Source organism: Blastococcus sp. SYSU DS0828 (assembly GCF_054050975.1).
On sequence record NZ_JBJHAK010000001.1, the window covers coordinates 169474 to 226433 of the forward strand.

At 73.8% G+C, this 56960-nt stretch carries 50 protein-coding genes and 1 pseudogene (2 of these 51 only partly in view); 15 read left to right on the forward strand and 36 right to left on the reverse strand.

Features of this window, described 5'->3' with window-relative positions; all coding sequences use genetic code 11:
• Positions 1–877, forward strand: the 3' portion of a protein-coding gene (locus tag ACI79Q_RS00815) for a D-arabinono-1,4-lactone oxidase (protein ID WP_456588024.1). 422 nt of this gene lie to the left of the window's left edge; the window shows 877 of its 1299 coding nt (coding positions 423–1299); its start codon lies off the left edge, out of view; its stop codon occupies positions 875–877.
• A gap of 3 nt (positions 878–880) precedes the next feature.
• On the opposite strand, the gene ACI79Q_RS00820 is transcribed toward ACI79Q_RS00815, so the two are convergent.
• From ACI79Q_RS00820 to serA, 6 genes and pseudogenes are all read right to left on the reverse strand, one after another.
• Positions 881–1618: an HpcH/HpaI aldolase family protein gene (locus tag ACI79Q_RS00820; protein ID WP_456599254.1), complete on the reverse strand. Its 738-nt coding sequence runs from the start codon at positions 1616–1618 to the stop codon at positions 881–883.
• A 108-nt stretch (positions 1619–1726) separates the two neighbouring features.
• Positions 1727–2560, reverse strand: a complete 834-nt coding sequence (locus ACI79Q_RS00825; RefSeq protein WP_456587991.1) for an SMP-30/gluconolactonase/LRE family protein — start codon at positions 2558–2560, stop codon at positions 1727–1729.
• A 31-nt stretch (positions 2561–2591) separates the two neighbouring features.
• The gene (locus ACI79Q_RS00830; RefSeq protein ID WP_456587992.1) at positions 2592–3194 is read right to left on the reverse strand and encodes a peroxidase-related enzyme; all 603 of its coding nucleotides are present in this window, start codon (positions 3192–3194) and stop codon (positions 2592–2594) included.
• A gap of 31 nt (positions 3195–3225) precedes the next feature.
• Positions 3226–3750 (reverse strand): annotated as a pseudogene (locus ACI79Q_RS00835) (UGSC family (seleno)protein).
• On the reverse strand, positions 3747–5144 hold the full coding sequence (locus tag ACI79Q_RS00840; protein ID WP_456587993.1) for a thioredoxin family protein: 1398 nt from the start codon (positions 5142–5144) through the stop codon (positions 3747–3749). The pseudogene ACI79Q_RS00835 and the gene ACI79Q_RS00840 overlap by 4 nt, the downstream one beginning before the upstream one ends.
• A gap of 46 nt (positions 5145–5190) precedes the next feature.
• Positions 5191–6399: a phosphoglycerate dehydrogenase gene (gene serA, locus ACI79Q_RS00845; protein ID WP_456613940.1), complete on the reverse strand. Its 1209-nt coding sequence runs from the start codon at positions 6397–6399 to the stop codon at positions 5191–5193.
• Positions 6400–6591: 192 nt separating this feature from the next.
• Between serA and ACI79Q_RS00850 the strand changes: the two genes are divergently transcribed.
• A complete protein-coding gene (locus ACI79Q_RS00850) occupies positions 6592–7563 on the forward strand; it encodes a zinc-binding dehydrogenase (RefSeq protein ID WP_456613941.1) in 972 nt (323 codons plus the stop codon).
• A 29-nt stretch (positions 7564–7592) separates the two neighbouring features.
• On the opposite strand, the gene ACI79Q_RS00855 is transcribed toward ACI79Q_RS00850, so the two are convergent.
• Positions 7593–7820, reverse strand: a complete 228-nt coding sequence (locus ACI79Q_RS00855; RefSeq protein ID WP_456595527.1) for a hypothetical protein — start codon at positions 7818–7820, stop codon at positions 7593–7595.
• Between the two features lie 225 nt (positions 7821–8045).
• Between ACI79Q_RS00855 and ACI79Q_RS00860 the strand changes: the two genes are divergently transcribed.
• Entirely contained in the window at positions 8046–9008 is a 963-nt protein-coding gene (locus ACI79Q_RS00860; RefSeq protein ID WP_456587997.1) for a hypothetical protein, read from the forward strand.
• Between the two features lie 144 nt (positions 9009–9152).
• On the opposite strand, the gene ACI79Q_RS00865 is transcribed toward ACI79Q_RS00860, so the two are convergent.
• Positions 9153–9932, reverse strand: a complete 780-nt coding sequence (locus ACI79Q_RS00865) for an SDR family NAD(P)-dependent oxidoreductase (protein WP_456612097.1) — start codon at positions 9930–9932, stop codon at positions 9153–9155.
• A 279-nt stretch (positions 9933–10211) separates the two neighbouring features.
• Here ACI79Q_RS00865 and ACI79Q_RS00870 point away from each other — a divergent pair, with 279 nt between their 5' ends.
• The gene (locus ACI79Q_RS00870) at positions 10212–11474 is read left to right on the forward strand and encodes an acyl-CoA dehydrogenase family protein (protein ID WP_456613942.1); all 1263 of its coding nucleotides are present in this window, start codon (positions 10212–10214) and stop codon (positions 11472–11474) included.
• A 56-nt stretch (positions 11475–11530) separates the two neighbouring features.
• On the opposite strand, the gene ACI79Q_RS00875 is transcribed toward ACI79Q_RS00870, so the two are convergent.
• Positions 11531–12313 carry a crotonase/enoyl-CoA hydratase family protein gene (locus tag ACI79Q_RS00875; RefSeq protein WP_456612096.1) on the reverse strand — a complete coding sequence of 261 codons (783 nt, stop codon included), beginning with the start codon at positions 12311–12313 and terminating at the stop codon, positions 11531–11533.
• Between the two features lie 80 nt (positions 12314–12393).
• Here ACI79Q_RS00875 and ACI79Q_RS00880 point away from each other — a divergent pair, with 80 nt between their 5' ends.
• Positions 12394–13200 (forward strand): enoyl-CoA hydratase/isomerase family protein, encoded by an 807-nt coding sequence (locus tag ACI79Q_RS00880; RefSeq protein ID WP_456612095.1) that lies wholly within the window; start codon positions 12394–12396, stop codon positions 13198–13200.
• A 47-nt stretch (positions 13201–13247) separates the two neighbouring features.
• Here ACI79Q_RS00880 and ACI79Q_RS00885 read toward each other — a convergent pair whose 3' ends face one another.
• The 8 genes from ACI79Q_RS00885 to ACI79Q_RS00920 all read right to left on the reverse strand — a co-directional run bounded on the left by ACI79Q_RS00885 (position 13248) and on the right by ACI79Q_RS00920 (position 21277).
• Positions 13248–14270, reverse strand: a complete 1023-nt coding sequence (locus ACI79Q_RS00885; RefSeq protein ID WP_456613943.1) for an LLM class F420-dependent oxidoreductase — start codon at positions 14268–14270, stop codon at positions 13248–13250.
• Positions 14271–14307: 37 nt separating this feature from the next.
• Entirely contained in the window at positions 14308–15465 is a 1158-nt protein-coding gene (locus ACI79Q_RS00890; protein WP_456599245.1) for an acyl-CoA dehydrogenase family protein, read from the reverse strand.
• Positions 15462–16385, reverse strand: coding sequence for a crotonase/enoyl-CoA hydratase family protein (locus ACI79Q_RS00895; RefSeq protein ID WP_456599244.1), 924 nt, complete (start codon positions 16383–16385; stop codon positions 15462–15464). The genes ACI79Q_RS00890 and ACI79Q_RS00895 overlap by 4 nt, the downstream gene beginning before the upstream one ends.
• A gap of 68 nt (positions 16386–16453) precedes the next feature.
• The gene (locus tag ACI79Q_RS00900) at positions 16454–17626 is read right to left on the reverse strand and encodes a branched-chain amino acid ABC transporter permease (protein WP_456613944.1); all 1173 of its coding nucleotides are present in this window, start codon (positions 17624–17626) and stop codon (positions 16454–16456) included.
• Complete coding sequence (locus ACI79Q_RS00905) at positions 17623–18510, reverse strand: branched-chain amino acid ABC transporter permease (RefSeq protein WP_456599242.1); 888 nt, start codon at positions 18508–18510, stop codon at positions 17623–17625. Before ACI79Q_RS00905 ends, ACI79Q_RS00900 begins: the two co-directional genes overlap by 4 nt.
• A gap of 43 nt (positions 18511–18553) precedes the next feature.
• Positions 18554–19261: an ABC transporter ATP-binding protein gene (locus tag ACI79Q_RS00910; RefSeq protein ID WP_456599241.1), complete on the reverse strand. Its 708-nt coding sequence runs from the start codon at positions 19259–19261 to the stop codon at positions 18554–18556.
• A complete protein-coding gene (locus ACI79Q_RS00915; RefSeq protein ID WP_456599240.1) occupies positions 19258–20058 on the reverse strand; it encodes an ABC transporter ATP-binding protein in 801 nt (266 codons plus the stop codon). Before ACI79Q_RS00915 ends, ACI79Q_RS00910 begins: the two co-directional genes overlap by 4 nt.
• Before the next feature lie 4 nt (positions 20059–20062).
• The gene (locus tag ACI79Q_RS00920) at positions 20063–21277 is read right to left on the reverse strand and encodes an ABC transporter substrate-binding protein (protein ID WP_456599239.1); all 1215 of its coding nucleotides are present in this window, start codon (positions 21275–21277) and stop codon (positions 20063–20065) included.
• A 220-nt stretch (positions 21278–21497) separates the two neighbouring features.
• Between ACI79Q_RS00920 and ACI79Q_RS00925 the strand changes: the two genes are divergently transcribed.
• Genes ACI79Q_RS00925 through ACI79Q_RS00940 form a run of 4 tightly spaced genes read left to right on the forward strand, consistent with a single transcriptional unit; the run spans position 21498 to position 25301 of the window.
• Positions 21498–22544 (forward strand): phosphotransferase family protein, encoded by a 1047-nt coding sequence (locus ACI79Q_RS00925; RefSeq protein ID WP_456613945.1) that lies wholly within the window; start codon positions 21498–21500, stop codon positions 22542–22544.
• On the forward strand, positions 22544–22915 hold the full coding sequence (locus tag ACI79Q_RS00930; RefSeq protein ID WP_456599237.1) for a DUF6285 domain-containing protein: 372 nt from the start codon (positions 22544–22546) through the stop codon (positions 22913–22915). Before ACI79Q_RS00925 ends, ACI79Q_RS00930 begins: the two co-directional genes overlap by 1 nt.
• Positions 22916–22947: 32 nt before the next feature.
• Complete coding sequence (locus tag ACI79Q_RS00935; RefSeq protein WP_456613946.1) at positions 22948–24531, forward strand: long-chain-fatty-acid--CoA ligase; 1584 nt, start codon at positions 22948–22950, stop codon at positions 24529–24531.
• Positions 24528–25301: an enoyl-CoA hydratase-related protein gene (locus tag ACI79Q_RS00940; RefSeq protein ID WP_456599235.1), complete on the forward strand. Its 774-nt coding sequence runs from the start codon at positions 24528–24530 to the stop codon at positions 25299–25301. Before ACI79Q_RS00935 ends, ACI79Q_RS00940 begins: the two co-directional genes overlap by 4 nt.
• A gap of 78 nt (positions 25302–25379) precedes the next feature.
• On the opposite strand, the gene ACI79Q_RS00945 is transcribed toward ACI79Q_RS00940, so the two are convergent.
• The 3 genes from ACI79Q_RS00945 to ACI79Q_RS00955 all read right to left on the reverse strand — a co-directional run bounded on the left by ACI79Q_RS00945 (position 25380) and on the right by ACI79Q_RS00955 (position 28871).
• Positions 25380–26360, reverse strand: a complete 981-nt coding sequence (locus ACI79Q_RS00945) for a phosphotriesterase family protein (protein ID WP_456612091.1) — start codon at positions 26358–26360, stop codon at positions 25380–25382.
• Positions 26361–26455: 95 nt separating this feature from the next.
• Entirely contained in the window at positions 26456–27964 is a 1509-nt protein-coding gene (locus tag ACI79Q_RS00950) for a class I adenylate-forming enzyme family protein (protein WP_456599233.1), read from the reverse strand.
• A gap of 82 nt (positions 27965–28046) precedes the next feature.
• On the reverse strand, positions 28047–28871 hold the full coding sequence (locus ACI79Q_RS00955) for a sulfite exporter TauE/SafE family protein (RefSeq protein ID WP_456613947.1): 825 nt from the start codon (positions 28869–28871) through the stop codon (positions 28047–28049).
• A gap of 136 nt (positions 28872–29007) precedes the next feature.
• Here ACI79Q_RS00955 and ACI79Q_RS00960 point away from each other — a divergent pair, with 136 nt between their 5' ends.
• Positions 29008–29880 (forward strand): polysaccharide deacetylase family protein, encoded by an 873-nt coding sequence (locus ACI79Q_RS00960; protein WP_456613948.1) that lies wholly within the window; start codon positions 29008–29010, stop codon positions 29878–29880.
• Between the two features lie 7 nt (positions 29881–29887).
• Here ACI79Q_RS00960 and ACI79Q_RS00965 read toward each other — a convergent pair whose 3' ends face one another.
• On the reverse strand, positions 29888–30862 hold the full coding sequence (locus ACI79Q_RS00965) for a patatin-like phospholipase family protein (RefSeq protein ID WP_456613949.1): 975 nt from the start codon (positions 30860–30862) through the stop codon (positions 29888–29890).
• Positions 30863–31022: 160 nt separating this feature from the next.
• Between ACI79Q_RS00965 and ACI79Q_RS00970 the strand changes: the two genes are divergently transcribed.
• The 3 genes from ACI79Q_RS00970 to ACI79Q_RS00980 all read left to right on the forward strand — a co-directional run bounded on the left by ACI79Q_RS00970 (position 31023) and on the right by ACI79Q_RS00980 (position 34992).
• A complete protein-coding gene (locus ACI79Q_RS00970) occupies positions 31023–32513 on the forward strand; it encodes a diguanylate cyclase (protein ID WP_456613950.1) in 1491 nt (496 codons plus the stop codon).
• Positions 32514–32616: 103 nt separating this feature from the next.
• The gene (locus ACI79Q_RS00975) at positions 32617–33225 is read left to right on the forward strand and encodes a TetR/AcrR family transcriptional regulator (protein ID WP_456588005.1); all 609 of its coding nucleotides are present in this window, start codon (positions 32617–32619) and stop codon (positions 33223–33225) included.
• An 81-nt stretch (positions 33226–33306) separates the two neighbouring features.
• On the forward strand, positions 33307–34992 hold the full coding sequence (locus ACI79Q_RS00980; RefSeq protein ID WP_456588006.1) for an MDR family MFS transporter: 1686 nt from the start codon (positions 33307–33309) through the stop codon (positions 34990–34992).
• Between the two features lie 73 nt (positions 34993–35065).
• Here the strand turns inward: ACI79Q_RS00980 and ACI79Q_RS00985 are convergent, their stop codons facing one another.
• The 13 genes from ACI79Q_RS00985 to ACI79Q_RS01045 form a co-directional block, all read right to left on the reverse strand.
• On the reverse strand, positions 35066–37306 hold the full coding sequence (locus ACI79Q_RS00985; RefSeq protein ID WP_456599228.1) for a glycoside hydrolase family 3 C-terminal domain-containing protein: 2241 nt from the start codon (positions 37304–37306) through the stop codon (positions 35066–35068).
• A 168-nt stretch (positions 37307–37474) separates the two neighbouring features.
• Complete coding sequence (locus tag ACI79Q_RS00990) at positions 37475–38359, reverse strand: LLM class flavin-dependent oxidoreductase (protein ID WP_456613951.1); 885 nt, start codon at positions 38357–38359, stop codon at positions 37475–37477.
• Between the two features lie 158 nt (positions 38360–38517).
• Complete coding sequence (locus ACI79Q_RS00995) at positions 38518–39375, reverse strand: nucleoside hydrolase (RefSeq protein ID WP_456599226.1); 858 nt, start codon at positions 39373–39375, stop codon at positions 38518–38520.
• Between the two features lie 15 nt (positions 39376–39390).
• Positions 39391–40908, reverse strand: coding sequence for a family 43 glycosylhydrolase (locus ACI79Q_RS01000; protein WP_456613952.1), 1518 nt, complete (start codon positions 40906–40908; stop codon positions 39391–39393).
• On the reverse strand, positions 40908–41090 hold the full coding sequence (locus tag ACI79Q_RS01005; protein WP_456588011.1) for a hypothetical protein: 183 nt from the start codon (positions 41088–41090) through the stop codon (positions 40908–40910). Before ACI79Q_RS01005 ends, ACI79Q_RS01000 begins: the two co-directional genes overlap by 1 nt.
• Positions 41091–41199: 109 nt before the next feature.
• Positions 41200–42132 carry an alpha/beta hydrolase fold domain-containing protein gene (locus ACI79Q_RS01010; RefSeq protein ID WP_456588012.1) on the reverse strand — a complete coding sequence of 311 codons (933 nt, stop codon included), beginning with the start codon at positions 42130–42132 and terminating at the stop codon, positions 41200–41202.
• The gene (locus ACI79Q_RS01015) at positions 42129–44765 is read right to left on the reverse strand and encodes a glycoside hydrolase family 78 protein (protein WP_456613953.1); all 2637 of its coding nucleotides are present in this window, start codon (positions 44763–44765) and stop codon (positions 42129–42131) included. The genes ACI79Q_RS01010 and ACI79Q_RS01015 overlap by 4 nt, the downstream gene beginning before the upstream one ends.
• Complete coding sequence (locus ACI79Q_RS01020) at positions 44762–45679, reverse strand: alpha/beta hydrolase fold domain-containing protein (protein WP_456613954.1); 918 nt, start codon at positions 45677–45679, stop codon at positions 44762–44764. The genes ACI79Q_RS01015 and ACI79Q_RS01020 overlap by 4 nt, the downstream gene beginning before the upstream one ends.
• Positions 45676–48378: a family 78 glycoside hydrolase catalytic domain gene (locus tag ACI79Q_RS01025; protein ID WP_456613955.1), complete on the reverse strand. Its 2703-nt coding sequence runs from the start codon at positions 48376–48378 to the stop codon at positions 45676–45678. Before ACI79Q_RS01025 ends, ACI79Q_RS01020 begins: the two co-directional genes overlap by 4 nt.
• A 29-nt stretch (positions 48379–48407) precedes the next feature.
• Positions 48408–49430, reverse strand: a complete 1023-nt coding sequence (locus ACI79Q_RS01030; RefSeq protein ID WP_456588016.1) for an oligopeptide/dipeptide ABC transporter ATP-binding protein — start codon at positions 49428–49430, stop codon at positions 48408–48410.
• Positions 49427–51484 carry a dipeptide/oligopeptide/nickel ABC transporter permease/ATP-binding protein gene (locus tag ACI79Q_RS01035; RefSeq protein WP_456588017.1) on the reverse strand — a complete coding sequence of 686 codons (2058 nt, stop codon included), beginning with the start codon at positions 51482–51484 and terminating at the stop codon, positions 49427–49429. Before ACI79Q_RS01035 ends, ACI79Q_RS01030 begins: the two co-directional genes overlap by 4 nt.
• Positions 51481–52422: an ABC transporter permease gene (locus ACI79Q_RS01040; RefSeq protein ID WP_456599219.1), complete on the reverse strand. Its 942-nt coding sequence runs from the start codon at positions 52420–52422 to the stop codon at positions 51481–51483. The genes ACI79Q_RS01035 and ACI79Q_RS01040 overlap by 4 nt, the downstream gene beginning before the upstream one ends.
• Before the next feature lie 241 nt (positions 52423–52663).
• Positions 52664–54085 (reverse strand): ABC transporter substrate-binding protein, encoded by a 1422-nt coding sequence (locus tag ACI79Q_RS01045; RefSeq protein WP_456613956.1) that lies wholly within the window; start codon positions 54083–54085, stop codon positions 52664–52666.
• 380 nt (positions 54086–54465) lie between these two features.
• On the opposite strand from ACI79Q_RS01045, the gene ACI79Q_RS01050 reads away from it, so the two are divergent.
• Together ACI79Q_RS01050 and ACI79Q_RS01055 are read left to right on the forward strand one after the other, a co-directional pair.
• Positions 54466–55227: an IclR family transcriptional regulator gene (locus ACI79Q_RS01050; RefSeq protein ID WP_456588245.1), complete on the forward strand. Its 762-nt coding sequence runs from the start codon at positions 54466–54468 to the stop codon at positions 55225–55227.
• A gap of 181 nt (positions 55228–55408) precedes the next feature.
• Positions 55409–55603, forward strand: a complete 195-nt coding sequence (locus tag ACI79Q_RS01055; RefSeq protein ID WP_456600210.1) for a hypothetical protein — start codon at positions 55409–55411, stop codon at positions 55601–55603.
• A gap of 133 nt (positions 55604–55736) precedes the next feature.
• On the opposite strand, the gene ACI79Q_RS01060 is transcribed toward ACI79Q_RS01055, so the two are convergent.
• Both ACI79Q_RS01060 and ACI79Q_RS01065 read right to left on the reverse strand, forming a co-directional pair.
• Positions 55737–56669 carry a DMT family transporter gene (locus ACI79Q_RS01060; RefSeq protein ID WP_456613957.1) on the reverse strand — a complete coding sequence of 311 codons (933 nt, stop codon included), beginning with the start codon at positions 56667–56669 and terminating at the stop codon, positions 55737–55739.
• A gap of 64 nt (positions 56670–56733) precedes the next feature.
• Positions 56734–56960 carry the 3' portion of a B3/B4 domain-containing protein gene (locus ACI79Q_RS01065; protein ID WP_456613958.1) on the reverse strand. The gene runs 505 nt beyond the window's last position, so only the last 227 of its 732 coding nucleotides appear in the window; its start codon lies beyond the right edge, outside the window; it ends in the stop codon at positions 56734–56736.

Below are 56960 nucleotides of genomic sequence, written 5' to 3' on the forward strand. Positions count from 1 at the left end.
GCTCAGCACCGCGGTGGCGGGTCTGGAGCTCGTCCGGTCCGACGGCGAGCGAGTGACGCTGGGGGCCGGCCACCCCGACCTCGCCGGCGCCGTCGTCCACCTGGGTGCGCTCGGGGTGGTGACCCGGATCGGCCTGCGCTTCCAGCCGACCTTCCAGGTCCGCACCACCGTCTTCGTCGGGCTGACCTGGGACCGGCTGTTCGCCGACTTCGACGCGGTGGCCGACGCCGCCTACAGCGTCAGCGTGTTCACCGACTGGCACGAGGTGACGCAGGTGTGGGTGAAGGCGCGCACCGACGAGCACGACGTCACGCCGGAGGAGTTCTTCGGCGCCCGGGCCGCGACGGAGCCCACGCACATGCTGCCCGGCACCCCGGTCGAGAACCTGACCGACCAGCTCGGCCTGCCCGGCGAGTGGCACGAACGGCTGCCGCACTTCCGGACCGGCTTCACCCCCAGCAACGGCGACGAGCTGCAGACCGAGTACTTCGTCCCGCGCCGGTACGGGCAGCAGGCCTGCGACGCGCTGCGCTCCCTCGCGCCGCGGATCGCCCCGCTCCTCCAGGTGAGCGAGCTGCGCACCGTGGCGGCGGACGACCTGTGGCTGAGCCCGGCCTACGGCGGGGACGTCCTGGCGCTGCACTTCACCTGGCTGCCCGAGGAGGCGCCCGTGCGCGCCCTGCTGCCGGAGATCGAGGCGGCGCTGCGCCCCTTCGGCGCCCGACCGCACTGGGGGAAGCTCTTCACCACGGGCGCCGACGAGCTCGCCGCGCTGTACCCGCGGATGCCCGCGTTCCGGGAGCTGGTCCGCCGCTTCGATCCGCGTGGCGCCTTCCGCAACGACTTCCTGGACCGGACCGTCGCCGCGTTCGGGTGACGGTCAGCCGGGGCCGGCGTCCCGGGCGACGCCGAGGTGGTGCGCCGCGGCCTCGCCCAGCGAGACGGCGTCCACGGCCACGGTGACCACGGTGGCGCCCTCCGCGGCGAAGCCCGCCGCCTCCTCGCCGCTGCGGGCGTGCACCCCCACGGGAACCCCGGCGGCCCGCGCCCGGGCGATGATCGAGGAGAGGACGGTGCGCAGCTCGGTCCGCCGGTCGGCGCCGGTCAGCTCCAGCGACAACGCGAGGTCGCCGGGGCCCACGTAGAGACCGTCGATGCCCTCCACGCGGAGGACGGCGTCGAGATCGGCGAGCATGGACGCCGCCTCCACCATCACGAACACCAGCGGCTCCTCCGCCCCGCCGGAGAGCCGGCCGACCGACCGTCCCCCGCCCGGCGCGTACCGGCAGGCGGCGACGATCTCGCGGGCGTGCTCGGCGTCACGGACGTTGGGCACGATCACGCCACCGGCGCCGAGATCCAGGGGCCGCCCGACGTCGGGGAACAGGGCGCTGCGGGTGCGGGCCAGCGGCACCGAGCCGGCGGCGGTGACCGCCGCGCAGATCCCCGGGAGCTCGGCCTCGGTCGTCGCCCCGTGCTGCAGGTCGACGACCACGTAGTCGGCGCCGGTCCGCGCGAGCAGCTCACCGGTCACCGCCCCGGGCAGCACGTTCCACAGCCCGTGGCAGGCCCGGCCCTGCGACCACCGCCGTCGCAACCCCGCCGCGCTGCCCGCCATCCGGCCCTCCCTCTCCGCACCCGAACCGGTTCGATCCTGCGCGCACGGCGCGGCGTGCGCGACCGAGCGGCACCGCCCGCGCGAGCAGGGCACGTCCAGCCGCGGCACTCAGCCGGCGCCGACCTCCACCCGGGCGGCCTCGATGCGGCCGGCGCGCGGGCCCGGACGCCAGCTCGGCGCGGTGCACACGAAGAGGGTTCGGCCGTCCTCCCCGCCCAGCGCGCAGGCGTAGGAGAGCGAGCCGCTGCCCACCTCGACCCGGGCGGTCACCTCTCCCCCGTCGCGCACCCGGAGCACCTCCGGCGTACGTGCGGTGGCCACCCACACCTGCCCCTCGGCGTCCAGGCAGATGCCGTCGGGGGCGACCCCCGGAAGCTCGGCGAAGACGCGGCGACCGGAGAGCGCCCCGTCCGGCGCGACGTCGAACGCCGTCAGCCGCGCGCCGTAGGTCTCGGCGACGACGAGGGTGCGGCCGTCGGGGCTGAGCACCATGCCGTTGGGGAAGACGACGTCCGCCGCGGCGACGGAGACCGAGCCGTCGGGGTCGACGCGGACCAGATCGGTCGCCTCGGGGGCGTCGCCGCCCTCGAGGTCGAAGCCGAAGCTGCTGACGTAGGCCCGGCCGGCCGCGTCGACGAGCAGGTCGTTGGCCCGGAACCGGGTCACGGCGGTCAGGTCGGCATGCACCCGGGTGCCGTCCTCCCCCACCCGCAGCAGCGCCCGCCGCACCATGGAGACGACCAGCAGGTCACCCCCGGGCAGCCAGCCCAGCCCCGACGGGCTGTCGTCGAGCTCCAGCGCCACCTCGGGGCCGCCCGCGGCGGGCATCCGGCGCACCACGCGGTCGTGGAAGTCGGAGAACCACAGCCGGCCCGCGTGCCAGCGCGGGGCCTCCGGGAAGCCGAGGTCGTCGGCGAGCACGGACGTCGTCGGAGCGGTCACCGGCGGACCGTAGCGCGCACCCGCCCGAGGGTCAGGTGGACGGTGCCTCGGCGGTCCGCGGCAGCCGGCCCATCAGGAAGAACTCCGGGTTCGGGGTGATCGCCGCGAAGTGCGCCAACCGGTTGGAGAGCGCGAAGAAGGACGTGATCATGCCGACGTCCCAGATGTCGTCCTCGGTGAGCCCGTGCTCGGCGAGACCCGCCAGATCCTCGGCGGTGACCGCCGCCGGGTCGGCCGCCAGGCGGGTGGCCACCGCGAGCACGGCGTGCATGCGCGGGGACAGCGGCGCCTTGCGCCAGTCGACCGCGACGTGGTCGGCGATGTGCGGGTCCTTCGTGCGGATGCGGGCGACGGCGCCGTGCGCGACGACGCAGTACAGGCAGTCGTTGCCGGCGCTGGTGGCCACCACGATCAGCTCCCGGTCGGCCTTCGACAGCCCCGGCGTCTCCTTGTCCATGAGCGCGTCGTGCATGGCGAAGAACGCCCGGGCCTCGTCCGGCCGCCAGGCCAGCGCGGCGAACACGTTGGGCAGGAACCCGGATCGCTCCGCGACCTCCGCGTAGCGCTCGGCGAGGTCGGGGGGCAGCTCGCCGGTGGACCGGAGGGGGAAGCGGCTGATCGGCATCTCGGTCATCGGCCCACCCTGGCAGCGCGGGCGTCCCACGTCACCCGCCGGAGGCCGCGGTGACGGCGGCGAGCACCGCGGGGTACGCCGACTCCGCGGCCGACCGCAGCTCCGCGTCGGTGCGGTCCTGGACCGGATGCGGCACCAGCACGCACGGCGCGGGGAAGCCCAGCGCCGCACCCTGCACCCGGGCGGCCTCGGCGAAGGCCTCGCTGGCGAGGAAGACCCCGACGACGCCGCGGCGCTCGAGGTCGGCGATGTCGTGCACACTGCACGACGTGCACGAGCCCTAATCGGCCAGTGCCTCGATGACCACCTCGCACTGCTCGGCTATCTCGTGCCGCAGGTCCACCGGGGCGGTGCGGGCGAAGGTCGGCTTGCGGTAGCGGCGCACGACCGCCCCGTCAGCGGTGAGCAGCTCGGCCAGGCGATCGAGGACGACGTCGCCGCGCGCCTTGCTGATGTCGAGCAGCCCCACGCGGCGGCCGCGCAGCGAGGCAGGGCGGGGCAGCAGCTCGCGGGCGGCCGCCCGCTGCTCCCCGGTCGGGTCCAGGACGGTCCTCATGCATGCACCTCTCTGGTCACCGGGACGCTCCCGGTCTCCCCGGCCACCCAGCCCCCGATGATCGCGCTGAACAACCCGGCGTCGCCGCCGGCGTGCGCGACCAGCAGACCGCCGGGCCGGAACTTGGGCAGGTCGCCCCCGGCCGGACCGGCGGGTATCCCCTCGGCCATGCCACCGGCACCGCGCACCAGCTCGTCGGCGGGGAGGGTGAGCAGGTCCTCGAGCTCGGCGAGCAGCCGCGCGCGGTCCCAGCCGGCGTCGCGGAACACCCGGCCGTGCTCGGGCGAGACCAGCAGCATCGCGTCGAACGCCATCGGCAGCTTGGGGTGGGCGTTGACCCGCAGGCACGCGGCGAACGTGCGGGCCAGCGACCCGGGATCGCGGCTGAGCTGGTCGACCACCGGCTGCACGCCCGACCCGGCGAAGACGGTGACGGCGTTCCCGGGGACGCCGCGGTCGGCGGCCAGCGGGGTGAACGGGCTGTCGTGCTCGCGCTCGGCGAAGCAGAAGGTGAACTTGCCCGGGTTGCCGAACGTCGCCCGGTCGACCTCACCGGGGCGGCCGCCACCGACGTTGCGGACCACCAGCTGCAGGGCGCGGCCGATGGTGGCGTTGGCGCGATTGCCCTGCCCCAGGGCGTTGACCCCGCTGTTCATGCCGATCCGCGCGGCCACCGGTCCGTTCACCACGACGAGCGGCCCGGAGAAGTACGTCGTCGCGAGCAGCCCGTGCAGGGCGAACTCCGCGGCGGCGGCGGCCTCCAGGGCGGCCAGCACGACCGGCAGGTGCTCGGGCAGGCAGCCGGCCATGACCGCGTTGACCGCCACCTTCTCCACCGTGCACTCGACGAGGTCGGGCGGCACCACGGCCACGACCTCGGCGGGATCGCGGGTGGTGCCGCGCAGCATCCGCAGCACCCGCTCCGGCGTCGGCGGGACGACGGGCAGCCCGTCGGTCCAGCCGCGGTCGAACAGCGCCTCGTGCTCGTCCTCCAGCTCGGCGAGCTCGACCCGCCGGCTCGCCAGCCCGCTGCCGCCGTAGCGGGCCTCCAGCCCGTCGACGCGCGAGGGGTCCACCGAGAGCGAGCCGCAGCCGGGCCGGTGCTCGGGCAGCCCCGCACCGAGTCCCGGGACCCCGGTCAGCTCGACCCACTGCTCGCGGCTCCACCCGACCACCCGGGCGGTCTCGGCGCCGTCGGCCACGCGCAGCAGGGTCGGCACGGTCTCGATGCCCAGCCGGTAGGACAGCTCCAGGCCGGTGTCGTCACCGTCGAACCACCCGGCGTCGTCCTGGCACCAGACGGCGGCGCCGAGCTGCCGCAGCACCGGCTCGACGAGGACGCAGGTGGGGCAGTCGCGCTTCACCACGGCCACGAGACCGTCGGGGAGCCGCACGCCGCGACCGTACCGAGGCGCCGGCCCCCCGGCCAGGCCGCGCGGGTCAGTCCGCCCGGGGGCCGAACCTCGTCAGGCGGACGGTCTCCGGCAGGGCGGCGAGGCCGGCCAGCAGCTCGGCCGGCAGCGGGTCGCTGACGTCGGTGACCGCGTAACCCAGCTCCCCGCGCGTGGCCAGCACCTGGGCGTCCACGTTCAGGCCGTGCTCGCCGACGAGCGCGTCGACCCGCGCCAGGACGCCCGGGACGTTCCGGTGCAGCAGCGCGAAGCGGTCGGCGGAGGTGCTGTGCAGGACGACCGTGGGGAGGTTGACGCTCAGCGTCGTCGTCCCCGTGGCGGTGTAGTCGACGAGCTTGCCGGCCACGAACCGCCCGATGTCGTGCTGGGCCTCCTGCGTCGAGCCGCCGACGTGCGGGGTGAGGATCACGTTGGGCAGGCCGCGCAGCACGGAGGTGAACGCGTCGCCCTGCTCGCGCGGCTCCTCGGGGAAGACGTCGACCGCCGCTCCGGCGATGTGCCCGCTCAGGATGTTCTCGCGCAGCGCCTCGTGGTCGACGACGAACCCGCGGGAGAGGTTGAGGAACAGGCTGCGCGGCCGCATGCGGGCGAACTGCTCGGCGCCGAACATGCCCGCGTTGCCGCCCCGTCCGTCCACGTGCAGCGTGACGGTCTCCGACCGCTCGAGCAGCTCGTCGAGGGTCTCGCAGCGCTGCGCGTTGCCGAGGGCCAGCTTGTCCTCGAGGTCGTAGAAGAGCACCCGCATGCCGAGCGCCTCGGCGAGCACCGAGAGCTGGCTGCCGATGTTGCCGTAACCGACGATGCCCAGCGTCCGCCCGCGGATTTCGTGGCTGCCGGCGGCCGACTTGTCCCAGGTGCCGGCGTGCAGCGCGCGGTCGCGGTCGACCAGCCGCCGGGCCAGGATGATGATCTCGGCGATCGCCATCTCCACCACGCTGCGGGTGTTCGAGAACGGCGCGTTGAACACCGCCACGCCCGCCGCCGCGGCCGCGGTCAGGTCGATCTGGTTGGTGCCGATGCAGAAGGCGCCCAGCGCCGAGAGGCCCGGACGGCTGCGCAGCACCTCGGCGGTCACCTGCGTCTTGGACCGGATACCGAGCACGTCGACCCCGTCGAGCGCGGCGATCAGGTCGGCCTCGTCCAGCGCACCCCGCAACGACTCGACCTCGTAACCGGCGGCACCGAGGATCTCGGTCGCGACCGGGTCGATGTTCTCCAGCAGCAGCGCTCTGGGCACGTCCGGGACCTCCTCGACCGTGGAACCGCCGGCCCGGTGCGCCGACGCGTCGCCGCGCGTGCGCGGCCTGCCCAGTATCCCGGCGGCACCGACCCGGCCTTCGACCGGTGTCCCGCTGCGCTCCGGGCCGGGCGCTGGTTCACTTCCCGGACGGCCGCGCCACGGCGACCGTGGCGACGGGAGGCGACCGGCGTGTGGGCGCAGCGGCTGAGCGGACCGTTCACCTTCGAGCGGGTGGAGGTCACCGCGCCGCGCGCCGAGGACCTGGCGGACGGGCAGGTCCTGCTGGCCACCAGGGCGGGCGGCATCTGCGGCAGCGACCTGCCGTTCTTCAAGGGCGCGCCGTTCCTGCACGCCGCGGACCCGGCGAACCGGACGAGGCGGGCGCCCGGTTTCCCGCTGCACGAGGTCGTCGGCGAGGTCGTCGCCAGCCGGCACGCCGCGCACTCCCCCGGTGACCTGGTCGTCGGCTGGGCGGCCGCCTTCGACGGGATCGCCGAGCTGGTCGTCACCGACGGCGAGGGGCTGGCCGGCTACGACACCGCGCTGGCGCCGACCACGGCCGTGATGCTGCAGCCGCTCGCCTGTGTCCTCTACGCCGCCGAGCAGCTCGGTGACGTGCGGGGGAAGGTGGTCGCCGTCGTCGGCCAGGGGCCCATCGGGCTGCTGTTCAGCCACGTGCTGAAGCAACGCGGCGCCGGTGTCGTCGTCGGGGTCGACCGGGTCGACCGCAGCGCCGCGGCCGACGTCTTCGGCGTCGACGAGACGGTGACCGCCGGCGCGAGCCTGTGGGCGGCGTCCCTCGGCGACGCCGACCGGCCCGCTGTCGTCGTCGAGGCCGTCGGCCACCAGGTGACGACGCTGCAGGACTGCCTGGTCGCCGTCGCACCGGGCGGCGAACTGCTCTACTTCGGCATCCCCGACGACCCGGTCTACCCGCTGGACATGATCACCTTCCTGCGGAAGAACCTGACCCTGCGCGCCGGGGTCACGCTCGAGCGCGCGCGGGTGCTGCGGGACGCGGGCACCTACCTCGCCGCACACCCGGAGCTGCGCGACGTCTACGTCAGCGACGTCCACCCGGTCGACGACGTCCAGGCCGCCTTCGCGGCGGCGATCCAGCCGCGTCCCGGCCAGTACAAGGTCGTGCTCTCCACGGCCTGACCGGGCTCCGCCCGACGCGCTGCGGCGGGTCAGCCGTCCGCGCGCGGTCCGCCCGGCTCCGCACCCGTCCGCGACCGCGCGGCCAGCCAGCGCTGCCACTCGGAGCGGTCGCTCGCCCCCGGTGCGGCCGACAGCGCCACGACGGCGGCGATCGCCAGGACGGCCGCCACCAGCACGACGGTGGCCAGCACCTCCCACTGGAACAGGACGTCGACGGTCATGCTGCCCGGGGCCGGGGCGGAGCTGGACGGTGCCATGCGCCACGGTGTGCCCCGCGCCGGCCGGCCGTGAACGCCCGCGCGGCGCCACTCACCCCACCGGGGGACGTCACGCAGGGCGACGGCCACCGGACGCGACGGCCGGACCGGGTGCGCACCCCACCCCGCCGGGTGACGAGCCCCGTGCTGGACGGGCGCGCCGCCGCTCCGCCGACCTAGCGTCAGCGCGATGGTCGCCGGAACAGCACAGGAGAAGGCAGCGGCATGAGCACTGCGACGCAGGACCAGAGCGCTGTCGAGGTCATCGGCAGCGCACCGCCGGCCGAGCGCACGCCGCCGAACGTCTCCGGGGACCTGCCCACCATCTTCCGGGCCGCGCCGATGTTCGGCCGGGCGCTGGCCGGTTACGACCGGTTCCAGGTCGACACCTACGTCCAGTGGGCGGAGGACGAACTCGCCACGGCGGACCGGGAGCGGGAGCACCTGCTCGCCCGCTGCCTGCAGACCCAGGCCGCGCTCGACGACGCGCGCCAGCTGCTCGACCACTCCGCCGGTGGCGGCGAGTTCCTGCGGCTGTCGGACCGCATCGGGTCGATGCTCGCCGCGGCGGCCGACCAGGCCGAGGGCATCACGGCCGAGGCGGAGGCCCTCCGCGCCACGGCCCGCAGGCAGGCCGACGAGCTCACGGCCCGCGCCGAGGCCGAGCTGGCGGATGCCCGGGCGCGGGCCGGCGAGACGATCGCCGACGCCGCCACGCGGGCCCAGGCGATGGTCGCGGCGGCGCAGCGGGTGGTCGACGACGCCGAACAGGCCCGCCGTGACGCCGCGGCCGAGGCGGAGGCCCGCGCGGCGGCCGCGCGCGCCGTGGAGCAGCGCGCCGCCGACCAAGCCGCTCGTCTCGGGGAGCAGGCCGCGGCCGATGTGGCCCACCTCCGCGTGCAGGGCAGGGACGAGGTCGTCCGGATGCTGGCGACCGCCCGGGCGGAACGCCGGCGCGCGGACGACGAGGCGGCGGCGCTCCGGGACCGCCTGGATGCGCAGGCCGCGGAGCGCCGGGCCGCGCTGCTGGCCGACGTGACCGAGCTCGAGCGCCGGCGGTCCGACCTCGAGACGGAGCTCCGGCGCACGGCCGGCTCGATCGCCCTCCCGACGGAGCGCCCGGAGGCCACGGCGCCCGGCCGGTTCCTCGGCCGGCTGCGCCGCGCCCGGCCACCGCGGGGTCGCTGAGCGCACTGGGCGCCGCTCCGGGACGGCGCCCGGCCCGGATCGGCCCCGCACCGCCCCCGGCGCGCACCTGCTGACCGGGCCGGCTGGTCGTGCTGGTCGGCACGGCCTCGACCGCCCCGCGACCGGAGCATCGGGAGCCGGTGCTCAGAAGACGCTGTAGCCGCCGTCGATCACCACGGTGCTGCCGGTCTGGTAGGCCGATGCGTCGCCGGCCAGGTAGACGGCGACGCCGGCGAAGTCGTCCGGCTCGCCCCAGCGGCCGGCGGGGACGCGGGAGATCACCCGGTCGGTGACGGTCGACGACGTCTGCGCGGCGGCGGTCATGTCCGTGGCGATCCACCCCGGGAGGACGGCGTTGACCCGGATGCCGTGGCGGGCCAGCTCGACGGCCGAGGACCGGACCAGCCCGGTGAGGCCGGCCTTGGCCATGCCGTAGGCGTGGTTGCGCCCGGCGCCCTCGATCGCCGCGAGGCTCGCCACGGCGATGATCGATCCGCCCGGGCGCCCCTGCCTGCCGCGCTCCAGCATCACCCGGGCGGCCTCCCGGACGGTCCAGAAGGCGCCGTCGAGGTTGGTCGCCATCGTCGCCCGGTAGTCCTCGGTGGACGCCTGGACCAGCGGGGCGAGCGGCAACCCGACACCGGCGTTGACCACGACGACGTCGAGCCCGCCGAGGAGGTCCGCCGCCGCGCGCATCCCGCGGGCGACGGCGGCCTCGTCGGACACGTCCACCTGCTGCGCGTGCGCGTCGGCGCCGGTGCCGCGGAGCGCGTCGGCGGCCGCACGGACGCGTTGTCCGTTGCGCCCCCACAGGGTCACGGCCGCGCCGGCGCCGGCCAGCGCCCTGGCCATGCCCAGCCCGATGCCGGAGCCGCCGCCGGTGACCAGCGCGGCCCGCCCGGTCAGGTCGAACAGCCCGCTCACCGCGTGCTCCCGGCGGCCGGTGCGGAGGCGGCTCCGGCCCGCCGGCTCAGCGCGGCGGAGGGCGCGAGGAGATCGATCGCGAGGTCGGGATGACGGTGCACCAGCTCTCCCGGTGGTGGTCGGTCCGCCGCGGCGGACCAGGTGGCGATGACGGAGCAGTCCCGGACGCGTCCGGTGGCCGGCCCCCCGGCGGCCCCTCGGATCCGCGGCGCCGCAGACCCTGGACGCCCCGCCCGGAGGGCCCTAACCTAGCGCTCACTAAAACACACGCTAGGACGGATGACCATGGACTTCGTGCTCCCCGACCGATTGCAGCGCTTCCTGGACGAGCTCGACGCGTTCATCGACAAGGAGATCCTCCCGCTGGAGGAGGAGAACCAGCAGTACTTCGACCACCGGCGGGAGTGGGCCCGCACCGACTGGGAGGCCGGGGGCACCCCCCGACGGGAGTGGGAGGAGCTGCTCGCCGAGATGAAACGCCGGGCCGACGCGGCCGGCTTCTTCCGGTACGCCCTGCCTGCGGAGCTCGGCGGACGGGGCGCGACGAACCTGGAGATGGCCGTCGTCCGCGAGCACCTGGCCCACCGCGGCCTGGGCCTGCACAACGACCTGCAGAACGAGTCCTCGGTCGTCGCGAACCTCCCGTTCGTGATGATCGTCCACGAGTTCGGCACGCAGGAGCAGAAGGACGACCTGATCGAGGGCATGATCACCGGCACCCGGGGGGTGGCCTTCGCCCTCACCGAGCCGGACCACGGCAGCGACGCCACGTGGATGGAGACCCGCGCCGTGCGGGACGGCGACTCGTGGGTGATCAACGGTCGCAAGCGCTGGAACTCCGGGGTGCACAGCGCGACGCACGACGTCGTCTTCGCCCGCACCAGCGGGAAGGACGGCGACGCCCGCGGCATCACCGCCTTCGTGGTGCCGATGGGCACGCCCGGCCTGGAGGTCACCAGCTACGACTGGACCTTCAACATGCCGACCGATCACGCGAACGTCTCGCTGCGCGACGTCCGCGTGCCGGCGAGCACCATTCTCGGGGCCGAGGACGAGGGGCTCACCATCGCCCAGCACTTCCTGCACGAGAACCGGATCCGCCAGGCCGCCTCCAGCCTGGGCGCCGCCCAGTTCTGCATCGACCGGTCCGTCGCCCGCGCCCGGGAGCGCGTCACGTTCGGCGAGCCGCTGTCCCGCCGCCAGGCGATCCAGTGGCCGCTCGTCGAGCTGCACACCGAGGCGGAGATGGTCCGGGGGCTGGTGCGCAAGGCGGCCTGGACCCTCGACGAGGCCGGCGATCCGACGGACGTGAGCGAGTACGTCTCCATGGCGAACTACCGGGCCAACCGCCTGGTCTGCGACGCGGCCGACCGGGCCATGCAGATCCACGGCGGCGAGGGCTACTCGCGCAACCAGCCCTTCGAGCACATCTACCGGCACCACCGGCGCTACCGGATCACCGAGGGCGCGGAGGAGATCCAGATCCGCAAGGTCGCCGGCACGCTCTTCGGCTTCGCCGGGCGGCGCCGGCACCAGGCCTGAGACCGCATCGGCCGGCGGCTGCCCTCGGGCGGCCGCCGGCCGATGCGGGCACCAGGTCAGCGGGCGAGACGGCGGCGGACGGCGGCCACCTGCTCCTCGGAACCGATGAGGGCGCGGATGACGTCCTGCTCGGCCTGCAGCCCCTCCTCGAGGGGCACCCGGCCGGCGAGGTCGACCAGCCGCTTCACGCCGCGGGGGGCGTTGCGGCCGTGCCCCGCGATCTCCTCGGCCAGCGCCCGGGCGGCGCCCAGCGGGTCGTCGGCCTGCCGCGTGGCCAGACCGATCCGCACCGCCTCCGCGCCGTCCACCTTGCGCCCCGTGAGGGCCAGTTCCTTCGCGACGTCCCGGCCGACCAGCTCGGGCAGCAGCTGGGTCCCCATCATGTCGGGGACCAGCCCCCACTGGATCTCCATCACCGACAGCTGGGTGTCGGGGGCGACGATCCGGATGTCGGCGCCGAGGGCGACCTGCAGCCCTCCCCCGAAGGCCACGCCGTGCACCGCCGCGACGACCGGGGCCGGGACCAGCGACCAGACGTGCACCGCCTGCTGAGCCAGCGCTCGTGCGGCGCCCAGCTGCGGGCGGTCGGCCACCACGTCCCCGCGCGCGCCGTCCCGCATCGCCGCGAACTGCGCGAAGTCCAGGCCGGCGCAGAACGCGCGGCCCGCGCCGGCGAGCACCACGGCGCCGACGTCGTCCCGCTCGATGAGCGCGGTCCCGGCGTCGACCAGCGCCTCGAACATCGCCGGATCGAGTGCGTTCAGCTTGTCGGGGCGGTCGAGGGTCACCGACGCGACCCCGTCGACGACCGTGGTGGTCACCCGCTGCTGCTCACCCATGGCGATTTCCTCCCAGGACCCTGGTTCCGCTGGCCCACCCACCCTAGGCTGGTAGTGATCGATCGTTAAGGGAGTGCGCCATGGCCCTCGTCCGGCTGACGACACCCGTTCCCGGGGTCACCACCGTCACCCTCGACCGCCCCGACCGGCTCAACACGATGAGCGCCGAGCTGGTGGCCGAGCTCGGCGCCGCCCTGACCTCGATCGCCGCGGACCGCGAGTGCCGCGTCGTCGTGCTGACCGGCGCCGGGCGGGCGTTCTGCGCCGGCCTGGACCTGCACGGCTACGACGGGGACGACCAGCGGGTCGAGCGCGACGGCACCGTGCTGGCGGCGCTGGACCGGCAGCGGGAGATCGCCCGGCTCGCCGAGCAGCTGCACCGGCTCCCGCAGCCGGTGATCGCCGCGGTCAACGGCCCGGCGGCCGGTGGCGGTCTGGCGCTCGTCTGCGCCTCCGACATCCGCATCGCCGCCCGATCGGCCGTCTTCGCCGTCGGCTTCATCCGCGCCGGGTACTCCGCGTGCGACATCGGGGTGTCGTGGCTGCTCCCCCGCATCGTCGGGGCGGGCCGCGCGCACGAGCTGATGCTCACCGGGCGCCGGTTCACCGCCGAGGAGGCGCGGACGATGGGCCTGGTGGTCGACGTCGTGGCCGACGACCAGCTGGTCGACCGCGCGCTGGCCACGGCGCAGGAGATCCTGCGCAACCCGCCGGCGTCCGTGGAGCTCACCAAGCAGGGCATGTGGATCGCCCTGGAGACGGCGTCGTTCGCCGCGGCGATCGAGTTCGAGAACCGGCAGCAGGTCATCACCGCGCTCACCGCGGACGCGCGCGAGGCGACGGCCGCGTTCGTCGAGAAGCGGTCCCCGGTCTACACGCGGCGCTGAGCACCCGCCGGCCGGCCCGGCGGCGGTTCCCCCCGCCGCCGGGCGGCTCAGCCGGCGATCTCGGCCATGGTGCGCAGGGTCCGGGCCGATCCGCTGACGAGCATCGTGGTCACCAGGGACTCCTCCCAGGCGGCGAGGTCGTCGGCGATCTTCTCCCGGGGGCCGACCAGGGCCACCTTCTCCACCATCGCCAACGGCACGGCGGCGACCGCCTCGTCCTTGCGTCCGTCGAGGTAGAGGTCCTGGATGCGGGCGCACTCGGCCTCGAAGCCCATGCGGGCGAGCACCTCGTAGTGGAAGTTGACGCCACGCGCGCCCATCCCCCCGATGTAGAGCGCGAGCATCGGGCGCACCCGGTCGGCGGCGGCCTCGACGTCGTCGTCGATCTCGACGCCGACCATGCACGGGACGCGGAAGTCGTCCGGGGTGCGACGGGCGCCCGGCCGGGCGAACCCCTCCGCCAGCGACGCGCGGTAGTGGGCGTCGTCGTGCGGCGAGTAGAACAGCGGGATCCACCCGTCGGCTATCTCCGCCGCCAGCGCGACGTTCTTCGGCCCCTCCGCGGCGAGCAGCACCGGGATGTCGCTGCGGACCGGGTGGACGGTCGAGCGCAGCGGCTTGCCGAGGCCCGTGCCCCCGGCATGGGGAACGGTGTAGTGCTCCCCCTCGAACCGGACCACGTCCCGCCGCATCACCCGGCGCAGGATCTCGACGTACTCGCGGGTCCGCGCGAGGGGCTTGGGGTACGGCTGGCCGTACCACCCCTCGACCACCTGCGGCCCCGAGACGCCGAGGCCCAGCACGAAGCGTCCGCCGCTGAGGTGGTCCAGCGTCATCGCCGCCATCGCCGTCGCGGCCGGGGTGCGCGCCGACAACTGCACCACCGCCGTCCCCAGCTCCAGCCGCGCCGTGCGGTTGCCGAGCCAGGCCAGCGGCGTCAGGGCGTCCGAGCCGTAGGCCTCGGCCGTCCAGACGGACTCGAAGCCCAGCTCCTCGGCGAGCGCGACCTGCTCCGCCTGCCCCTCCGGCTGCCGCGCACCCCAGTAACCCAGGGCCAGTCCGAGCTTCACGCGTGTCCTCCCGGCCGACCGGGCCGGCCCGCGGCGCTCACTTCCGGCCCACCAGGTCGCGGCCGATGATCTGGCGCATGATCTCGTTCGTGCCGCCGAAGATGCGCTGCACCCGGGCGTCCTGGAAGGCCCGCGCCACCGGGTACTCGAGCATGTAGCCGTAACCGCCGTGCAGCTGCAGGCACCGGTCGATCACCCGGTTCTGCACCTCGCTCCCCCAGAGCTTGGCCCGGGCGGCGTCCACCGCGCCGAGCTCGCCGTCGTTGTACGCCAGCACCGCCCGGTCGACGTAGACCTGGGTGACGTCGACCTCGGTCGAGACGTCGGCCAGTTCGAAGCGGGTGTTCTGGAAGTCTGCGACGGGCTGCCCGAAGGCCGTCCGCTGCTGGGTGTAGTCCAGCGTCGCGGCCAGCGTGGCCCCGGCGACGGCCACCGCGTGGGCGGCGATGGAGAGGCGCTCCAGCGGCAGGTGGGACATGAGCTGGCGGAACCCGCCGCCTTCGGCGCCCAGCAGGTTCTCGTCGGGCACGAAGACGTCCTCGAAGAACAGCTCGGCGGTGTCCTGCGCCTGAAGCCCGACCTTCTTGAGCTTGCGGCCCCGGGTGAATCCGGCCATGCCCCGCTCCACCACCAGGAGGCTGAAGCCACCGGGCCCGCCGGCGGGATCGGTGCGCGCCACGGTGATGACCAGGTCGGACTGGATGCCGTTCGTGATGAACGTCTTCGCACCGTTCACCACCCAGCCGCCCTCGACCTTGCGGGCGGAGGTGCGGATGCCCTGCAGATCGCTGCCGGTGCCCGGCTCGGTCATGGCGATCGCGCCGATGATCTCGCCGGCGCACATCCGGGGCAGCCAGCGCCGCTGCTGCTCCTCGGTGCCCAGGGAGACGATGTAGGGGATCGCGATGTCGTCCTGCAGGGAGAACCCGGAGGCCACCGACGCGGCGAAGACCTTGGCCAGCTCCTCGAGGACGACGAAGCGGTAGCGGTAGTCGCCCGCCATCCCGGCGCCCCCGTGCTCGGCCGGCGCCGACAGCCCGATGACGCCCTGCTCACCGGCCTTGAGCCAGACCTCGCGGTCGATGAGCCGCTCGTCGTCCCACCGCTCGAGGTGGGGCGCCACCTCGCGGGCCACGAACTCGGCGACCACGCCGCGGAAGTCCTCGTGGTCGGTCGTGTACAGGGTGCGCTTCACCGTGCCTCCCGATCGCTGGTCAGCGGCTCGCGGTACTCCGGGGCGGGCAGCCCCGCGAAGACGTCGGGCAGGTCCCGCGACACCACGCCGGGGAACCGCGCCGGCCGTTTCTCCAGGAAGGCGGCGATGCCCTCCCGGGCGTCGTCGCTGGTGCCCCGGACGTTCAGGGCGTGCGTCTCCACCTCGTGCGCGACGACGGGGTGCTGCGCGCCGAGCATCCGCCACAGCATCTGCCGGGCGAGGGCCACCGAGACCGCCGCGGTGTTGTCGGCGATCTCCGCGGCGAGCGCGTAGGCGACCTCCAGCAGCTCCGCCCGCGGGTGCAGGCTGCGGACGAGCCCCGCGGCGCGGGCCTCCGCCGCCGGGAACACGCGGCCGGTCAGCACCCACTCGAGCGCCGTCTGCAGCGGGACCACGCGCGGGAGGAACCACGAGGAGCACGACTCCGGGACCAGCCCGCGTCGGTTGAAGACGAAGCCCATCCGGGCGTCCTCGGCGGCGATGCGCACGTCGGCGGCGAGCGTCATCGTGATGCCGACGCCCACCGCCGGCCCGTTGATCGCCGCGATGATCGGCTTGTGCAGCTCGTACATGCGCAGCACCACCCGGCCACCGCCGTCGCGGCGCATCCGCGGCCCCTCGCCGTCCTCGTCGGTCCGCCAGCCGTCGAACGCGGCCGTGCTCGCCGAGAGGTCCATGCCGGCGCAGAAGGCACGCCCTGCCCCGGTGAGGACGACGGCGCGCACGGCGTCGTCGGCGTCGCAGCGGTCCAGGGCCTCGAGCAGCTCGACCTCCATCCGGTCGGTGAAGGCGTTGAGCGAGTCCGGGCGCTGGAGCGTGATCGTCGCGATCCCGTCGACCACCTCCAGCGAGATGTCCTGCAGATCCGGTTCGCCGTGGGCGACGGTCGCAGCGGGCACGGGGGCCTCCTGTTCTGCCGGCGCGGACGACCGGGCCGGCGGGGTCGGGACGGGGGGTCCGGCGGGCGTCAGCCCGCCCGGGCACCCGGTGGGCGCGCCGTCGTGTCCGGCGCGGTGACGGGAGCGGGTGTCTCCGGCGCCCGGCCGCTCAGCGGCCCCCTGCGTCCGGGGATGCGGTCGACCACCGGCCGGAGCACCGCCCGGGACAGCCCGGCGATCCCGTAGGGCATGACGAACATGAAGAGGATCAGCGACAGGCCGTAGACCAGCCCGGCCGCGGCCTGGTTGACGTCGGCCGTCCACTCCGGCACGTAGGTGATGAAGAAGGCGCCGAGCACCGCGCCGCCGATCGTGCCCAGGCCGCCGACGACGATGAGCGAGATGAACGCGATCGCCATGACCAGGCCGAAGGAGTCCGGACCGACGAACTGGACGGCGTAGACGTAGAGCACGCCGCCCACCCCGGCGTAGGCGGCGCTGATGGCGAAGACGGTCGTCTTGGTCCGGGAGCTGCGGACCCCCAGCGTGCGCGCCACCGTCTCGTGGTCGCGCACGGCCACCAGCGAGCGGCCGATGCGGCCGGTGGCCAGCCGCCGGGTGAGCACCCAGGCCACCACGACCGCGACCAGGCACAGCAGGTACACCCACTGGTCGCGCGCCAGCCCGGTCCACTCCGGCGGCTGGGCGGTGAAGACGTTGATCCCCTCCTGGCCCTGGGTGATGCCGTCCAGCCGCTTGATCGCCGCCGGCGTGACGATCGCGAGCGCCAAGGTCACCAGCGCCAGCTGCAGCCCTTGCAGCCGCAGCGCCGGCAGCCCGAAGAGGTACCCCATGACGAACGTCGCGACGACCGCCACCGGCAGGACCGCGAGGTAGTGCCAGCCCTCCTGGATCAGCACCGCTCCGATGTAGGCGCCGGTCGCGAAGAAGGCGCTGTGCCCGAGGGAGATCTGCCCGTTGAAGCCGGTCAGCAGGTTCAGACCCATGCCGACGACCGCGTAGATCATGACCATGCTCAGGTCGAAGTTGACGTAGGGCGGCGAGTACAGCGGCACGAGGACGGCGACCGCCACCACGGCCGAGAAGACGGCGGTGCGCAGCCACGTCGGTGCGTCCAGCGGCGCCTGCGCCTGGCGGAGCAGGGCGAGCCGGCCGGAGAGCGAGCGGCCGGGCGCCGGTGGCCGGGCGCTCGTGCGGGTGCCGGCGCTGGTGCTCGTGCTCGTGCTCGTGCTCGTGCTCATACCCGTGCCACCGTCCTGGTGCCGAAGAGCCCTTCGGGCTTGAGGAGCAGGACGCCCATGATGATCACCAGGGCCACCGCCTGCTTGAAGTCGTTGCCGATGACGTCGACGTAGGTGCCCGCCAGGTTCTCGACCACGCCGACGATGAGACCGCCGACGAGCGCCCCGACCGGGCTGTCGAAGCCGCCCAGCGTCGCCGCGGCGAATGCGTAGAGCAGCATCGCGGCCATCATGTTCGGCTGGAGGAACAGCTGGGGGGCGGCCAGCGAGCCGACCAGGGCCCCGATCGCGGCGGCGAGCCCCCACCCGAGCAGCAGCATCCGCCCCACGGGCACGCCCGACAGGCGGGCCGACTCCGGGTTGTTCGCCGCCGCGCGCATGACCAGCCCCAGCCGGGTGCGCTGGAACAACCAGTAGAGGAGCCCGGCCACGACGGCCACCGTCAGCACGATGCCCAGGGCCTGCCGGGACGCCGCGGCGGGGCCGAGGTCGACCGCGCCCGAGCCGAAGACCGGCGGCACCTCCTTGGTCAGGTAGCCCCACACCCAGCCGGCCCCGCTGGTCAGGCAGAGCATCAGCCCCAGCGTGACGATGATGAGGGAGAGATGCGCCGACGGGCTCGTGCCGAACGGGCGGATGAGCACCCGCTCCACGCCCGCGCCGAAGGCGAAGGCGACCACCATCGCGATCAGGATCGCCACGGCGAGAGGGGTCCCCCACGCGTAGAGCTGCCAGGTGAGGAAGGCCGCGAACATGGCCATCTCGCCCTGCGCGAAGTTGACGATCCCCGAGGCCCGGTACACCAGTACGACGCTCAGCGCGAGCGCCCCGTACAGCGCTCCGGTGGCGATGCCGTCCACCACCTGCTGCAACAGCAGTTCCATGTGTGCTCCTTCGGCCGCACCCGGGGGCAGGGCCGTGTGAGGGTCAGTAGCCGAGGTAGGCCCGGCGGATGTCGTCGTTGTCGCGCAGGTCCGCGGCCCGTCCGGAGGAGACGACCCGGCCGGCCTCGAGCAGCACGGCGGAGCTGCCGATGTCCAGGGCCAGCTGGGCGTTCTGCTCGACCACGAGCATCGCCGTGCCCGTCTCGGCGTTGATCTGCCGCAGCGACTCGAACAGCGAGCGGGTCGTGTTCGGGGCCAGGCCCAGCGACGGCTCGTCGAGCAGGAGCAGCCGGGGCGAGGGCATGAGCGCCCGGGCGATGGCGAGCATCTGCTGCTCGCCGCCGCTGAGACTGCCGGCCTGCTGGTCGCGGCGGTCACCCAGGCGCGGGAAGACCGAGTACCAGTGGTCCAGGTGCCGGCGCTCGTCCCGGTCGGTGCGCAGGTAGGCCCCGACGCGCAGGTTGTCCTGCACCGTCATCGAGCCGAACGTGCCCCGGCCCTGCGGGACGTGCGCGACACCCAGCGCGGCGATGCGCTCGCTGGGCAGCCCGACGAGTTCCTGCCCGTCGAAGCACACCCGGCCGCTGCCGCGGATCATGCCCGACAGCGCCCGGAGCAGCGTGGTCTTCCCCGCCCCGTTGGCGCCGAGCACCACCGCCACCTCCCCGTGGTCCACCGAGAGGCCCACCCCGTGCAGCACCTCGACCGGCCCGTAGCCGGCGTCCAGGTCCTCGACCTCGAGCAGGCTCATGCCGGTGCCCCCAGGTAGGCCTCGACCACGTCGGGGTCCGCGCGCACCTGGTCCGGCGTCCCGTCGGCGATCTTGCGGCCCAGGTTCAGCACCACGACCTGGTCGGAGACCCGCATGACCATCGCCATGTGGTGCTCGACGAGGAGCACCGAGAGGCGGTGTGCGTCGCAGAGCCCCCGGATGGTGTCGGCCAGCTCGAGGACCTCCTCGTGGATGAGCCCGTTGGCCGGCTCGTCGAGCATGAGCAGCCGGGGCCTGGCCATCAGCGCGCGGGCGAGCTCGACCCGCTTGAGGGTCCCGTAGGGCAGGCCGGCGGCCAGGGACGACGAGACGTGCGACAGCCCCAGGTCGTCGAGCAGGGCCCGCGCCCGGTCGATCTCCGCCCGCTCCTCCCGCCGCACCCCCGGCAGCCCCAGCGCGCTCGGCCAGAACCCCGCCCGGGTGCGGTGGTAGCCGCCGGCGAGCACGTTCTCCAGCACCGTCATCGATCCGAACAGGCCCAGGTTCTGGAACGTCCGGGCGATGCCGACCTCGGCGATCTGCTCGGTCCGCAGCGCCAGCAGGTTGCGCCCCTCGAGCTCGATCGCGCCCGAGTCCGGCTCGTACAGACGGCTGATGCAGTTGAACAGCGTCGTCTTCCCGGCACCGTTGGGGCCGATCAGCCCGCAGATGGTGCCCCGGCGGAGGTCGAACGACGGGCCGTCCAGGGCGACGACGCCGCCGAAGCGGAGCTGGACGTCGCGCACGGAGAGGAACGCATCCCCGACCGGGGCGGGGTCCGCGGTGGTCGCCGTCACCGGGTCACCGGGACCGCTCGATGACGTCGCCCTGCAGCTCCCAGGTGGTGCCGTCGAAGGTCATCATCTGCACCTGGGTGGTGGTGTAGGGGTAGTCGGGCGAGGTCTCCATGGTCACGCCGGGGAGGAACAGGTCGGGCGCGACACCCGAGAGGTTCTGGGCGGCGTCGAGCATGTCCTGCCGGGTGCAGCCCTCCATCTGCTCGAGCACCTCCACCATGGCCTGCGCGACGGTGTAGCCGTTCGCCGCCGTGGAGTCGGCGGCCTCGAAGTCCCCGCCGTGCTTCTCCGCGAACGCCTGCCAGGCCTGCATCCCCTCGTCCTCGGCCCAGCCGGGGTCGGAGACGTCCTTGAGCCAGGTGAAGGAGACCGCGTCCACGGCGCCCTCACCGGCCGGCTGCATGACGGCCTGCGCGTGGTTGGTCCCGGAGGTCACCAGGGTCAACGGCTGCCAGCCGATCTCGTGCGCCTTCTTCAGCGACTGCGTCATGAAGGTGCCGGTGGCGTAGTTGAGCCACACGTCGGCGCCGGAGTTGGCGAGGTTGACGACCTGGGAGTCGGCCGATCCACCGGACTGCTCGTAGGCCTGCTCGCTGACGATCTCGACCCCGGTGCCCTCGAACTCCCGCTGGAAGTTCGCCAGCATGCCCTTTCCGAAGCCGTCGTTCTGGTAGAGCAGGCCGACCTTCGCCTGGGGGTTCTGCTCCAGCACGTAGTCGGCCATGACCTGGGCCTCGAACTCGTACTGCGGGAGGAACCCCATGGACCAGTACTCGTCCTGGGCCATGAACTCGTCCGTGCCCGTCATGGCGAAGAGGTTGGGCACGCCGTTGCCGGCGACGTAGTCGCCGATGGCGAGGTTGGGCGAGGTGCCCAGGACGTTCATCATCGCGAACACCTGGTCCTGCTCGACCAGGGTGCGCGTGTTGCTGACCGTGCGCGCCGGGTCGTAGGCGTCGTCCATCGCCCGGTACTCCACGGTGCGGGTCACCCCGTCGCCCATCTCCACGCCACCGGCGGCGTTGAGGTCCTCGAAGTACGCCTGGGCGGCCCGGCCGATGGAGCCGTACACCGCGCCCGCGCCGGACATGGGCAGGCTCGAGCCGATCCGGATCGTGGAGTCGGTGATCCCGGGGTCGCACTCGCCCCCGTCGGCGGAGGCGGCCGTGCTGTCGGCGCGCCCTCCGCAGGCGGTCAGCACGAGAGCGGCGCAGGTCATGGCGACGACGGGACGACGGCGGCTCAAGGCAACCTCCACTGTTGGGCGGAAACCGCCTCAGACGCGGCTCCACGGGTTGGACGCTCACTGAGCGAGCGCTACATAGGACAATGCAAACTGTGATCCATGTCAACCCCTTGCGCCGGTCCGACGTGATCCCGTTCACTGGCTGCGGCCGCTGGAGTCGCGTGCCCTGAGCGAGCGTTCAAGGAAGGTGCCCGTGGAGGTGGCGGCGATGCGGCCGGAGGTGGCCGTCGGCGGCGAACCGTCGGAGGTGGACCGGCTGGCGGTCGCGCTCGGGCGCCGGCTGGCGGAGGTCCTCGGGCGTCCGGTCACCGTGCGCGATCTGCGCCGGTTGTCCGGCGGTGCGAGCCGCGAGACGTGGACGCTCACCGCGGCAGGCGACGAGGGGTCCGGCCCGCGGCTCGTCCTCCGGCGGGACCCGCCGTCGGAACCGCGCCCCGACGAGATGCGGCGCGAGGCGCTCGCGATCGGTGCCGCCCGTCGGCACGGCGTCCCGGTCCCCGAGCTGCTCGACTGGTCGGCCGACGCGGAGGTCCTGGGCGCCCCCTACCTGCTCATGTCCTTCGTCGAGGGCGAGACGATCGCCCGCCGGATCCTCCGCGACGACCGGTACGCGCCCGCCCGGGAAGTGCTCGCCGCCGACCTGGGTCGCGCCGCCGCACGCATCCACGGCATCGCCGCCGACCAGGTCCCGGACATCCCCCGGGTCGACCTCGTCGAGGACCTCCGGGCGCGGTACGAGGCCGTCGGTGTCGCCCGGCCGGTGCTGGAGCTGGCGTTCGCCTGGCTCGCGGCATCGCGGCCCGGACCTGCCGCTGACCCGTGCCTGGTGCACGGCGACTTCCGGCTCGGCAACGTGATCGTGGGCCCCACCGGGCTGCGGGCCGTCCTCGACTGGGAGCTCGTGCACCGGGGGGACCCGATGGAGGACCTCGGCTACCTGAGCATCCGCGCCTGGCGGTTCGGCGGCCCGCGGCCGGTCGCCGGCGTGGGCGGGTTCCGCCAGCTGTTCGACGCCTACGAGGAGGCCGGCGGCGCACGCCCGGATCCCGAGGTCGTCCACTGGTGGCAGGTCGCGGGCACCCTCAACTGGGGCGTGGGATCGATGGTGCAGGCGCAGCGGCACTTCTCCGGGGCGACCCGCTCCGTGGAGCTCGCGGCCATCGGCCGGCGGGTCGCCGAGCAGGAGTTCGACCTGCTCCGCATGCTCGGCCGCCGCACCGCCGACGGGAGGCCGGCCTGATGCTGCACACGTTCCCCGACGCCCGCGAGGTCGTCGTCGCCGTCCGGGAGTTCCTGGAGCGCGAGGTGATGCCCGGGACCACCGGCACGCTCTCCTTCCAGGCCCGCGTCGCCGCCAACCTGCTGGCCGCACTGGAACGCGAACTCGAGCTCGGCCCCGCCGCGCAGGCCCGGTACGAGCAGCTGCTCGCCGACCTCGGCGTGCGCGACGAGACGGAGCTGGCCGAGCGCATCCGGGTCGGCGACGTCGACGTCGCCGACCCGGACCTGGCCGCCGCGCTCCACGCGATGACCACCGACCGGCTGCTGGTCTGGAACCCGCAGCACCTCTCCGACGACATCGACGACGACCCGCGGACGGCCACCCGGTGACCGTCCGCACCAGCAGGGAGGACACGACAGGCATGGACACCGCCCACCACCCGCAGCAGCGGCTCACCTGGGTGCACCAGGTCGCCAAGCACGCCGCCACCCACCCGGAGCGCGCGGCGCTGCGCTTCCGCGGCGCGACGACGACCTGGCGGGAGCTCGAGGACCGGACCCGGCGGCTCGCGCGGGCGCTCGAGGACCGCGGGGTCGGCGCCGGTGACCGGGTGCTGATGCTGCTCACCAACCGCCCGGAGTTCGTCGAGACCTTGATCGCGGTCAACCGGCTCGGCGCGATCGCCGTCCCGGTGAACTTCCGCCTGGTCGCCACCGAGGTGGCCTTCCTCGCCGAGAACTCCGGCTCCTGCGCGGTCGTCGTCGAGGAGCCGTTGGCGCCCCTGGTCGCCGGTGTCCGGGCCGACCGGGCGGGCGGGCTGCCCTGCCTCGTCGTCGGGGAGGACGTCGCCGGTGCCGGCCCCGGTGCCGAGCGCTACGAGGAGGTGCTCACCGGCTCCGAGCCGCACCCCGCGGCCGGCCCCGACCGGCTCGAGGACGTCGCCTTCATCATGTACACCTCCGGCACGACCGGGCTGCCCAAGGGGGCGATGCTCACCTACGAGAACCTGCTGGGGCAGACGCTCACGCTGGTGCAGGCGTTCCGCCTGGTCCGGGACGACGAGATCAGCCTCGTCACCTCGCCGATGTTCCACATCGCCGCCGTCGGCGCGCTCGTGCCGAACCTCGTCCTCGGCTTCACGACCGTGATCACCCCCACCGGGGCATTCGATCCCGAGGCGTTCCTGGACCTGCTCGAGGCCGAGGGCGCCACCAGCGCCTTCCTGGTCCCGACGCAGTGGCAGGCGGTCTGCGCCAGCCCCACCATCCCCGGCCGGGACATCCGGCTGCGGAGCATGGCCTGGGGTGCGGCGCCGGCCACCCCGGCGGTGCTGCGCGCCATGGCCGAGGCGTTCCCCGGCGTGCCGAACGTGTGCACCTTCGGGCAGACGGAGATGTCGCCGATCACCACCGTGCTCCCCGGCGAGGACGCCATCACCAAGATCGGCTCCATCGGCAAGCCGGTGCCGCTGGTGTCCGTGCGCGTCGTGGACCCGGCGATGGAGGACGTCCCCCAGGGCGAGATCGGCGAGATCGTCTACCGCGGACCGCAGACCATGGTGGGCTACTGGAACAACCCGACGGCGACCGAGGAGGCCTTCCGCGGCGGCTGGTTCCACTCCGGCGACCTCGTGCGCGTCGACGAGGACGGCTTCTACTACGTCGTCGACCGCCTCAAGGACATGATCATCTCCGGCGGGGAGAACATCTACAGCGCCGAGGTGGAGGCCGTGATCGCCGACCACCCGAAGGTGCGTGAGGTCGCCCTCGTGGGCGGGCCGCACCCCCGGTGGGGCGAGACGCCCGTCGCCGTGGTGGTCCCGCACGACCCCGCCGACCCGCCGGCCGAGCGCGAGCTGATCGACTTCTGCGGCACGCGCCTCGCGTCGTACAAGAAGCCCACCAAGGTGGTGGTGCTCGACGAGCTGCCGCGCAACGCCTCGGGGAAGATCCTCAAGTCCCCGCTGCGCGAGCAGGTGCGGCGCGACGCCCTGGTGACGCAGTGACCGCCGGCACCGCGACCAGCGGTCTCGAGCGCAGCGTCACCGACGGCGTGCTGCGCCTGGTCCTGGACCGGCCGCAGTCGCTCAACGCCGTCACCACCGAGCTGCTCGAGGACCTCGCCGCGACGGTGACCGCCGCCGGCCGGGACCCCGGCATCCGCGCGGTGTCCCTCACCGGCGCCGGGCGGGCCTTCTCCTCCGGCGCCGACCTGGGCGGCTCGGAGGAGGAGGTCTCCGTGCAGGCGGCCAACCGGGCCGTCCGGGCGATCCGCGACGTCCCGGTACCCGTGCTGGCCCTGGTGCACGGCCCCGCGGCGGGCGTCGGCTGCTCGCTGGCGCTGGCCTGCGACCTGGTGGTGATGAGCCGGTCGGCGTACCTCATGCTCGCCTTCACCCGGATCGGCCTGATGCCCGACGGCGGCGCCACCGCGCTGGTCGCCGCCTCCGCCGGACGGGGGCGCGCCATGCGGATGGCCCTGCTGGCCGAGAAGATGCCCGCCGAGGAGGCCCTGGCGTGCGGTCTGGCCGCCCTGGTGGTCGACGACGACCGCTTGCAGGCCGACGGGGCCGAGCTGGCCGCCCGCCTGGCAGCCGGCCCCCCCGCCGCGCTCGCCCGGACCAAGGCGGCGATCAACGCGGCGAGCCTGGGCGAGCTCGAGCCGGCCCTGGAGCGGGAGGCGTCCGGGCAGGCCGAGCTGGCCGCGACGGCCGATTTCGCCGAGGGGGTCGCGGCCTTCCTGGGCCGGCGCCCGCCGGTGTTCACCGGCCGCTGAGCGCGGACACGGCCACCGGACGCCCCGCGGGGATCCGGTGGCCGTGTCGCCGGACGGCGCCCGGGTGGCCCGCCCGCCCTACTCGAAGTAGCGCCGTGGCGTGTCGACCAGCATCTGGCGGAGCTGCTCCTCGGTCATCCCGCGCTCGCGCAGCATCGGCAGCACGTCCCTGCTGATGTGCGTGTAGTTCCAGTTCGGCGCGATCTGCTGCTTCGCGGCCTGCCCCTCGGCGCCCGGGAAGTAGTCGATGTAGCAGCTGGCGTCGTGGGCGAGCACCATCCGGTCGGCGTAGCCCCGCTCGGCCAGCGCGACGATGGTGTCCACCCGCGAGGAGGTCGGGTTGTAGATGTCGAGGCCGAACCGGTCCATGCCGAGCAGGCAGCCGGCCTCGGCCAGTTCGCTCAGGTAGTCGAGGTCGTTGCTGTCCCCGGCGTGCCCGATGACGACCTTGGTGAGGTCCACGCCCTCCTCGCCGAAGACCTGCACCGCCAGCCGGCCGGCGCCGGTGTGCGACGAGGTGTGCACGGTGATCGGCGCGCCCGTCTCCCGGTGGGTCGCGGCGACGGCGCGCACGGTCCGCTCGACGCCCGACGTGAGCCCCTTCGCCTCGATGACGCACTTGAGGAACGCGGCCTTCACCCCGGTGCCGGCGATGCCATCGCGGATGTCGCCGGTGAAGTCGTCGACCATCGGGTCACGCGGCAGGTCGAGCAGCAGCCCCGGGCCGCGGTGCTCGTACTGGTGCGGGATCTCGTCGTAGGTGTAGAGCCCGGTCGCCACGACGATGTTGATGTCGGTCTGCTCGGCGACCCGCTGCACCCGCGGGATGTAGCGCCCCAGTCCCCACACCGTCGGGTCGACGATCGTGTCGATGCCCAGCGCCTTGAGCTCGTTCAGCTGGTCGACCGCGTCGGCGACCCGCTCGTCCTCGTCCCACCAGTCGCCGGTGCCGTAGTTCTGCACGTGCTCGGTCGAGAGCACGAACACGTGCTCGTGCATGAGGGTCGCACCGAGCTCGGCGGTGTCGATCGGGCCACGGACGGTCTCGACGGTGGGCACTGCGGGGCCTCCCAGGTGTTGTGCGGTGTTCCGGACGGCCACCCTTCGGGGCCCGCGCCGAGCGGGCGAGGCGTGGGGGGAAGGGTGGTCCTTCTTCAGCGGGGTGAGTGGGCGGTCTGCCAGTCCGTCTGCTCGCGCAGCGGCGGCTTGAGCACCTTGCCGCCGGGGTTGCGCGGCAGCGGATCGGCGCGCACGGAGACGAACTGCGGCACCTTGAAGTCGGCGAGCCGCTCACGGGCGAAGGCCAGCAGGCCGGCCGGGTCGAGCTCCTGCCCCGGACGCGGGACGACGACGGCGCCGACCTTCTCCCCCATCATCGGGTCGGGCACGCCGACGACGGCGACCTCGCCCACGGCGGGGTGGGCGGCCAGGGCGTTCTCCACCTCGACGCAGTACACGTTCTCCCCGCCGCGGTTGATCATGTCCTTCTTGCGGTCGACGACGTACACGAGCCCCTCGTCGTCGATGCGGGCCAGGTCGCCGCTGTGCAGCCACCCGTCGACGAAGGTCTCCGCCGTCTGCTCGGGCTTGCGCCAGTAGCCGGCGACCACGTTCGGGCCGCGGATCAGCAGCTCTCCCACACCGGTGGCCGGGTCCGGATCGGCCACGTCGAGGTCGACGACGGGGGCGGCGAACCCGACGGAGTCGGCGTGCTCGGCGGCGTACTCGTCGGGCAGGTAGGTCGAGACCGAGGACGTCTCGGTCAGGCCGAAGCCGTTGCCCACCCGGGCCGTCGGGAACGCCGCCTTGATGCGGTGCACCAGGTCCGGGGCGATCGGCGCGCCGCCGTAGCTGACCGCCCGCACCGACGAGGTGTCCACGTCGGCGAAACCGGGCTGCTGGAGCGCCAGCCAGTAGATCGCCGGGACGGTGGTGAGCACGGAGATGCGCTCCTCCTCGATCGCCCGCAGGAAGGCGCCGACCTCGAACGCCGGCATGATCACCGACGTCCCGGCCAGCGCGGTGACGACCAGCAGCTGGGAGTTGCACCCGGTCACGTGGAAGAGCGGCACCGAGATCAGCGTCGAGAGCCGCTCGTCCCGCGGCAGCCCGAGGCAGCGCAGGCAGGTCTCGACGTTGGACAGGAAGTTCTCGTGGGTGGTCATCGCACCCTTGGGGAAGCCGGTCGTGCCGCTGGTGTAGAAGATCCCGGCCAGGTCGGTGTGCCCCTGGTCGGTGACGGCGAGCGGCTCGCCGTCGGGCAGTGCCGCGCCGGGCCCGACGACGAGCGCGGCACCGGAGTCCTCGACGACGTAGCGCACCTCCGGCTCGGCGAACCGGGTGTTGACCGGGACGACGACGGCGCCGGCGAGCAGCGTCCCCCAGAAGGCGAGCACCCAGTCGGTGCCGTTGCCCAGCCGGTTCGCCACCCGGTCGCCCGGCGCCACCCCGGCCGCCCGGAGCCCGCCGGCGACGCGGGACGCCCGCTCCCACAGCTCCCGGTAGGTGACGCGCTCGCCGCCGAGCTCGACCAGCGCCTCGGCGTCGGGGTGGGCATCGACGGCGGCGCGCAGCAGCTGCACCAGGTTCTGCGGCAGGCCGGTGTAGCGGCGGATGCCGTCCGGCCCGGTCCCGCTGCCGCCCCGGTCGAAGGGATAGGGCATCCGAACCTCCCGCTGACCTCGCCGTCCGCGTCGTCCCGGCAGTCTGTCGGCGGGCGACCCGGCTGTCCACCGGTCCGCCGGGTCAGTCGACGAGCGGACGGATGTTCTCGGCCCAGACGTCCCAGCCGAGCCGGCCGATCAGCGCGGTGACGACCACGAGGAAGACGACGCGGATGAAGCCGCTGCCGCGGGTGGTCGCAGTGCGCGAGCCCAGGTAGCCACCGAGCATGTTGGCGGCGCCCATCAGGATGCCGAGGCCCCAGAACACCGCTCCGTAGGGCACGAAGAAGACCAGGGCGCCCAGGTTGGTGGCGACGTTGACGATCTTGGCCTTGGCGCTGGCGTGCAGGAAGTCGTAGCCCAGGAGCGACACCAGCGCGAACACCAGGAAGGAGCCGGTCCCGGGGCCGAGGATGCCGTCGTAGAACCCGATGGCCGCACCGACCGCCGCGGCGACGCCGTGGTGCCGCCGCCCGCTGTACCGCAGCTCGGTCACCTCGCCGAGCGACGGCCGCAGCAGCGTGAAGGCGGCGATGCCGACGAGCGCGACGACGATGACCGGTTTGAAGACCGCGGCCGGGAGCGCCGCGGCCACCGAGGCCCCCGCGATGCTGCCCACCAGGGCCACCCCGGCCATCGGCAGGGCGGTCCGCAGGTCGGGGTGGACCCGGCGGTAGTAGGTGACGGCGCTGGTCGTGGTGCCGAACACCGACGCCAGCTTGTTGGTGGCCAGCGCCTGCACGGGGCTCATCCCCGGGACGAGCAGCAGCGCGGGCAGCTGCACGAGACCGCCGCCCCCGACCACGGCGTCGATCCACCCGGCCGTCAGCGCGGCGAGCAGCAGGAGCAGGAAGACGCCGCCGGTGAGCCCCTCGGGCAGCAGCCCGCCCGGGAGGAGAGCGTCCATCCGGCCCCGCACCTCCTCGTCCCCGGCCCGCCCCGGGCTCGCCCCGAGCACGGTAGGGGCCCGCCGGCGGCACCCGTCAGCGGGGTCCGCGGTCGGCCTCCTTGCCCCGGCGGCAGCTGCCCGCGAGGGTGGGGCCGTGCGCAGACGGACGTTCCTCGCCGCGGCCGGGGCCACCCTGCTCGGGGCCTGCTCCAGCCCGGCCGCCGACCGCTCGGCCGCTCCCACCGGGCGCAGCCCCCGCACGTCGCGACCGGGCACGCCGACGCCGGCGGACACGCCGGCTCCGTCCAGCGCTCCGCCGACCCCGGCGACCGCGGAGGAGTTGCTGGCCCGGTCGACCGTGCCGGTGCTCTGCTTCCACCAGCTGCGCGAGTTCCGCGCCGAGGACAGCGCGTACGCCCGCACGATGATCACCCCGCCGGCGGCCTTCCGAGCCCAGCTGCAGGCGCTGCGCGACGGTGGCCGCACCCCGATCGGCGTCCCGGAGCTCCTGGACCACCTGCAGTTCGGCGCACCGCTGCCCGACCGGCCCGTCGTGCTCACCTTCGACGACGGCTCGGCGACCCACCACTCGGTGGGCCTCCCCGTGCTCCAGGAGTTCGGCTACCCGGCGGCCTTCTTCCCGATGACCGTGGTCCTCGGCAAGGCGGACTGGCTCAGCGCCGAGCAGCTGCGCGAGCTGGACCGGGCCGGCATGACCATCGGTGCGCACACCTGGGACCACCAGCGGGTCGACCGGCTGACCGGCGACGAGTGGGCGACGCAGCTGGACCAGCCACGGGCCGAGCTGGGCGAGATCCTCGGGCACCCGGTGGAGGTGCTGGCCTACCCGCACGGGATGTGGTCGCCGGAGGCGCTGCCCCACGTGGCAGCGGCCGGCTACCGGGCGGCGTTCCAGCTCGCCGATCCCCAGGACCCGGCGTACCCGCTGCTGACCATCCGGCGGATCATGCCGCCGCCGACCTGGGACGGCCCCACGCTGCTCGCCCAGCTGGACGCCTCGTTCTGACCGGGGATCAGCCGCGGCCGGCGGCCGCGCGGAGCAGCACGGCAACCTCCGGTTTGGCCGCGTGGGCCCCCGCCGTCAGGAACGACTGCTGCACGACCTCGTCCAGCCGGGCGCGCGACATCATGTCGTTGCCCATCACCAGCTGCTCACCGGGCCCGGGCCGGAAGACGACCGTCGCGACGCCGTCGGCCTCGAGCGCCCGCACCTCGCGCTGCAGCAGTCGGTCCGAGTAGCGGCGGGCCGCCGGGACCACGCCGGGCCGCCACCCGGTGGGACCGCTCATCGGCGCGACGACGACGACGAGGTCCAGCCCCTGCCCGCGCAGGACGGCGGCGTTGGTCGGTGAGTGCGCACCGCCGTCGACGTAGTCGTGCCGCCCGACCGTGACCGGGGCGAAGTAGCCCGGCACCGCGCACGAGGCTCCGACGGCCAGGTGCAGCGGCGCCTCCGGCGCACCTGGGCGGCCGAACACGACGCGGCGACCGTCCCGCCGGCGCACTGCGCACACCCACAGGTCGCGGTCGGGCCAGCCCGGGCCGGCCAGCTCCCGGAGCGTCGCCAGCTGCTCGACGACGTCGCGCCGCCCCGGCGCCAGGAGCGCCATGCCCGCGGCCATCGGGCGGAACTGCAGCGGCCGGGTGAGCGCCCGCTGCACCATGTGCCGCCCGGGCAGCCGCAGCGGGCGGCGTACCAGCTCCCAGGGCCGGAACGGCGCGAGCTCGGGCACCGACGCCTCGGCCACCTGCCGGAGCACGGCGTCGTCGCCGGACAGCGGTGCCTTCACCGTCCACGCGGCGAGGTCCTCGGCGGCGACGCCCAGCCGCAGGAGGGCGCCGGTGATCGAGCCGGCCGACGTCCCGACGATCATGTCGGCCGTCCGCGCGTCGAAGCCCACGTCGTGCTGCAGCACGGCCAGCACGCCCGAGTGGTAGGCCTGCCCGACGACGCCGCCCCCGCCCAGCACCAGACCCACGCGCGCCACGGCCCCGAGCCTGCCACCCGCCGGGACTGCGGGCAGGTCGTCCTCCGCCCGGCCTGTGCCGGCTCACCCGTACGAGGTGGCCGGCACCCGCGGGCCGCGTCGTAGCTCAAGGTCGGCCGGGAACACCCGATGGGACTGCGTCGGCCGGAAGGGGCGCGAGGTGGCACACGACAGTACGAGCACCAGCTCGGGGGTGCGGCGCAGCCGGGGTGCCCTCGTGGTGTCCGGCCTGCTGGTCGGGGTGATGGGTGTGCTCGGGCTGGTGTCCACGCACGCGGCCGGCGCGCTCGCGATCGACCAGCACCGGGAGGACCGCGTCCAGCAGGTGGCGGTCCTCGGTCAGCTGACGGCCCAGACCGTGCGGGACGGCTTCGTCCAGCTGGCCTCGGTCATGACGGTCCAGGAGCAGTCCGGCGTCCCGCCGTTCAGCGCCACGCCCACGGACGGGCCGGCTGCGGAACAGGACGCCGCGCGGATCCAGAAGATCGTCGTCACCTCGGGCGGCGCCATGGACCTCGGTGCCGCCGTCTTCAACACCCGCGGTCAGATCGTGGCGTCCTACGCGCCCACCGGCGACGCCGCCTCCCCCACCGACCCGGGGTTCGAGCCGTTGGTCGCGGCGGTCCGCGATCCGGCAGCCGGCGAGGTCCCGCTGTCCGGGATCGTGACCATCGGCGCCGAGCCCGCCCTCGCGCTGGGTGCCCCGGTCCGGCTGTCCGACGGGAGCGCCGGCCTGTTCGTCTGCTTCTGGTCGGCTCGCGAGACCAGCACCGAGTACTTCACCGCCGGGGAGGGCGAGGGCTGGATCGTCGACGCCGCCGGGCTCGTCGTCGGCGCCCCGGAGCCGGAGCTGATCGGGGCCCCGCTGCCCTACCCCGAGGTGCTGGCGGCCGCGCGCACCGGCGGCGGGAACGGCATCGTGGACACCGACGAGAGCGGCACCGACCACGTCAGCGCCTGGCAGCGCGTCGACGGCACCAGCTGGCTGGTGTTCAGCGTGCAGACCCGGGAGGCCTTCCAGGGGCACCTGGAGCGGGCCAGCCTGCGCAGCCAGCTGCTCGTGCTGGCCCTGCTGCTGACCACCGGGACCGCGCTGGTCGTGCTGAGCCGTCGCCGGGAACAGGCGATGGCGGTGATCGCCTCGACCGACGAGCTCACCAGGATCCACAACCGACGGGGCTGGTTCGAGCTGGCGGAGCTGGAGCTGGCCCGGGCCGCCCGGGCCGGCGAGACGCGGCTGGCCGTCTTCCTCGACCTCGACGGCCTCAAGCAGGTGAACGACGTCCTGGGTCACGAGGAGGGCGACCGGGCCATCGCCTCGGCCGCGGCGGTGCTGCGGGCGGCGTGCCGGTCCGGCGACGTCCTCGGCCGGCTCGGGGGGGACGAGTTCGTCGTCCTCCTCGGCGACGGCGCGGACGCGGCCACCGCCCGTTCGCGGGTGCAGGACGCGCTCGACTCCTTCAACGCCGGCTCCAGCGCCGCCTTCGAGCTCCGGTTCTCCATCGGCGCCGAGCTCTGGGACCCGCGGGAGCCGTGCTCGGTGGAGGACCTGGTCCGCCGCGCCGACGAGCGGATGTACGCCGACAAGCAGTCGCGCACCGACCGCTACGACAACCTCATCCGCGTACCGGCGAATACCGCGGCGGGCTGACCGACCACCTGCCTGCGACGAGCGGGCGCGAGGTCCTGCCGCCAACACGCTGCAAGATATGCAAACTTGCAGTCAGTGCATTATTCGTGCATGCTCCCATGATGTGACCGACGGCCTGCGCGAGCGGAAGAAGCTCGCCACCCGGCTGGCGCTGCACCGGGCCGCGCTCGAGCTCGTCGCCGAACGCGGGCTGGACGCCGTGTCGGTCGAGGAGATCGCCGACCGCGCCGAGGTCTCCCCCCGCACCTTCTTCAACTACTTCGCCACGAAGGTCGACGCGGTGGTGGGCCTCGACCCCGCGGACCTCACGAAGGTCGCCTCAGAGTTCGCCGATCGCCCGGCCGCCGAGACCCCGGTCGAGGCGCTGCGCGCGGTCCACCGGCAGCGGGCGCGGGAGATGGCCGACGAGTCCGCGCTGTGGCCGCTGCGCATGACGGTGATCGATGCCCATCCCCCGCTCGTCCAGCGGCTGGTCGCCGCGTTCGGCGAGTCCGAGCGGGCGCTGGCCGCGGCGATCGCCGAGCGCACCGGCACCCGGGTGGACGCCGACGTCTACCCGACCTTGCTGGCCTCGGTGCAGGCCTGCGCCATGCGGGTGTCGCTGCAACGGTGGCTGGCCACGGATTTCACCGCCTCGCTGCCCGACCTCGTCGACGAGGCCTGGGACGTCCTCACCGCCGGGCTGCCCGCCCCGCCTCCTGCGACCCGCTGACCCGCCGCGGACACCGCCGTCCGCACCCCCGACCCGAGCCGCCGCTGCGCCTGCAGCGCCGTCCCTTCCCGAGGAGCTCCGTTGCCCGCCCCCACCACGGCACCGACCGACGCCGGTGCCCCGCCGATCGTCCTGACCCGGCGGCGGATCAACACCATCTTCGGCGCCCTGCTCGCCGGCATGCTCATGGCCGCCCTGGACCAGACGATCGTCTCGACGGCGATGCCGACGGTCGTCGGCGAGCTGGGCGGGGTCTCCCACATGGCGTGGATGACCACCGCCTACCTGCTGGCCACCACCCTGGTCATGCCGGTCTACGGGAAGTTCGGCGACCTCTGGGGCCGCCGGACCCTGTTCCTCGTCGCCATCGCCCTGTTCACCGTCGCGAGCGTCGGCGCCGCGCTGTCGCCGGACTTCACCTGGCTGGTCGTCTGGCGCGGGGTGCAGGGCCTCGGCGGCGGCGGGCTGATGATCCTGGCCCAGGCGATCATCGCCGACATCGTCCCGGCGCGGGAGCGGGCCAAGTACATGGGCCCGATCGGCGCGCTCTTCGGCCTCTCCGCCGTCGCCGGCCCGCTGGTCGGCGGCTTCTTCACCGACCACCCGGCGTTCGGCTGGGAGTGGGCGTTCTGGATCAACGTGCCGGTCGGCCTGGCGGTGCTCGCCATCGGCTGGTTCGCCCTGACCCTGCCGCGCAAGCGGAGCACCACCCCGGTGGACTACGCGGGCATCCTGGCGCTGTCGGCCGCGACGACGTCCCTGGTGCTGTTCACCGACTTCGGGGGCCGCGACGGCTGGGGTTCGTGGCAGGCGCTCTCGCTGCTCGCCGCGCTGGTGGCCGCCACCGCCGTCTTCGTGGCGATCGAGCGCCGCGCCGCCGAGCCCATCATCCCGATGACGCTCTTCCGCAACCCCACGTTCGTGGTCGCCACCGCGCTGGGGCTGGCCGTCGGCCTGGGCATGTTCTCCGCCATCGCGTTCATGCCCACGTTCCTGCAGATGGCCTCCGGGCTGTCCGCGGCGAACTCCGGCCTGCTGATGCTGCCGATGACCGCCGGCATCATCGTCACCATCCAGAGCTCGGCGGTGTACATCGCCAGGAGCGGCCGGTACAAGGTCTTCACCGTCGCCGGCGTCGGCGTGATCACGGCGGCGATGGTGTGGATGACCAGCCTCACCGGCGACACCTCGCTCTGGACGATCGGGGCGATGTTCTTCCTGCTCGGCGCGGGTCTCGGCCTGGTCATGCAGAACGTCGTGCTGGCGGCCCAGAACGCGGTGCCCGCCACCCAGATCGGCACCGCCACCTCGACGAACAACTACTTCCGCGAGGTCGGCGCCACCCTGGGCGTCGCGGTCTTCGGCACGCTGTTCACCAGCCGGCTGGCCGAGAACCTGACCGGGGCGCTCACCACGAACGCCGAGCAGGCGGCCCGCGCCGGCATCACCTCGCCGGACACCCTGGTGCCGGCCGCGGTGGACGCGGCCGGGGAGCCGCTGAGGTCCGCGATCGTCGACGCCTACGCCAGCAGCCTCGCCCCGGTGTTCTGGTACCTGGTGCCGGTGCTGGCCGTCGCGTTCCTGCTGGCGCTGGCGCTGAAGGAGATCCCGCTGTCGGACTACGCCGGCATGGTCGCCCGCGGTGAGGCGGTCGCGTCGGAGGACGACCTGCCGGTGGTGCGGGCCGACGGCGAGCCGGAGGCCGGCGCGTTGCCCGGTTCGCCGCAGCCGGGCGGCGGCGCGCGCGAGACGTCGATCCACGGTTAGCGACCGAGCGTGTGCGCGCGGGCCCCGTTCCAGGCTCTGGAACGGGGCCTGCGCGCACATCCGCCGAGCAGGCTCAGCCGTTCCGCGCGGCTCGCGCCTCGGCCATGAGCCGGTCGAGCTCGGCGGGCGGGATCGCCGAGCCGAAGTCGGCGGCGAACCGACCCATCGGCATCGACCCGATCATCTGCAGCATCCCGTCGTGCATCTCCCCGGCGCCCTCGGGCATCGTGGCGAGGAACCCCTCCAGCAACCGGGCACCCACCACCGGGTGGCCGAACCACTCCGCCACCGACGAGCCGAGCGTGAGCTCCGGGACGACGACGTCCCCGGCCAGCGTCACCGTCGCCTCGGCCACGACGTCGGTGGCGCTGCGGCCGATCTGCACGGTGTACTCCCCCGGCGCCACGAGCCAGCGGCCCTCCCGGACGTCCCAGTGGGCGAAGGCCCGCCGGTCGAGCTCGACGGAGACCGTCCGGGACTCCCCCGGCGCCAGCGACACCTTCCGGAACGCCCGGAGCTCCCGGGCCGGGCGACGAACCGGGCCGGCCGTCGTCGCGACGTACACCTGGACCACGTGCCGGCCGGCCCGCTCGCCGGTGTTGGTCACCGTCACGGCCACCGCGGCGGTGTCGTCGCCGGTGGCGGTCACCTGCAGGTCGCCGGTCTCGACGGTCGTGTAGCTCAGCCCGTGGCCGAACGGGTAGCGCACCGGGCGCTCGACGGTCGTGTAGTGGCGGTAGCCGACCATCACGCCTTCGCCGTAGCGGACGGAGCCCTGCTCCCCGGGGAAGTTGAGGTAGGCGGGGGTGTCCTGCAGCCGCAGCGGGATCGTCTCGGCCAGCCGGCCGGAGGGGTCGACGGCGCCGGTGAGCAGATCGGCCAGCGCACCACCGCCGGCCTGCCCCAGCAGGAACCCGGCGAGGACGGCGTCGACGTCGTCGTGCCAGCCCTCCAGCGAGACGATGCCGCCGGAGGAGAGCACGACGACGGTCCGCGGGCTCACCGCCGCCACGGCCCGGATCAGCGCCACCTGGTCGGCGGGCAGGTCGAGGGTCGTCCGGTCGAAGCCCTCCGACTCGTCGGCGTCCGCCAGCCCTGCGAACACGACGGCGACGTCGGCGTCCCGGGCGACGGCGACCGCCTCGTCGCGCAGGGCCGCGGCGTCGCCGGACGCGTCGAGGGAGAACCCCGGCGCGAAGGCCACCGGCCCCGTGGTCAGGTCCTGCAGGGCGCCGAGCGCGTCGTCGACCCGGGTGGCGTTGACGTAGGAGCTGCCGCCGCCCTGGTAGCGCGGGGTGCGGGCGAACTCCCCCACCACGGCGACCCGCGCACCGGGCGCCAGCGGCAGCGCACCGCCGTCGTTCTTCAGCAGGACGGGGCAGCCGGCCGCCAGCTCGCGGGCCAGAGCGTGGTGGGCGTCGACGTCGAAGCCGTCGGCGGGCTCGTTCACCAGCTCCGCGAGGGCGGCCACCCGCCGCACGCTCCGGTCGACGACCGACTCGTCCAGGGCACCCGTCCGCACCGCCTCGACCACGAGCCCGTTCCCCGTGCCGTGGTCACCCGGCATCTGCAGGTCGAGGCCGGCCTCCAGCGCGGCCACGCGGTCCTGCACCGCTCCCCAGTCGGAGACGACGACGCCCTCGAAGCCCCACTCCTCGCGGAGGACATCGGTCAGCAGCCAGCGGTGCTGCGAGGCGTAGACGCCGTTGACCTTGTTGTAGGCGCACATGACCGTCGCCGGCCGGGCCTCGGTGACGACGCGCTCGAAGGCCGGCAGGTAGATCTCCCGGAGGGTGCGCTCGTCGACCTCGGCGCTGACCTGCATGCGCTGGGTCTCCTGGTTGTTGGCCGCGAAGTGCTTCACCGAGGCGCCCACGCCCTCCCCCTGCTGCCCGCGGACGTGCGCGGCACCCAGCACGCCGGAGAGCAGCGGGTCCTCCGAGTAGTACTCGAAGTTGCGCCCGCACAGCGGCGACCGCTTGATGTTCACGCCAGGGCCCAGGACGACCGGCACGCCCAGCGCGCGGGCCTCCCGGCCGACCGCCGCACCCAGCCGCTCGGCGAGCTCGGGGTCCCAGCTCGATCCCACGGCGACCGCGGGCGGGAAGCAGGTGGCCGGCAGGCTCTCCAGCAGGCCGATCTGCCCGAAGTCAGCCGCCTGGCGTCGGACGCCGTGCGGCCCGTCGGTCAGCACGACCGAGGGCAGGCCGGCCTCCTCGATCGGTGGGGTGGACCAGAAGTCCTGGCCGGAGAGCAGGGCCGCCTTCCGCTCCAGCGGCAGCGCGGTCGGGTCGGAGGGAGGAGTCGAGGTCACCCCCGTGATCCTGCCGGGATCTGCCACCGCGGCGGCCCGGCACTGCCATCCAGCGGTAGACGGACCGATCCGTGCAGGGCCGCGCCCGGCGGGCCGCTGCAGGTGACGGCCCGGTGCGGCACCCCGGCGAGCCGCTCCAGCGGCCGCTGCCTCAGTGCGACACCGGCGTCACAGGCCGTGGGCGTCGCGGACGAAGGACATGGCCGCCTCGGGGACGCCGCGCCCGTCGGGCCGCGGCCAGTGCACGGCGACCTCGCTCATGCCGCAGTCGGCCAGCCGCCCCAGGGTGTCGAGATAGCGCTCCCGGCTCTCGAAGGGCCACGCCACCTCCAGCCCGAGGAGCACCGAGCGGCGCAGCTCGGCCGGCGCGCGCCCTTCGTCCTCCAGCGCCTCGGTCAGCCGGCGGCTCTGGTCGGCGACGGCGGTGAACCACTCGTCCGGCCCGACGTCGGCGCCGAACGGGCCGTAGGTCACCCAGGCCGAGCCGTAGCGGGCCGCCAGCCGCAGCGCGCGAGGACCGGTCGCGGCCACGGTGAACGGCACCCTCGGCCGCTGCACGCAGCCCGGCAGCTGGTGGGCGTCCACCGCCTGGAACCACGTCCCGTCGATCGTCGCCACCGGCTCGCGGAGCAACCGGTCGAGCATCGCCAGCCACTCGGCGAACCGCTCCGCCCGCTGCGCCCGGCTCAGCGGCACTCCGCCCAGCACCTGTGCGTCGTGCCCCTCGGTGCCCACCCCGACTCCCAATTCGAGCCGGCCGCCCGTGAGCTGGTCGAGGGTCATGAGCTCCTTGGCGAACGGGACGGGGTGGCGGAAGTTCGGCGAGGCGACGAGCGTCCCGAGCCGGACCCGCTCCGTGCTGACCGCCGCCGCGGCGAGCAGCGGCACGGCGCCGTACCAGGGCCCGTCCGCAAGCCGGGGCCAGGTCAGGTGGTCGTAGGTCCAGACGGTCCGCACGCCCGCCCGCTCCGCGGCGCGCACGTCGTCGAGGAAGGTCGTGACCGGATGCCGGTCCGGGAGCACGACGGCCGACAGGTCGAGCGCGATCGTCACCTCCCCAGTCTGGCGTACGGATCGCCACCGGCCGGCTGCCCGGCCTCTCCCGGGGCCCGTGGTCCACCCCGGAGGTCGCGGCATCACGACGTCGACTGCGTCCGTCGCCGAGTACCGCCTCCGAGGCCGGCGCGCCGAGGACGCCGGCCCCGCGGCGCTCAGCCGCCGTGTCCCGCCCGGCGCTCGTGCAGGCGGAGCCGGGCGAGCAGGTCGGCGACCAGGAGGCGGAGGTCCACGTCGGTGCAGACCCGGCGGGCCGCGCGTCCGGGCCCGGCCGGGGACTCCGTCCAGGTGCAGGACGCGTCGTCGAGGGCGGTGACCAGGACCGGTGCGCTGTCGCCGAGCGGCCACAGCTCACCGAGCTCGATGAAGTCGGGGATCGGCAGCTCGGTGTACTGCCGCCACAGCCAGGCACCCAGCCGCCCGGCGCCGCCCACGTCGTGCTCCAGCTCCGCGACGGAGTACGTGCAGCGCCGGTAGGTCTCCAGCGGGAACTGCCAGACCGCGAGCTCCTTGAGCCCCAGCACCTCGCGGGCGGCCTCGGTGTCGGTGTCCCGGTTGTACTCGAAGGCATCGGCGTCCAGCGCTCCGCCGATCCAGACCAGGGTCAACCGGGGAGCGATCTCCGGGGCCTCCCGCAGCGCCTGGGCCACGTTCGTCAGCGGCCCCCCGCAGACCACGAAGAGCGGCAGCGCATCGTCCCGCCGCGCCTCGGCGACGATGGCGTCCGCGGCCGCCGACGAGGTGTCGCCCCCGCCGATCGGCACGTCGCACCCGGCGCAGACCACCGGCCGCTGGGTGCCCACCAGGTCGACCAGCTCCTGGGCGAGCGCAGCTCCGGCGGCCGCCGTGCCCTCGGGCGGGCCGAACACCGGACTGAGGTGCGAACTGGTCACCGCATCCACCCGGTTGGCGGGGCTGAGCAGGTGGTGGGCCAGAGCCATCAGCCCGTCCGGGTCGCCGGCCCAGTCGTTGTCGATGACGACGCGGCAGCGTTGGGTGATGCGCAGGGACACGTGTTCCTCCAGTGCTCAGACGGTGGGGACGGCGGCCGGGTCATCGGCGCCGGCGTAGGCGAAGGAGCGGACGACCAGCTCACCGGTGGAGCACCAGACGCCGAACAGCCTCCCGGTCATCCCGCCCGCCACCTCGGTGGAGACGTAGCGGCCGTCGATCCGGCCGAGCTCGGCGAACACGCCTGCGGCGTCCACCACCCCGGCGACCAGCTGGTCCGGGCCGAGCGCCGTCGAGGAGAAGTGGCCGTCGTCCGGCACGGCGCGGAGCTCGAGGACGACGTCCTCGCCCGCCGGGACCGAGGTCTCCCCCAGCACCTGCCGCAGCGCGCCCACGTGCGCGACTGCACGGACCCGGCCACCGTCCACCTCCAGGGCGAGCTGGTGCCGAGAATCCATGCGCACCGACAGCCCGCCGACCCCGTTCCCGTCCGCCGCCACGACCGCGCGGGCCCGGCAGTGCAGGTGCTCCTGTCTGCGTCCCACGAACGCGAGGTCCTCGGAGGCGAGGTCGCCGTCCCGAGCGCACAACCGCCAGCCGCCCTCGCCGCGGGTGAGCACCTCGCCGGGGAACCGGCGGGGCGAGACCCAGGAGACCGGCAGCTCGGCGCCGGCCAGCTCCTCGACCTCGACCGCGTCCGTCGGCGGGGCCAGCCACTCGCCGATACGCGGCCAGCCGTCCTCCCACACCACCTCGGCGGCGAACGTCTCGCGCCCGAGCACGTGGAACTGCGGGCTGGCCCCGCGCGGGCGCACGCCGTGGAAGACGACCGCCCAGCTGCCGTCCGGCCGCTGCACGAGGTCCGAGTGCCCGGTGTTCTGGACCGGTGACTCGATCCCCCGGTGGGTGAGCAGCGGGTTCCACGGGCACGGCTCGAACGGCCCCGACGGCGAGGGACCCCGCGCAATCGTCACCGCGTGCCCGCGTTCGGTGCCCCCCTCGGCGATCAGCAGGTACCAGTACCCACCGATGCGGTAGAGGTGCGGCCCCTCCGGGAACCGGCCGCCGGTGCCCTGCCAGACGTGCCGCCGTCCGGTCAGTGCACGACCGGACACCGGGTCGACCGCCTGCTGCACCAGGCCGGCCGGTCCGCCGGCGCCGAAGCCGGCGTAGGTGACCAGCAGGGTGCCGTCGTCGTCCCAGGCTAGGTCGGGGTCGATGCCTCGCACGTCGGTCAGCCGGACCGGCTCCGACCACTCCCCCAGCGGGTCGTCGGTGTGCACGAGGACCTGCCACCCGCCGTCGGCGAGGTTGGTGGTGATCATCCAGAACCGGCCGTCGTGGAACCGGATGGTCGGGGCGGTGATGCCACCCGAGCCCGGCGCCCGGGATACGTCGAGCTGGGACCGCCGAACGAGCACGTGCCCGGCCTGCTTCCACGTGACCAGGTCGGTCGAGCGGAACAGCGGCACACCGGGCGCGTACTCGAAGCTGGAGACGACCATCCAGTAGGTGTCCCCCACCCGGCAGATGCTCGGGTCGGGGTGGAACCCGGGGACGACGGGCCGCGGGTCCCCGGAGCCGGAGGGCGGCATCAGTCGTGGTCCTCGATCCGCCACTCGTCGTGCCAGTCGAGCACCGGCATCCCACCGTCGAACCGGACGGACAGCCACACGTAGCCGGCCACCGACGTGTCCGCCTGGGCCTGGATCCGGTTGCCGTCCGTGTCGAGCCAGACCTGTCCCGGCCGGATGGAGTCGTACGTCTCCACGGTCATGCGCGCAGCTCTGCCGTTCGTGGGGTCGTCTTCATGTCGACGGAGGGGTCGGCCCACCGCCGCCGCCCGGCTCGGCGGCGGTGGGCCGGAGGAGCCGGCGACGTGGGGTTCAGGACAGGTGCTTCCGGAGGAAGCCCACGGACCGGTCGAGGATCGGCTCCACGTCGATGGTGACGAACCCGTGGTCGGCGCCGTCCACCTCCACGAGCTCGGCCGACGCACCCACCTGCTGGAGGGCCGCCACGAGGCGCCGGCTCTGGCCCGGGCCGACGGCTCCGTCCTGCGTGCCGTGAAAGGCCAGCACCGGCGGCGCGTCCGGGCGCACATAGGTGATCGGGCTGACGGCGCGAGCCCGGTCCTCGTGCTCGCGCAGGGCCCCACCGATGAGCTGACCGACCGGGGAGTCGGCGCTCTCGTGGTCCGCGCGCCCGCCGGTCGTGTCGTCCTCCTGCAGCGCCAGCACGTCCGTGACGCCGAAGAAGTCCACGACCGCTGCCACCGGGAGGTCGGGGCCCTCCACCCCGACGCGCGGGCCGAAGTCGCTCCGGTCGTGCGTGAACGCCAGGAGGAGGGCCAGGTGGGCACCTGCCGAGCCGCCCCACAGGGCCACGCGGTCGCCATCGATCCCGAGCTGCGCGGCGAAGTGCCGCACGTACCGGACGCCGGCCCGGACGTCGAGGAGCTGCGCCGGGAACGGCGCCTCGGCGCTGAAGCGGTAGGTGATCGAGGCGAAGGCCATCCCCGCGGCCAGGATCTTCTCGCGCATCGGGACGAAGGACGGGGACCAGACCTCTTCGGCCGCCCCCATGCGGAACGCGCCCCCGTGGATGAACACGACGACAGGGACGGGCTGCTCCGCCGCGGGCACGACGACGTCGAGGAGCAGGTTCCGGTAGCCGTCGACCAGGGCGAAGGTCTCGCTCCGGTAGGTCGTCCGGCCGTCGGGCCCCGGCACCCCGTGGGTGGGCGGGAAGCAGGTGGGCAGGGTGAAGGCAGGCGCGTCCTGCGCCGCAGCGGCGCCGTGCGACTCCGTGGTGGTCACTGGTGGTCCTCCGGGTTGAAGAAGAGCGCCGGCTTCTCGACCGGCGTCGGTTCGGTGATCTCGGCGGCGAAGGTGTGCCGGCCGGAGCCGACCTCCACCGGAGCGCTGCCGTCGGGCAACCGGATCTCCGCCGTCGTGCTGGGCGGCACCGTGACCTCCAGGGCGAACCGCGTCCCACCGGTCAGCGTCCAGGAGACCTCCGCCGTCCCGTACGGCGTCTCGTGCGTCGCGCCGGCCGACGTGAGCCCCGGCCCCGGACGGGGGGCCACCCTGAGCCGCCGGTACCCGGGCGCCGCCGGGGCCAGCCCGGCCACGGTCCGGTGCAGCCAGTCGGCGACCGCACCGAACGCGTAGTGGTTGAACGACGTCATCTCGCCGGGGTTGATGGTCCCGTCCGGGAGCATGGAGTCCCAGCGTTCCCAGATCGTCGTCGCCCCCATCGTCACCGCGTACAGCCACGACGGGTTCTCGCGCTGCAGGAGCAACTCGTAGGCGGTGGACAGCTCCCCGGCGTGGGTAAGTGCGTGGGTGACTAGGGGCGTGCCGAGAAAACCGCTGGCGATGTGGAACCCGTCCTTCAGCACCTGCTCGGCGAGCAGCCGGCCGGCATGCTCACGCTGCCCGGGCTCCAGCAGATCGAACTCCAGCGCCAGCGCGTAGGCGGTCTGGGACGGGAAGGCGAGGCGGCCGTTCGGCGACACGTACTCGGCGCGGAAGCGGACCGCGGCCCGGTCGGCGAGCTCGGCGAAGCGGCTCCCGTCGTGACCCAGCACCTCGGCCGCCTGCGCCACGGTCCGGGCCGAGCGTGCCAGGTACGCAGTGGCCACGCACTGCCACGGCGTGCGCGCGGCGGCCGGGTTGTCCGGCGGCGCCGCGGTGTCCAGCCAGTCACCGAAGGAGAAGCCCCCCTCCGGGAAGTCCAGGTGGGCACCGGCGCGACCGGCGAAGGCGTCGATCCAGGCGACCATCGACTCCCACTGGTCGGCGAGCAGCTGCCGGTCCCCGGAGCGCTGGTAGAGCACCCACGGGACGACGACGGCGGCGTCGCCCCACCCGGTCTCCGGGTTCTGCGGGAAGGGCAGCAGCGGCAGGAACGGCACGTACATCGGTACGACGCCGCCGTGGTCCTCCAGCTGCTCGACCGCGAGGTCGGCCAACCAGGAGCGCAGCATGCCGGCGGTGTCGTACAGGAACGACGCCGTCGGGGCGAAGACCTGCAGGTCGCCGGTCCAGCCCAGCCGCTCGTCGCGCTGCGGGCAGTCGGTGGGGATGTCGACGAAGTTGCCCCGCATGCCCCAGACGACGTTCTCGTGCAGCCGCTCGACGTCGGGGTCGGAACACGTGAACGTGCCGGTGCGGCGCAGGTCGGTGTGCAGGACGACGGCCTCGAGATCCGCCGGGCGCAGCTCACCCGGCCAGCCCGAGACCTCCGCGTAGCGGAACCCGTGGAAGGTGAACCGTGGCTCCCAGGTCCGCGGCCCCGCACCGTCGAGCACGACGACGTCGGTGGCGCGCGCGGCCTTGAGCGGGCGCGTGCCCAGCTCGCCGTGTTCCAGCACCTCGGCGTGCCGGACGGTGATCTCGGTGCCGGCGGGGCCGTCGGGCAGGGAGAAGCGGATCCGCCCCACGAGGTTCTGCCCGAAGTCGACCAGCGTCTTCCCCGTCGGGGACGTGGTGATGGCCTGGACGGGAAGGGTCTGCGTCCGCCGTACGGGCGGACCTGTGGGAGCCACCAGCGTGGTGACGTCCAGGTCGCCGACCTCGACCGGGGTCCACGTCGCGTCGTCGAAGCCCGGCGCCGACCAGCCGGGCAGCTCCCGGCGGGCGTCGTAGGTCTCGCCGTTGTAGAGACCGGAGCCGACCGTAGGCCCGCCGGCCGAACGCCACGAGCTGTCGGTGACCAGCACGGTCCGCGTGCCGTCGGGGTGCTCCACCTCCAGCTGCAGGAAGGCGCCGGTGCGGTCGCCGTACCACTCGCGCTTGCCGGTGAAGCCCACGTAGCCGGTGAACCAGCCCTCGGCCAGCTGCACGCCGAGGGCGTTGGTGCCCTCGCGCAGCAGGCCCGTGACGTCGTAGGTCTGGTAGCGCAGCCGGTGCCGGTAGCTCGTCCACCCCGGCGCCAGCACCACGTCCGAGACCGCCGCTCCATTGAGCTCGGCCTCGTAGACGCCCTGCGCGGTGGCGTACAGCCGGGCGCGGACGACCGGCTTCTCGAGGACGAACTCGCGCCGCAGGAGGGCGACCGGCTCCTCCACGTCGCGGGGCAGGACCGGCTGGACCAGCTCGGCGGTCCAGTCCGCGGGTTCCAGGAGACCTGCCTCGACGAGGACGTCCTCGCTCCACGCCGACGGCTCGGCGGCGCCCTCCGTCCAGACCCGCACGCGCACGGACCGGCGTTCCCGGCTCACGAGCGGCGGAGCCTCCCACGGGACGAGGACCGACTCGGCCGACGCGACGCGGCCCGACGACCAGACCTCGCCGTCCTCCGGCGCGATCTCCAGCTCGTAGGCGGCCTGGCGCCAGCCGGGCAGGTCGGTGCGCGTGACCCAGGACAGCCGCGGCGTCGTCTCCCCGATGCCGAACGGCTCCCGGTGGTGCTCGATCGAGACGGGTAGGACGGTCAGGTCGCTCATCCGAGCGCCTCCCTCAGGTAGTGGACGGACAGCTGCACGACGGCGTCGATGTCGTCGCAGCCGGTGAAGATGTGCTCGGCGCCCTCGACCGGGACCAGCCGGACGTCCACACCGGCAGCGCTCATGGCGTCCGCGAGCTGCTGGCTCTGGTTGAACGGCACCAGCCAGTCGGCGGTGCCGTGGATCAGCAGGAACGGCGGCGCGCCTGCGGTCACGTGGGTCACCGGGCTGGCGTCGGCCGTCGTGGCTTCGTCGAGGCCGGCGAGGAGGTGTTCCTCCGCCGGCACCCGCATCACCTCGGGCAGCTTCGCCGCGATGTGCGGCGGCGGGGTCACCCCCGGCATGGTCGACAGATCGGAGACGCCGTACCAGTCGACGGCGACGTCGACGCCGCTGGACGGCCCGACGACCCCGAGGTCGCCCTCCAGGTCGGCGCGGTGCCCGGTCAGGGCGACGAGCGCGGCGAGGTGACCGCCGGCCGACTCGCCGGCGACCCCGATCCGGGTGACATCGACGCCGAGTTCCCCGGCGTGCGCCCGCAGGTACCGGACGGCGGCCTTCGCGTCGTGCAGCTGGGCCGGGAAGGGCGCCTCGAGGGAGAACCGGTAGTCGATCGTGGCGATCGCCAGCCCCGCGGCGACGAACGCCTCGAACAGCGAGTCCGGCCGCAGCGTCTCCGGCAGGTAGCGGCGGTCGCCCATCATCCAGGCGCCGCCGTGGATCCAGACGACGAGCGGAGCCGGCTCCTCCCCCGGGGGGACCCAGACGTCCAGCTGCAGCGGCCGGTAGCCGGCCGGGCAGGCGTAGGTGACGCCGGAGAAGACCCGGACGCCGTCGTCCCGCCGGGTCGCCGGAGGCGGCGGCAGGAACCGGGCGGGCCCCGCCCACTCGAACGCCTCGACCTCGGACGTCATCGTTCGGTGTCCTCTCCGTCCAAGGGGCTGGTGAACCGGTGCTCGCCGGGGCCGGCGGTCGTCGTGGTGCCGTCGGGCAGGACCACTTCGGCCTCCGTCCCGGCGGGGACGACCACCCGGAGATCGAACGCACCGCCGTCGATCCGCCAGGCGGACTCGATCCGGCCGTACGGGGACTCGTGCGCCGCCTCGGCCGAGGTCAGGCCGCCGCCGGGGCGCGGACGGACGCGGAACCGGCGGTAGGCGGGATCGATCAGCTGCAGGCCCGCGGTGTACCGGTGGAGGAACGAGACGACCGCGCCCTTGGAGTAGTGGTTGAGCGAGTCGTGCGGCACGCCGTCGTCGTCCACGCCGCCCCAGCTCTCCCACACCGTGGTGCCGCCCCGGTCGATCATCGTCAGCCACGACGGCTCGGTGTCCTGCAGCAGCAGCTCGTAGGCGACGTCGACGTGCCCTGCGTCGGCCAGCACGGGAAGCAGGTACGGCGTGGCGAGGAAGCCGGTACCCAGGTGGGTGTCGGCCTTGCGGATCAGCTCGACCAGCCGCTCGGCGACCGCCGGCCGTAGCTCGGCCGGGACGAGATCGAAGGCCAGCGCCCGCACGTGGGTCGCCTGCGTGTCGGGGGTGAGCCGGCCCTCGGCGTCGACGTACTCCGCCTGCCACGCCTGCCGGGCCAGCTCGCTGAGCTCCGCGTAGCGGGCTGCGTCGTCGTGCCGGCCGAGGACCTCGGCGATCCGGGCCGCGAGCCGGGCGCTGTAGGCGAAGTATGCGGTGGCGACATGCCCCTTGTCGGCCGTCCGGAACTCGTCGTTGCCCGTTCCGAGGTTCTCGCCGGGCTCGAGCCACTCGCCCCAGTGGAAGCCGGTGTCCCAGAGGTGGCGCTCGTGCGGCGCGGGATCGGGATTGCGCTCGACGCGGGACGGGTGGCGCCCCTCCCGCGCCAGGCGCTCGGTGCGGTCCAGCCACCGCACCATCGTCGGCCACAGCTCGTCGAGCAGCTGTTCGTCGCCGTAGGCCCGGTAAATCTCCCACGGGACGATCACCGCGGCATCGCCCCAGCCGGACGAGCCGTTCAGGTGCCCGATCGGCCCGTCCCTGCCCTCGTGCCGTGGGCTCGGGCTGACGTTCGCGATCGTGCCGTCGGGCCACTGGTCGACGACGACGTCCCGGAGCCACTTGGTCGAGAACCCGGCCACGTCGTACAGGAAGGCGGCCGTCGGCACGAACAGCTGCCAGTCACCGGTCCAGCCGTGCCGCTCGCGGTGTGGGCAATCGGTCGGGATGTCGCAGGCGTTGCCGCGGAAGCTCCACAGCGCCGCCTCGTGCAGGCGGTCCACCCGCTCGTCGCTGCAGGAGAACCAGCCGGTGCGGCGCAGATCGGTGTGCACCACCACCCCGCGGACGTCGTCCACGGTCAGGTCACCGGGATGGCCCTCGATGCGCACGTACCGGAACCCGTGCGTGGTCCGGCGTGGCTCGAAGACGTCGCCGGGGGCGCCCGCGGACACCACGGAATCGACCTGCCCGGCGGAGAGCCGGTGCGGCAGGAACGGCATGTCGGGCTCGAGGTTCGCGACCGTGACGTCGCCGTCGGGCGCGAGCCACTCCCCGTGGGTCAGCGTGAGGTTCGTGCCGGCCGGGCCGAGGTCGGTGAGCCGGACCCACCCGTTGATGTTCTGGCCGAGGTCGATCACGTGGGCACCGCTCGCCAGCCTCGTCACCGAGCGCGGGACCAGCTCCTCGACCCGCCGCACCGGCGGGGCCGGCGAGTCGACGAGGCCCGCGTAACCGTGCTCGACGACGGCGACGTCGTCCCAGCCGGTGTCGTCGAAGCCGGGGGCTTCCCAGCCGCGCGGCAGCCGACGCAGGTCCCAGCGCTCCCCCTCGATCAGGTCCGCGGCGACGACGTGGCCGAGCGCGCTGCGCCACCCCGGACCCGAGCCCACCACCGCGGTCGAGCCGTCGTCGTACGTGAGGTGCAGCTGGACCAGCAGCGCGAGCCCGCTCCCCCACTGGTCGGCCGCCCGCGTCAGGCCGACCTGCCCCCGGAACCACCCGTCAGCGAGGACGATCCCCAGCGCGTTGCGACCGACCGAGACCGATGGGGTGACGTCGTAGGTCTGCACCTGCAGCCGCGCGTCGTACTGCGTGTAACCCGGGGTGAGCTCGGCGTCCCCCACCCGCCGCCCGTTGAGGAACGCCTCGTAGAGGCCCTGCGCGGTGGCGTGCAGCCGGGCGGCGGTCACCGGCCGGTCGGCGTCGAACTCGAACCGGAGCAGGGCGGCCGGCCGCGACCCCTTCGGGCCGCTGGGCATCCGGCCGGGCTCCACCCAGGACGCCTGCCAGTCCTCCGCCCAGAGCAGGCCGGTCTCGAAGGACGCCGGCTCGGACCACGGGCTCTCACCGAGGTCGGTGCCCACCCGCACCCGCCACTCCACCCGCTGGCCGGAGCAGAGCGGCGGCCCGGCGTAAGGCACCAGGAGGCCTCGGTCGCCCCCCACCCAGCCGGTGTCCCACCCGCTGTCGGTGGTGATCCGGTAGGCGCGCTGCTCGCGAGCGCCCTCGGGCAGCCGCCATGACAGCCGGGGCGCGGTGCTCCGCAGACCGAGCGCCTCGTCCAGATGCTCGACGCGCAGGCCGTGCGGCGCAGACGCGGAGCTCGTGTGCGCAAGGACCCCGGCGTCCTCGGCTACTCGCACGCTCGCGGCACGGCCCTCCACCGGAGCCGTCACAGTCCGGGGACGCGCTCGGCGTGATGGCAGGCGGTGACGGTCTGGTCCACCTGCCGCAGCGGCGGACGCTGCGCGACGCAGATCTCCGTGGCCAACGGGCAACGCGGCACGAAGGGGCAGCCGGTCGCGGCCGGAGCCGCTGAGCCGGCCACCCCGATGCCGAGGGCCTCGCGGGCCGCCCGGCGGGCGGCCTGCTCGGCCGGGCGCGGCACCGGGGCGGCCGAGTTGAGGGCCACGGTGTAAGGGTGCCGTGAGCGCTCCTGGACGGCCTCGGCCGGGCCCATCTCCATGATCTGCCCCCGGTAGAGCACCACCACCCGCTGGGAGAGGAATCGGACCACGCCGAGGTCATGGGCGATGAACAGGAACGACAGCCCGTGCCGGTCGCGCAGGTCGGCCAGGAGGTTGAGGACCTGCGCCTGGGTGGACAGGTCCAGCGCGCTCACCGGCTCGTCGAGGACGAGGACCTTCGGGTCGCAGACCAGCGCGCGGGCGATGGCGATCCGCTGCCGTTGCCCACCGGAGAACTGTGCGGGGTAGCGGTCGACCGCGTCGCCGGGCAGACCGACAGACTCCAAGCCTTTCCGGGCCTTCTGGAGCGCCTCCTGATGGCGCACACCCATGAGCCGCAGCGGCTCGACCAGCGTCTGGCCGACGGTGCGGGTGGGGTTCAGCGACGAGTACGGATCCTGGAAGACCACTCGCAGGTCCGCAGCCAGCCGACTGCGCTGCTTGAGCGGCATCTCGGTGATGTCCTGCCCGTGCAGCCTTACGCTCCCCTCGGTCGGAGGCTCCAGGCCGAGGACCGCCTTGCCGATGGTGGACTTGCCCGAGCCGGACTCCCCGACCAGACCAAGGGTCTCGCCAGGTGCGATGTCCAGGCTCACGCGGTCCACCGCCGGTGGCGCCTGCCGAGCCTTGCGTCCCCGGCCGTAGCGGACGACGAGATCGCGGACCTCCAGCGCCGGGGCCGACGCAGGGGCGGGGGCGGCGGACGGCGTATCGGCGGGTGCGGTCATCGGGACGCTCCAGCAGTCGGAATCGTCTGCCCGTTCCGGGCAGCGGTCGCACCGGCCGGCGTGGCGGCCTGCCTCGTGCCGGGGACGACCTCGTCTCCGGCGTGTTCGGGCGCCCAGGTGACGGAGGCATGGGCGAGTTCATCGGCTCGGATGCACAGGACGGACCCGTCGCCGTGGGCGGGGAGCGACGAGAAGGGCTCGGTGCACTTGTCCCGTGCGAAGTGGCAGCGGCCGGCGAACCGGCAGCCGGTCGGCCAGCTCCCCGGGGAGGGCACGGTGCCGGGGATGGACGCCAGCCGCTCGGGCACCGGTTCGCCCTCCGACACGTGCGGGTTGGCGCCGAGCAGCGCCATCGTGTATGGATGTGCCGGGCTGTCGAGGACGCTCGCCACGTCCCCCGACTCGACGACGGTGCCCGCGTACATGACCGCGACGTCGTCGCAGATGTCGGCGACGACGCCGAGGTCGTGGCTGACGAGGACGACGGACAGGCCGCGGTCACGGACGAGCTGACGCAACAGGGTCAGGATCTCCGCCTGGACCGTGACGTCGAGGGCCGTGGTCGGTTCGTCGGCGATGAGCAGCTTCGGCTCGCCGGTCAGCGCCAGGGCGATGGCGACGCGCTGCGCCATGCCGCCGGACAACTGGTGCGGGTAGCTCGCGAGCACCCGGTGGGCGTCGACGATCCCCACCTGCTGCAGCAGTTGGGCAGCGATCCGGCCGGCCTCCGCGCGGCCGACCCCGCGGATCCGGCGCAACGGCTGGGTCAGCTGGTAGGACACGGAGAACATCGGATCGAGGGCGACCATCGGCTCCTGGGAGATCAGCGCGATCTCCCGGCCGCGGATGGCGTTGAGTTCCTTCTCGTTCAGCCCGACCAGGTTGCGCCCCTGCCACAGGATGGAGCCGCCGGAGATCGAGACGCCGTCGGGGAGCAGACGGATGAGCGAACGGGCCGTCATCGTCTTGCCGCAGCCGGACTCGCCGACCAGCCCGAGGACCCGCCCCGGTCGCAGGTTGAACGACACCCCACTGACGAGCGCCGGACCGTCATCGACGGTGACATCCAGATCACGGACTTCGAGCAGCGCCTGCGGATCGGTAGAACGAGGTTCTCCCGTGGTCCCGGCAGCGGCCCTGGCCAGCGGGCGCTTGCGACGTCGCGTGGTCGCTGCGATCGACCCCTTGCTGGCGATGGCGTCGGCCAGCTCGTTGGCCGCGACGACGGTGAGCGCGAGGATGAAACCGGTCGGCACCATGAGCCACGGCGCGTTGAACACGTACGACGACGCATCCTGGATCATGAAACCCCAGCTCGGCTGCGGCTCGGCGGGGCCGAAGCCGAGGAAGGCCAGGCCGGCGACGATGAGCAGACCGATGCCGTAGAGCTGCGCAGCCTGGACGGCCACGACGGTGCCCATGGACGGCAGGACGTGGACGAGGTTGACCTTCAGCGAGCCGAGTCCGTTGACCCGCGCGGCGTCGACGTAGAGGCGCTGGCGCACCGACTTCGCGACGCCGAGCATGACCCGGTAGACGGCCGCGGAGATCATCACGCCGAGGATGGCCATGATGATGTAGATCCGGACGCCGATCACCCCGATCACGGCGAGCAGCATGATCGTCCCGGGAAGGGCGAGGAGCACCTCGGCCAGGCGGGTGGTGACCCGCTCGACGCGGTGCCCGCGCTCGGCGGCGACGAGCGCCATCGACAGCCCGATCCCGAAGGCGACGAGGACCGAGACCACGGAGGCGAGCAACGGCTCGGTGCCCGCGCTGAAGATCCGGCTGAGCAGGTCGCGGCCCAGCGGGTCGGTGCCCAGCCAGTGATCGGCCGACGGCAGTGCCAAGCGGTTGGCCGTGTCCTGCGCGGCCGGGTCGTAGGGCCGCCACAGCGGAGCGGTCAGCGACGCAACGACCATGAACACGAGCCATGCGGCACCGAAGATCCCGCCCGGGCGGCGCAGGAAATAGGGCAGTCCACGGCGCTTCGGGCCCTGTGGGACCGATTGGGTCGCCACCTCGTCGGCCGCGTCCAGGGGCAGCACACTCATGCGGTACGCACCTTCGGGTCGAGCGCCGCGACCACGAGGTCGAGCAGCAGGTTGATGACGACGACCACGACCGTGGCCACGATGACGACGCCGGTGAGCGCCGGGAAGTCGCTGGAGGCGGCGGCGATCTGCCCGGCCTGGCCGAGGCCTGGGAGGGCGAACAGGTTCTCGATGATCACCGAGCCGCCGAACAGGGCGATGAACTGGACACCGAGCACAGACACCACCGGCAGGCTGGCGAAGCGAAGTGCGTGCACGTACCGGACGCGCCACTCGGGAGTCCCCATGGCCCTCAGGGTTCGGATGTGCTCCTGGGCCAGCGCTTCGCCCATTCCGGCTCTCGCGGTCCGGGCGATGATGGCGGCCCCGCCGATCGACAGTGCGATCACCGGGAGCAGCAGGCTCTTGAACCAGCCGGCGGCATCAGCGGCGAAGGGGACGTAGCCGGTCGCCGGCAACCACCTCAGTTGGATGGACAGCGCATACACCAGCAGGATGCCGACCCAGAAGACGGGCAGGGAGAGCGCGACCCCGGCTCCTGTCGTGATGACCCGGGAGGTGCGTCCCCCTCGCACGGCGGCCGTGACCCCGAGGACCACGCCGACGACTCCCGAGAAGACCGTGGCGAGCAATGCGATGAACGCCGTGACCGGCACCCGGTCGGTCAGGTCCGCGGCGATATCGCGACCGTCGATGAGCGACGTGCCGAGGTCGCCGGTCACCAGACTGCCGAGATAGTCGAAGAACTGGACGTGCAACGGGTCGTTCCAACCCAGCGCCTCGTTCTCGGCGGCGATGCGCTCGGGGGTACCGCCAGGACCGAGGCGCACCGCACCAGGCGAGGTGTCGGTGGCGTGCACCAGCAGGAAGCTGATGAGGATCGCGGCGAGCACCGTGCCGACCGCCATGGCGAACCTCTTGGCGACGTAGCCGAGCATCAGGGAGTCCTTGGGCGTGTGGGGGCGACGTGCCCGTCCGGGATGGTGCAGAGGTGGGGGGGGGGGGGGGGGGGGGGGGGGGGGGGGGGGGGGGGGGGGGGGGGGGGGGGGGGGGGGGGGGGGGGGGGGGGGGGGGGGGGTGGGGGGGGGGGCGGCCGGGCCGCGCGCCCCCCCCCCGCCCCCCCCCCCCCCCCCCCCCCCCCCCCCCCCCCCCCCCCCCCCCCCCCCCCCCCGGCGTGGGTCAGGCAGCCGGCTTGATGGCCGACAGCACGAGGTAGTTGTTCGTACCCGCGTAGGCCGGCTCGGCCACCGCATCGGCGTTGTAGCCGGTGTGGGTGAAGTCCTCGTACACCGGGATGAACCACCCGTTCTCGGTGATCGCCCGGTTGAGATCGGTCAGCGCCTCCTCCTGAGCGTCGCCTTCCGCGCCGAGCGCCGCGCCCAGCGCCTGCTCGATCTCCGGCTCCGAAGCACCCTGCATGTTTATGAAGCCGCCGTAGAGCGCACCCGCGACGAAGCCGGCGGGGTTGGCGCCGGGCGTGAACGGCCCGAAGATCACCGGGTCGGTCTGGACTGCGGCGAAGACCTGGTCGGTGGAGGTGGCGTTGATGAAGTTCATCGAGATGCCCTGCTCGGCGAGCATGCTCTGGATGGCCACCTGGTCCTCGGTGGGCTGACCCATGACGGTGACGTTGAACTCGAAGCCGTCCGGGTAGCCGGCCTCCGCCAGCAACTCCTGCGCCCGCTCGGGGGCGTAGCCGAACTCCTCGTCCAGCGTCGGGTCGAATCCCGGAGCTTCTGCCGGGAACAGCTGCACGGTCGGGCGAGCGCCCGGGTGCAGATCGTTCACCAGCTGCTCGCGGTCGATGGAGTGCAGGATGGCCAGCCGCGCGGCCTCGCTCGCGAACGCGGGGTTCAGGGCCCCGGTCTTGTCGATCACCGGGAAGCCGACGATCGTGCCACCCTGGCTGGCCAGGCTCTGCTGCGACTCCACCATGTCGATGGTGGTCGGCTTGAGGATGCCCGCGACATCGGCCTGGCCGGAGACGACGGCGTTGGCCAGGGCCTGCGGGTCCGTGATGATCCGGAAGTCGATGCTGTCGTACACCCACTCGTCGGCGTCCCAGGCGTCGTCCTTCTTCTCGAGCGCGTAGGCGCTCGCCCGGGTCGTCCCGTCCGCGTCGAGCGTGTAGGCGCCGGAACCGTCCGCCTGGGTCTCGAGAGAAGCGGGGTCGGCGATGCCGTCGGGCCCGATGATGATCCCCGCGGTGTCGACAAGGTGGTTCTCGGGTGTCGCCTGCGGCTGCGCCCAGGTGATGACGACGGTCTTCTCGTCCGGTGCGGTGACCTCGACGATGTCGGCCGCCTCGCCGTCCGCGAGCGCCCCGTACGCCTCGAGGTCGGGGTCGTCGCGCCGGTCGAGGTTCGCCTTGACGAGTTCGGCGGTCAGCTCGGAACCGTCGGCGAACGTGACGCCGTCCCGCAGGGTCAGCGTGGTCTGGGTGTCGTCCTCGTTGTTGGAGAACTCCTCGACCAGCTCCGGGAGGATCGTGCCGTCCGGCGCCGTCTCGAAGAGGGCGTCGTAGAGCGCACTGAAGAAGGTGAACTGCCCCTGCGAGTACAGCAGCGGGTCGTAGCCGGTCGGCGCCTGGTCCGCATCCATGGCGACCGTGAGGGTGTCGGTGCCGCTCTGACCGTCAGCGCCGCCTCCGCCGCCTGAGCCACCACCGCACGCGGCGAGCGAGACGGTCGCTGCGGCAGCGAAGGCCACGGTGCGGCTTCGTCGGGTGAATCGATTCATTCTGTGCTGACTCCTTTGCCGGACGAGAGAAGACGCATGGGCCGGTCCCGGCCCGGCCGGCTGGGCCCGGCTTGGCGGCAACGATGCGTGGGGACTCGGTGAGACGTCAGGCACAATGCCGCTCAATGGAAAAGCATCTGTGGCCTGCGCCTCATCAGTGAACAGAAGGTGACCGTCTCGTGACCGATCCGTCGCCCGAGCCGCCACGAGTACGGGGTCGACGCCCGCCGCAAGGAGAGCCGGTGATCGACCGCGCGCTCTCCCTGCTCGCGGCCTTCGACGCGGGCCACCGCTCGCTGACGCTCGGGGAGTTGAGCCGGCGCAGCGGCATCCCGACCAGCTCCACCCTCCGGCTGGCCGGGCGGCTCCTGACCTGGGGCGCGCTGGAGCGGGGTGACGACGGACGCTTCACCATCGGCGTCCGGCTGTGGGAAGTTGCCTCGCTGGCCCCGCGGGCGCAAGGGCTCAAGCAGGTGGCCCTGCCCTTCATGGGTGACCTGGAGGAGGTCACCCGACAGCACGTGCTCCTCGCGGTGCGCGAGGGCGGCGACGCCCTGCTGGTCGAACGGCTCTCCGCCCACCAGGCCATCCCGGTCCTCTACCGGGTCGGCGGGCGGCTGCCGCTGCAGTCGACCGGGGTGGGGCTGGTCCTCCTCGCGTTTGCCGACCCGGGCTTCCAGGAAGCGCTGCTCGCCCAGCCGCTGATGCACCAGCCGGAGAACGTGGCTGTCTCCCCCGCTGCGCTGCGCCGAACCCTGGCCGAGGTGCGGCGGGACGGCCTGGCCACCCTTCGCCGGCGTGCCCCGCAAGCCCTGGTCAGCGTGGCCGCGCCGGTCTTCGACGCCGACGACCGCATCGCCGCGGCACTGTCGGTGGTGGTCCCGCAGGAGAACGCTGAGCCCCGCCTGCTCGGTCCCGCGGTGCGCACCGCGGCCAGGTCGATCTCTCGCGGGCTCGGCGCCCGCCGGTCGATCGGGCATCCGGGAGCACCCCCGTCCGCCTGACCGCCGCTGGTGCACCAACGTCTCGGGCAGTACACCTAGCCTGCGGCGTCTGCGCCGTCGCAAACGCCGCGGGGGCGGAAGTAAGCGGCCGTGGAACCGCACAAACTGGGTTCGCACGATCGTTCACTGCCGGCGTCACCACCGGGACTGCCCAGCGCTGTGCGTCCAGGTTGAGGCCGAGGTGCCCGGGCCGCTGCGCTGCTCACCCGGTGGCGGCGGTCTCGGTTTCGGCGGTGCCATCGGTGGCGGAACCGCGCCCGACTGCCCGTGCGGCGGCCGATTCGACATCGCCGACCTCGCCCGTCGGGTCGCCGACGCGCTGCGGCGCGGCCGCGGCGGGTGGTTCCGGCGGGGGGCGGTGGTGATCGAGGCCTGACCGACGACGGACGGCCGGTCCCGTAGTGACGGCCGGCCCCCGTGCCAGGCCTTCCGACACGCGCGCCGCGGACTACTCGGCCACCTCGGCGAGCTCAAGTGGTTCGACGCCCTCCGCCCCTGTTCGTGGGCCGTCAGCTGCAAGCCGGTTCGACGTCATCTCGGCGCGGCGGCGATGCTCCACGGGTCCGGGGCTTGAGCTCGCTGACGAGCACGCCGGCGACGATGAGGGCGGCGCCGACGATGGCGAGGCCGGGCAGTCGGTCGCCGGCGAGGCGCCCGATGACGCCGCCCCACACCGGCTCGCCGGCGTAGATGACCGTGGCCCGGGTCGGTGACACCGACCGCTGGGCCCAGTTCATGGTGATCTGGATGAGACAGCTGGCGGCGCCGAGACCGATCGCGGCGGCGAGCCAGAGCCAGGAGAAGGACGGAACGGCCTCGCCGACGACGGGCATCATCGCCACCGACAGGGCGCCGCCGACGAGCAGCTGCACGACCGTGATCCGGCCGAGGTCGACGGTGCCGGCGTACAGGCCGATGAGGACGATCTCCGCGGCGATGGCGACGGTGCTGACCAGCGTCAGGATCTCTCCGGTGCTCAGCGTCAGCCCCGCCGAACCGGGGTCCGCCAGCAGGACCAGCCCGGTGAAGGCGAGCGCCACCCCAGCCCAGGCGGCGGGCCTGGGCGCGCGGCGGAACACCGCCCACTGCAGCAGCGGCACGAGCGGGACGTAGAGCGCGGTGAGGAAGGCCGAGGTGCTGCTGGGGATGGTCTGCAGGCCGATGGTCTGCAGCGCGTAGCCGAGGAAGATCGTCACTCCGATCGCCGCGCCGGCACCCAGCTCCCGCCGGGTCAGCCCGGTCAGCGTCCGGCGGAAGACGACCAGGCTGATGGCGCCGGCGGCGAGGAAGCGTAGGCCGACGAAGAGCAGCGGCCCGCCATGCTGCATGGCGAGGTGGACGACGAGGAACGTCGCGCCCCACACGGCGGTGACGGCGATCAGCGCCATCTCCTGCCGGCTGAACCGGACACCCCAGCGGGGACGAGGCCTGGTGTCCAGCATCGCGCTCACCCGTCGGCCGGCCGGGCGCGCGACGGGCCATCGTGGGCGTCGTCCCGGGGGTGGATCAGCACGGTGCGCCTCCGTCGGCGCGGGTGATCAGCCGGCGGTGGAAGGTGGCGTCCGGGCTGAGGGCGAGCAGGCCCTCGGTGAGGGCGTCGGCTGCGGCGTGTGCGTCGTCATCGGTGAGCGGGTCGAGCACGTCGAGGATGAAGACGGCACTGGTGGTGGCGGTGGTGATGCCGGTGCGGGTGCACTGCCGCCAGTTCCAGCGGCGGCAGGTGACGCCGACGT

Excerpts from the sequence above, each read along its gene's own strand:
- ACI79Q_RS00920 (WP_456599239.1), bottom strand. The coding sequence starts at position 21,277 with ATGACCTGCGCCGCTCTCGTGCTGACCGCCTGCGGAGGGCGCGCCGAC.
- ACI79Q_RS00860 (WP_456587997.1), top strand. The coding sequence starts at position 8,046 with ATGAGCACTGCGACGCAGGACCAGAGCGCTGTCGAGGTCATCGGCAGC.
- ACI79Q_RS00950 (WP_456599233.1), bottom strand. The coding sequence starts at position 27,964 with ATGCCCTATCCCTTCGACCGGGGCGGCAGCGGGACCGGGCCGGACGGC.
- ACI79Q_RS00955 (WP_456613947.1), bottom strand. The coding sequence starts at position 28,871 with ATGGACGCTCTCCTCCCGGGCGGGCTGCTGCCCGAGGGGCTCACCGGC.
- ACI79Q_RS00900 (WP_456613944.1), bottom strand. The coding sequence starts at position 17,626 with ATGAGCACGAGCACGAGCACGAGCACGAGCACCAGCGCCGGCACCCGC.
- ACI79Q_RS00930 (WP_456599237.1), top strand. The coding sequence starts at position 22,544 with ATGCTGCACACGTTCCCCGACGCCCGCGAGGTCGTCGTCGCCGTCCGG.
- ACI79Q_RS00855 (WP_456595527.1), bottom strand. The coding sequence starts at position 7,820 with ATGGCACCGTCCAGCTCCGCCCCGGCCCCGGGCAGCATGACCGTCGAC.
- ACI79Q_RS01045 (WP_456613956.1), bottom strand. The coding sequence starts at position 54,085 with ATGGATGCGGACCAGGCGCCGACCGGCTACGACCCGCTGCTGTACTCG.
- ACI79Q_RS01060 (WP_456613957.1), bottom strand. The coding sequence starts at position 56,669 with ATGCTGGACACCAGGCCTCGTCCCCGCTGGGGTGTCCGGTTCAGCCGG.
- ACI79Q_RS00935 (WP_456613946.1), top strand. The coding sequence starts at position 22,948 with ATGGACACCGCCCACCACCCGCAGCAGCGGCTCACCTGGGTGCACCAG.
- ACI79Q_RS01030 (WP_456588016.1), bottom strand. The coding sequence starts at position 49,430 with ATGACCGCACCCGCCGATACGCCGTCCGCCGCCCCCGCCCCTGCGTCG.
- ACI79Q_RS00820 (WP_456599254.1), bottom strand. The coding sequence starts at position 1,618 with ATGGCGGGCAGCGCGGCGGGGTTGCGACGGCGGTGGTCGCAGGGCCGG.
- ACI79Q_RS00870 (WP_456613942.1), top strand. The coding sequence starts at position 10,212 with ATGACCATGGACTTCGTGCTCCCCGACCGATTGCAGCGCTTCCTGGAC.
- ACI79Q_RS00910 (WP_456599241.1), bottom strand. The coding sequence starts at position 19,261 with ATGAGCCTGCTCGAGGTCGAGGACCTGGACGCCGGCTACGGGCCGGTC.
- ACI79Q_RS01000 (WP_456613952.1), bottom strand. The coding sequence starts at position 40,908 with ATGCCGCCCTCCGGCTCCGGGGACCCGCGGCCCGTCGTCCCCGGGTTC.
- ACI79Q_RS01035 (WP_456588017.1), bottom strand. The coding sequence starts at position 51,484 with ATGAGTGTGCTGCCCCTGGACGCGGCCGACGAGGTGGCGACCCAATCG.
- ACI79Q_RS01015 (WP_456613953.1), bottom strand. The coding sequence starts at position 44,765 with ATGAGCGACCTGACCGTCCTACCCGTCTCGATCGAGCACCACCGGGAG.
- ACI79Q_RS01020 (WP_456613954.1), bottom strand. The coding sequence starts at position 45,679 with ATGACGTCCGAGGTCGAGGCGTTCGAGTGGGCGGGGCCCGCCCGGTTC.
- ACI79Q_RS00830 (WP_456587992.1), bottom strand. The coding sequence starts at position 3,194 with ATGACCGAGATGCCGATCAGCCGCTTCCCCCTCCGGTCCACCGGCGAG.
- ACI79Q_RS01040 (WP_456599219.1), bottom strand. The coding sequence starts at position 52,422 with ATGCTCGGCTACGTCGCCAAGAGGTTCGCCATGGCGGTCGGCACGGTG.
- ACI79Q_RS00875 (WP_456612096.1), bottom strand. The coding sequence starts at position 12,313 with ATGGGTGAGCAGCAGCGGGTGACCACCACGGTCGTCGACGGGGTCGCG.
- ACI79Q_RS01005 (WP_456588011.1), bottom strand. The coding sequence starts at position 41,090 with ATGACCGTGGAGACGTACGACTCCATCCGGCCGGGACAGGTCTGGCTC.
- ACI79Q_RS00905 (WP_456599242.1), bottom strand. The coding sequence starts at position 18,510 with ATGGAACTGCTGTTGCAGCAGGTGGTGGACGGCATCGCCACCGGAGCG.
- ACI79Q_RS00880 (WP_456612095.1), top strand. The coding sequence starts at position 12,394 with ATGGCCCTCGTCCGGCTGACGACACCCGTTCCCGGGGTCACCACCGTC.